Origin of the sequence: Marinomonas gallaica, from assembly GCF_049821165.1 — a bacterium.
In the GTDB taxonomy this organism is placed as follows: Bacteria; Pseudomonadota; Gammaproteobacteria; order Pseudomonadales; family Marinomonadaceae; genus Marinomonas; species Marinomonas gallaica.
The window spans coordinates 3,640,515-3,698,185 of sequence record NZ_CP187511.1 but is presented as its reverse complement, the minus strand read 5'-3'; the positions used below and the strand labels follow the sequence as shown (position 1 = coordinate 3,698,185).

Below are 57,671 nucleotides of genomic sequence, written 5' to 3'. Positions count from 1 at the left end.
TCGTAGTGCCTAATCGGCTAACGCCTCTCTGAGGTTTTCTGCTTTGAGCAACAGCGGGTTGTCAAGCGCTTCAAGTGCTTCAACTCGCGTTTGCTTTAAAGCTTGTCCCAACTCCGCACCACTAAAACCTTGTTTAATCAAAACCTGCGCATTCATTTTGGCGATGTTCGAGCGCAACTCCAACCAATAGACAGTATCCGTTTGAGTTAACTGCGCGAGTACTTGTACCAACTTTTCAAAGGGTTGCGGCTTTTTGACTGCCGCCACACTTGCGAGCCATGACTCCCAAGCGCTCGCTGGCAAAGGCAATGTATTGGCTTCAATAAAAGCGCGAGCTTGTTGGCTGTACCAACAAAATTGATTGGGCGCACGTAAATGCGCGTTCAGCTCTGATAACGCAATAATAGGAGTGTCGGCCGTGATTAAGCTCCAGCGGCTGTGTTTATCCCATTGTGTTGACAGTGTTTGAGTGTGGTACACCATGCCAGGGAAGAGGTCGTTTAAAGCACCTACTTCTTTTAATACATCGAAATAGACATGTGCGTGAGGGCTGTTTAAAGCGTTTTCAGTTTCGCGCCAGACGCGTTCTGGCGTTAAGCTGCTAAGCTCTCCAGAATCCGCAATAGCCTTCATTAAAGCTTTGGTTTCTGGCGCGATCTGAAAGCCAAATTCAGCGAAACGTGCCATAAATCGAGCCACTCGAAGGACTCTTAAGGGGTCTTCAATGAATGCGTCGGAGACATGGCGTAGTATGCGTTCGGCAATGTCTTGTTGACCGTTGAAGGGGTCAATCAATGTGCCGTCATCACTTTTAGCGATGGCATTGATGGTCAAATCTCGACGCTCCAAGTCTTCTTCCAAACGTATGTCTGGTGCAAAGTCACAGACAAAACCTGTGTAGCCAATGCCTTGCTTGCGCTCTTTTCGAGCGAGCGCATATTCCTCTTTCGTATCAGGGTGTAGAAAGACAGGGAACTGTTTACCCACTTGTTGGTAGCCTTGGGTTAACATGTGTTCTGGCTTTGCGCCTGTTACAACCCAATCTTTATCTTTTACAGGTAGGCCTAATAGCTCATCGCGAACGGCGCCGCCTACTAGGTAAACAGTATGCAACATGAGTTAGCCCTGCTCGCACTGTTCTGGGTACATGGCACTCCATTGACTAAAACCGCCATTCAGTGAGTAGACTTCGCGAAAACCTTGACTAGCAAGAAATTCAGCCGCACCTTTACTGCTGTTGCCATGGTAACAACATACGATAACAGGGACGTCCTTATTCGTGCTGGCGATAAATGCTTGCACGTTGTCATTGTTAAGACTAATCGCTGTGTTCATGTGGCTCGCTTCAAAACTGGCTGTATCGCGAATATCTACAACAACAGCGTCATTTTCAAGAAGGGGTAGGGCATCGTTAATATCAATACAAGAATAGGTACTCATGGTTCTCTCAGGCTAAGTTACAAGGAGTGCTGAAGCGTTGATTGTCTTCCAGTCGTAGTGCCGTTAACGTACCACCCCAGACACAGCCTGTGTCTAATGCATAGATGTTTGATGCATTGGTAACACCTTCCAAGGCTGCCCAGTGTCCAAATACTACGCGCGTCTCCTGAGGGAGTTTGCTGGGTAATTGAAACCAAGGTAAATAGTCCTTTTGAGCGGTGCTTGGGCCTTCTTTAGACTTCAGGTCAAGCTTGCTGTCAGCACGGCAAAAACGCATTCGGGTTAAATAGTTTGTGATGGCTCGTAAGCGATCCATTCCGATTAGGTCTTCTGACCATACGTTTGGCTTATTACCATACATGACCTGAAGAAAATCCTCTAGTTGCTCGGAACGCAGTACGCTTTCGACTTCATTGCTTAAGCGTAAAGTGTCTTGGATATCCCAGCAAGGAGGCACGCCCGCATGCGTCATAATGACATTAAACTGCTCATCGTAATGACACAGCGGCTGTTGTCTTAGCCACGCCATGAGTTCGTCACGGTCACTGGCCTGTAGAATGTTAACCAAAGTGTCGCCACGCTTTAGGGTGGCAAAACCATGGGCAACGGCCAATAAATGCAAATCATGGTTGCCTAAAACAACTTTGGCTTTGTCCCCTAGGGAGCTCACAAAACGCAGGGTCTCTAAGCATTCTTTGCCGCGATTAATTAGATCACCTGCGAACCACAGGTGATCGACCTCAGGGTTGTATTGAATTTGTTCAAGCAGTTTTAGCAGTGGCGTAAAACACCCTTGTAAGTCACCGATGACGTAGGTAGACATATCAAACCTTAATGTACTTGGTTGGGTACCGCTAAAGTAAAAGGCGAGATCGGTGCATCAAATTCCGTGCCGTCATCGCTTAGAAAACGATAGCTGCCGTGCATCACACCAACCACGGTATCCAGTACCGTACCACTGCTGTAATCATATGACTCACCTGGCGCTAGGTAAGGGTATTCGCCAATCACGCCAGCGCCTTTTACTTCTTGTACTTTTTCATTGCCATTGGTGATGACCCAATGGCGAGACAATAACTTTGCCGCTTCAGTACCGCAGTTGGTTATTGTGATGTGATAAGCGAACACAAAACGATCATCTTCGGAAACTGACTGCTCAGGTAAAAATTCCGTACGAACGGTAACGACGATATCGTGTTCCGACTGCATGGTTAGTCCTTTTGGCTTACTAAGTTGGCGATGTTGACGAAGTCTTCTACATCTAAACGTTCAGGACGCAAACTTGGATCAATACCAAGTGCTTCGAAGTCAGCGTCATTCAATACGCCTTTGTAATTGTTGCGCAGTGTTTTACGGCGTTGGTGAAAGCCAATGCGTACCATATCCTCAAGTGTCTTAAGGTCTTGCGCAACAAATGGTCGAGTCTTATGGGGGGTCATACGTACAATCGCAGAGTCCACTTTCGGCGGTGGATCGAACGACTCAGGGCCTACGATAAACAAAGACTCAACTTGACAGTAATATTGTGCCATGACACTCAAACGTCCGTATAGACTGTCGCCAGGGCGAGCGGCTAAACGAACCACCACTTCTTTTTGTAGCATAAAGTGCATGTCGTCGATTTTCTCAGCATAGCTAAGTAGGTGGAAAATTAACGGTGTCGAAATGTTGTAGGGTAGGTTACCGACTACTCGAATGTTGCCTTCAGTGGCGAGCGTTGAAAAGTCGAATTTCATCGCGTCGGCTTCGTGTACCGTTAAATCTGGGTAACGGAATAAGTTAACTCGCAGAATCGGGATTAAGTCACGGTCAAGCTCCACCACATCCATGCGTTTAGTGGCACTGATGATGCCCTCTGTTAGCGCGCCTTTACCGGGACCGATTTCGACAATACGTTGTCCTTCTTTCGGCGCGATACAGGCAACAATGCGACGAATAATGCCGACATCATGAAGGAAGTTTTGACCAAAGCGTTTACGCGCTTTGTGGGGCTGTGGTTTGCTCATTTAAGTACTTTCTTGGGCGTTGGTTGCCATGGTAATGGCATGTTCAATGGCAACTTTTAAGCTGCCATCACTTGCTTGTCCGGTTCCCGCTAAATCGAGAGCCGTGCCGTGATCAACGGACGTTCGGATGATTGGTAGGCCAAGGGTGATGTTTACCGCATTACCAAATCCAGAGTACTTTAACACAGGTAATCCTTGATCGTGATACATGGCTAACACGCAGTCAGCCTGATCTAGGTATTTTGTCTGGAACAAAGTATCCGCAGGAAGCGGGCCTATAAGATTCATGCCTTCTTGGCGTAGGCTTTCCAAGGCCGGGATGATGATGTCGATCTCTTCGTGCCCCAAATGCCCATCTTCCCCTGCATGAGGATTCAATCCGCACACTAAAATGCGCGGGTTGTCGCAGCCAAAACGGGTTCTTAGGTCATGGTGCAAGGCACGAGTCACCGTTTTGATTGTTTCAGGCGTGATGGCTGCGGGAATGTCTTTAAGTGGCAAATGCGTGGTGACTAATGCCACTCGCATGGCTTGACTGGCCAACATCATAACGACTTGTGGGCTGCTGCATAACTCTTGGAAAAATTCCGTGTGTCCAGAGAAATGTACGCCTGTTTCACACAAAACGCCTTTATGGACCGGTGGTGTCACCACTGCGTCAAAGTCACCATTAAGACAACCTTGACCAGTGATACGCAGGGTTTCAAGTACATACGGCGCATTCGCAACGTCTAGTACCCCTGTGGTTACGGCATTCGCCAATGGGGTAGGCAATACTTGCAGTGTGCCCGCTTGGTGTTCTGTTAGATCCTTAAGATCATCACGAACGATGACCTTAATGTTTAAGCCTAACTCTGTCGCACGGCGGCGAAAAAGGTCTGGATCGCCGACGATCACTAACTGCGCGGCAAATGAGTCTTGCAGCGCAGAAAGAATGATATCAGGACCAATACCGGCAGGCTCGCCTGAGGTAATAGCGATACGTGGGCTCACAGTGTCACTCCTTTATGAGTCGCTTTTGCGGTCAATGAACGCATCGGCACGCAGCTCAGATAGCCAGTTATCCAAAACAAAGTCTTGCTTCTGGGTCATGATTGCACGCTCTGCATTACGACGCTTGACTTGATCGCTGATATCGTTTTGACGACGACCATCGACTTCAAGAATATGCCAGCCGAATTGAGACTGGAACGGTTCACTGATACTGCCCACAGGTGTTTTGTTCATCATCTCTTCAAATTCAGGCACCATGGTTCCTGGTGTTACCCAGCCCAAGTCACCGCCTTGAATGGTCGAACCTTGGTCTTCACTGTACTCGCGAGCAAGGTCGGCAAAGTTAGCGCCTTGTTCTAAGCGAGTGTGAAGTTGCTCAGCCAATTCGCGAGTTTGTTTATTGTTACGGATTTCATTTGGGCGCAATAGTAAGTGGCTGACTTTCGTCTCTTGCTGAACGGCGACATCTTGTGAGCGTTTTTCAATCACCCATAATAGGTGAAAGCCTGCATTACTTTGCAATGGGCCGACTAAAGTACCTTCTTCTTGAGAACTAACTGCTTGAGTAAACAGACGGGGTAGCTCATTCGCTTTACGCCAGCCTAGGTCGCCACCTTCGATTGCAAATTGGCCTTGAGAATTGGCAATGGCTTGGTTAATGAAATCTTGCTCTGAACCAATTTGGTCCGCAATCGCTTCAATTTGCGCTCGTGCTTCCGCGACATCCGATGCGCGCACAACAATGTGACGAAGATGGAATTCTGCTTGGTTTTGACCGTCTGCTTGTTGATTTTGAAGAAAGTCTTCAATTTCTTGCTCGGTGACAGAAATACGGGACTGAGCCACTTGTTGACGCGCTTTGCCGATCAATATCTCACTTTCGATTTGCTGTCGGTAGCGTTTGTAATCTACACCTTGGTTCGCCAGAAGCTGTTTTAGACCATTGATATCGGTGTTGAAATTGGACGCCACGCCCATGATAGCTTGGTCAACTTCTGAGGTGCTTGCTCGAATGCCTTGCTTGCGTGCGTAATTCACTTGCAAAGCTTCTTCGATCAGCTGGTTAACGATTTGACGGTGGATGGTATCGGTCAGTATGCCGCCAGGAATTCGGTCTTTAACCACTTGGAAGCGGGCGTTGACATCACTGTCCAAAATCGGACGAGCATCAACGACTGCTGCTAAACCGTCAATTTTCACAGGCTCCGCAAGCACAGGTGCTGCTGTCCACGCTGCGGATGTTACTAACAGTGAGCAAATAAACTTCTTATACATCATTAATATCCGACCTTGCCTTGGTTCCAGTAGTCATCTGCGATGGTGTCGATATCCGAATTGGTTCGCCCCACACCACTTAAACTACGTAAAATAAATTGTAAGAATACACCTTCGTCAAACTGCCCGTCATTATCACGCCAGCGTTGGTAACTAAACGATGTTTTGACACAGCAGTTTTCATAGCCAAACCCTTCCACCTGAGCGGTTTGCTCTCGGTCTATCCAATCATAGGATTGCTGATGGAAGAAGTGCCAGTTTTCATTAATTGGAATGATGGTGCCAAAACTCGATTGTTTCGTCATATCATCTTCGTTGTCATCATGTAGGTATGAGAAACTAAGATTGAAGACAACGCCACTGTCTGGTGTGTATTTCAAAGCAGTTTGCGCAAGATCTACACGATCTTCATCAAAATCATAGTTAAAATGATTCGCCAGTGTGAAATTATCGCCGTTGTAAGCGGCTGTGGTTAGCACTGGACTATGATGGCTGCTGTCTACAATGTTTCCTGTCTCACCATCAATGTCGACTTTGCGATCACGTAAGTAAAATACCTGCCCACCTTGGAATGTCCAACGGTTTATGTTGTTACCATTGTAAAGGCGGCTTTCTAAACCCAGTGCGACTTGTTCTGTATCCCCGATGCGGTCGTTACCGCTGAAGCGACGATGAGAAAAGGCTTGCCCATAAGTCATTTCCATTTCATTCGCGTCAAAATCCGGAATGTCAGATTGATCTTCGTAAGGTGCGTATAAGTAATTGACCCGTGGCTCTAATGTTTGACGCCAATCTGTATTAAAGCGGCGATCGAACACAACACTGGTATCTAAGTAATAAGACAGGTGGTTGACGCTAGTGTCTTTGTCTTGCTTGGTATCGTAATTATGCAAGCTGTAGTCGCGGTATTGGTGTAACACGCCTGCCGTAGCTTGACCCCAAGCATTACCTGTACTGATATTGATATCTTGGTTCAAGACCATACGTTTGCCATCAGAGCCTTCTTTATCCGGCTCATAGAAGTCGGTGAACTCAACATCTGGTCGATAGCTGTAACGGGTATCCGCATAGCGATAAGAAGCGCTCAAACGAGGTAGCCATTCCAATGGTTTATCTTCTGTTGGATCGGGTGTCTGGAAGCGTCGAACTTGAACATTCGAGCTAAAGTTCCCCAGATTATAGCGAGCATAGCCTCGGCGCTCGTAGTTGTCTTCTTCTTGAATGCTGGTGTTGTTTACGTCCGGTTCCACGTTTTCTGTGGGGTTATCTTCTAGGTAAGCACCAATACCAAAGCTTTGAGTGAGTTGCTGGTCACTGGTGAATTTGCGCAATGTGCCTTCGTTGCCATGGTTATCGTAAAACGTAGATTGTTCATACTGGGTTTTGCCATATTGGCCAAGATGGCGCAGCTCTATATCAAATCCTTGACCGCTGTCATCTTTATCATTGCTGTCCTCAGAGACGATCGGAATCACTAGGTTAGGTGTGATAGTAGCATCGTAATTGGGAGCAAGATTCAAATAGTAGGGCGTTGACAGGGTGAGCTGCTTGCCACTAAAGCCAAAACTGGGGAACAAAAAACCCGTTTGACGGCGTTGATCCAGAGGGAAGCGCAGCCAAGGGAAGTAGAAAATAGGCACATCGTGAACACGGATTTGAACATGCTTGGCGGTACCGAAACCACTGTCAGTGTCCAGCTCAATGCTAGAACCATACAGTTGCCAACTATCTTCACCGGGTTCACAGGTAGTGTAAAAGCCTTCTTTAATAAAAATCAGACCTTCTTTGTTTCGTGCGATTTGCCCCGCTTCCCCTCTCAGGCGGCTATCGTGCGCAAGGAAACGAGCATTATCAAATTGCGCGCTCTGGTTACCTTCTGCGGTACTGATATAAGCGTTGTCACTTCTGATTACTTGCCCTTTAGAGCGTAACGCGACATTGCCTTGAGCTTGATAATAATCCCCCGGTACGCCTTTAATTGTATCGGCATCCAGTTCTGATAGAGGTTGACGTAAAGTCGCGGCACCTTCCATATACAGAGTGCCTTGCTCATCGCGATAGATCAGATCCGCGAGCAAGTGTGTATTGTCACCATCGACCACTTGCCAGCTGTCGACGTACGCACCACGGCAATACTGGCCAAGTGTTGCCTGCTGTGATTCGCTTAGTGATTCGCGAGGTACCCAGTCCCATTCATTTGCCTCAGCCATAGGCAAGATGAAAAGACTTTGAAATAATAGTGCGTAGTAACGTAAATGCTTTGGCATGCGGAGTATACTAAATCTCATTTGCGTGCTGGCGCGAACATAAGGCGCTGCACTTGTCGGTCCATATTGGCGACAAATAATAATCTATGCGCCCCCTAAGGGGCTACCGATTCGGAGAAATACTTTATGTGGAAATGGATTGGATCGATTGTCGGCCTATTGTTTGGCGGCTTTTTTGGCTTGGTTGGTGGTTTTTTTATCGGTATGTTCATCGACCGAGCTAAAGGATCAAGTAGGGGATACCGCCGCACAGGCGCTTCTTTGCTGGAACAGCAGCAAGTGTTTTTCCAAACGTTGTTTCAAATGATGGGACGGCTGGCGAAATCTGATGGCCGTGTTTCAGAAGAGGAGATTCAGCTAGCGAAGGCGGTGATGCAGCGTTTACGTCTGTCGCCAGAAGCGCAGCGTCAAGCTCAGGAGTTATTTAATCAAGGTAAGTCAGAAAACTTTGATGACGATGCGGTGTTAAATCGTTTTAGCCAAGTGGTTGGGGGTGGCATGCTGCGTCGCTCTTTAATCGAAGTATTGTTGTTGTCAGCGTATGCCGACGGTCACTTATCGTTAGAAGAAAAGTCACTGCTTGAGAAAATTTGTGTGAAATTGGGCATGTCTGAAACGGAATACAACAGTATCCATGAGCAGATTAAGCGTCAGTCTCATTTTCACCAAGGCTATCAGCGTCAAGGTCAGTCAGGTCAGTCTTCTCCAGACTTGCTAAAAGCCGCTTATGATGTGTTAGATGTCAATCAAAGTATGACCGATGATGAAATCAAAAAAGCCTATCGCAGGCTGATGAGTCAAAATCACCCTGACAAATTAAGTGCGAAAGGCCTGCCAGATGAAATGATCGAGCTGGCGAAAGAGCGCACTCAAGAAATCCAGTCAGCTTACGAGATGATCAAGAAATCTCGCAAATAATGAATAAAAGCCCAATCAGTCGATTGGGCTTTTATAGAACAGCTCTTTTTCAAATTCTGGCAGCTCTTTTCTCTGACTCTGCTGGTTCGTATTCTGTTTCAAAAAACCCCAAACTCGTTGCACTAAACGCTTATTTCCTACCGGATCATAGCGGGCATCGGGCAGTGCATCGATTTGAGTATAGTTTACTGAGCGGTTAGTCCGTTTATTGGCAGCAGCTTGGCGATAGTTGGCAAATCGTTCTACCAGAGTATTTCGGTTGAAATAATAATCCAGCACCGGTAAACGCAAGCGCTCTATGTTTTGAGCCAGATCGTATTCGCTCACAGGTAACGAAGTGCGTGGTTCAATCAGAATAAGAGCCTGATTAGTGGTGCCTTTTTCAGTGGTGTAGCGTAAAGCATATGCGGCTCCAGTTCGGTAACCAAGATAGACAACTTGGCTATAGCCTTTGTCTTGGGTCAACGCTACGGCCGCATCAATGCGCGCGAATACGGTTGCCTCATTCGGTAATTCAGGTGTGTTGTCATCTTGTGTGTCTTGAGTTGGCTCAGCCTGAATTTGCACGGGCGTTGCGCGATTACGTATGTCTGGTATTTCTATGGCTAACGTACACCAGCTGTGCTGAGTGAGTTTTTCTCTGAGCGGCGAGACGACTTGAGGCCAATCAGGGTGGCCATGATCGCCATGTAAAATGATCACGCAACCTTGAGGATCACCGCTTTCGGATTCCCTAAAAAGTCCTAAGAACTCTTCGCCTTCAGCGGTTAGCGTCTCAATTTCATGAGAGTGGTTTTCACTAAGGCGATTGATCAGCCCCGCAATACGAGTTTCTTGAGGTGTCGGCATGACCCGTGGCACATCACTCTGTATCACAGAAGGCGCCCCCGCAGGTGCATCTGGAGATGTTTCGTTCTCTTCACCCTCAGCCCATAAGACAGCAGGGCTGAGCAATAAAAGCCAAGTGGCCAGCGTTATTTTCTTCATTGTATTCAATACTTATGCAATCGGCCTTGTTAGAATATTGCGCAAACAACATTCTGTCACTGCCGGAGAGAAATATGAAAGACTTTCTAATTGCGCCGTCTATTTTATCAGCTGACTTCGCTCGTTTAGGAGAAGAAGTAGATAACGTATTGGAAGCGGGTGCTGATATCGTTCACTTTGATGTCATGGATAACCACTATGTACCCAACCTAACGATTGGTCCGATGGTATGTAAAGCATTACGGAATCATGGTGTGACAGCCGATATCGATGTCCATTTGATGGTGAAGCCTGTTGATCGTTTGATTGGTGACTTTATTGAAGCCGGTGCCAGCTACATTACGTTTCATCCACAAGGCAGTGAGCACATTGATCGCTCGTTACAAATGATTCGCGAAGGGGGCTGTAAGTCAGGTCTAGTATTTAACCCTGCGACACCGCTTGATGATCTGAAATATGTAATGGATAAGGTCGACATGATTCTACTGATGTCGGTGAATCCAGGCTTCGGTGGTCAGAAATTTATTCCTTCAACGTTAGCTAAATTACGTGAAGCGCGTCGTTTGATCGATGAAAGCGGTTATGACATTCGTCTTGAAGTGGATGGTGGTGTGAGCGAGAAAAATATTGCAGAGATTGCGGCTGCAGGTGCTGATACTTTCGTAGCGGGCTCCGCTATTTTTAACAAGCCTGACTACAAAGCCGTGATTGATCAAATGCGTGCCGAGTTGGCTGGTGTGAAGTAATGAGAACCCCGAGACATTTTAAGACCATGTTTGATGGGTGGCCAGAACTGGTGTGTTTGGATCTTGATGGTACTTTGGTGGACAGTGTGCCAGACATTGCCGCGGCAATGGACAAGAGCCTAGTGACACTTGGTGCGACGCCCGCTGGAGAAGAACGCGTGCGCGGTTGGGTAGGGTATGGCTCCGCTAAACTGGTTCAGCAAGCCATGGAGTGGGCTGGGTTGGGAGAAGATCGCTATGAAGAAGGCTATCAAATCTTCTTAAAAGAATACTTCAATAATCTTGCTGACGCGTCGAAACTGTACGCAAATGTAGAATCTTTGCTCAAAGCGTTTAAATATCAAAAAGTGCCTATGGCGTTAGTGACGAATAAGCCAAGTCTGTTTATTAAGCCACTGTTGGATCATTTTGGTATTTCAACCTACTTCAGTTGGATGCTGGGCGGTGATTCCTTAAGCGAGAAAAAACCTTCGCCGATGCCATTGCAGCATTGCATGGAAGATATCGAAGCTCTGCCTGAAAAGTGTTTAATGATTGGTGACTCGCTAGCCGATTACCGTGCAGCGAAGGCCGCAGGTTTTAAAGTGGCGCTGGTAACGTACGGTTATAATCACGGCGTTGATTTGAGAGAACTTGAAGCCGACGCCTTGATCGATGATTTAGCGGAATTATTGATGTAAACATTGGCTTTAGAAGCGATCTATATCAGAAAATGGTAATGTTTGTGCGGATTTAGGCATGACGTTGCCATTTTTTTTGCTTAAAATGCCTACGCCTTGTTATGGACTGAACGGTATGCTGAAGCACTTTACTCATCAAGCGGTAGCGTTAGCACGCATGGGCCTCTTGGCCATGATGCTGTTAACCTTTGGTCCGTTGGTCGGTCAGCTGAATGCCGAGCCCCATTCTTCCTCGCTATCCCCAAGTTGGGTTTGTGGCGATGACGTACAAACGTCTAGCATGGGGCATCATGGCGCTGACCACAAGCACATGTGGTACGAGCAGTGTGAATACTGTTCACTGGTACAACACTTTCCTTTTTTAAGTCATCACATCCCGCAGTATGCGTCGGTTACCCTGCCTGCGTTGTCGGGAGAAGTTGCCTCGATTCGCAGCGCTCATGTCTCCGATGCGTTGTTTTTGCATGCCCCTAATCGCGCCCCGCCGCCTCTAAACAGTTAATTCAACGCCCTACTTTTTATTAAACTGATTTAGAGAACTCAAGAATGATGAATCATCAAACTTGTGGACAAACACGTCCACAGAACAGCACACGTCTATTTACTCTAGCGCCTTTAGCAATGGCACTACTGTTGGCTAATCAGGCAATGGCCCAAGAAATACGGTTATTAAATAATGCCATTGTGGTCTCGGCACCAGAGCTTACGGCACCGTCCACAACCCGTGTCCAGTTAAGCGAAACGCCTATTCTACAATCTGCTACGGATGGCGCGACAGTTTTGACGCAAATTCCGGGCTTTTCTGCAGTAGGAAATGGTGGTACGAATGGTGATCCGACGTTCCGAGGCATGTTTGGCTCGCGTCTAGCCATTTTGACCAATGGTGCGCAAATGGCAGGTGCTTGTCCGAACCGCATGGATAATCCAAGCGCTTATATTAACCCTTACACTTATGATGAAGTGACCATTGTAAAGGGCCCACAAACCGTACTATGGGGGCCGGGGAGTTCTGCTGCGACCGTTCGCTTTGATCGTGAGGCGGAAGACTTCTCAGACAAAAATCAGCGCTTTGAAGCCCGTGCACTGGTCGGCTCGAATGGTCGTTTAGACCGTTTTCTTGAAGGTGCAGTCGGGAATGAAAAAGGCTATTTACGTCTTGGTGCCAATGCGTTGGAGTCCGATGATTACGAGGATGGTGACGACAATGTGGTGGCATCCGAATGGGATAAGTGGAATACCAATGCTGCCATAGGCTGGACGCCGGACGAAGACACACTGCTAGAGTTGGAAGTAAGCCGAGGTGATGGCGAGTCGAAGTACGCTGGCCGCTCCATGGATGGCACCAAATTCCTGCGTGAAACGGCAGCATTACGTTTTGAAAAGCGCAATCTAGGCGATCGCTGGAGCAAATTAGAAGCGCAGTATAATTATGGTTATGCCGATCATATTATGGATAACTTTACCTTGCGAGATCCAGCACCTATGAGTGGTATGGGGGGAATGAGCATGGGTGGTATGCCGATGGCAATGGAATTAGATCGTCGTACAAGAAGTGGTCGTGTTGCCTCTACTTGGGATTGGCGTGACTACTCTTTGGTAGTCGGTATTGATGCTAAGCAAGAAGAACATCGTCGCGGTATTAATACCGCCAATACCATGGTGGACTACAGCAGCGATCAAGCGGGGTTGTTCTCAGAGCTAACGTGGTTTGCGAATGATACCCAGCAATGGGTCACTGGATTGCGCGTTGATCATGTGACAGCAACAGATGAATTAGCATCAACAGCAACGGCTGGACAAGAACGTAGCGACGATTTAATCAGTGGCTTCTTTCGTCTAGAAAGTGATCTTACAACGTTACCTGCCAGTACCTATATTGGTCTTGGCTATGTGGAACGCTTCCCAGATTACTGGGAAATGAAGCCAAGCAATGGCAGCTTGTCAGGCGATGTCAACGCGTTTGCAGGTGTTCAACCAGAGCAGACAACGCAATTAGATCTAGGTATAAACTATCAGCAAAACGCAATGACTTGGTGGGCATCTGCTTACGCGGGGATAGTTGACGATTACATCATCTTTGATTATTCGGGTATGACGCAAGTGGGTAATGTTGATGGGTATATTGCAGGGGCTGAAACAGGTGCACGTTACCAGTTGACCGACAACTGGAGTACGAATGCATCTTTGGCTTATGCGTGGGGCAGAAACCGTACAGACGGTGAGCCGTTGCCACAGATTGCACCATTGGAAACCAAACTAGGCATTACCTACGATGAGCAAGACTGGACCATTAATTCTGTGTTGCGTTTAGTCGCGAAACAAAATCGTATTGCCAAAGATAAAGGCAATGTTGTGGGGTATGATTTTGCTGAGTCGACAGGGTTTACTACCATCGACCTTAATGGTGAATACCGCTTTAATGACGTCGTGACCTTGAGTGCCGGCATTGATAATCTTTTCGATCGTACGTACACCGAACACTTGAATAAAGCTGGTAGCTCTGCGTTTGGCTACCCTGCAGATACGTCATTCAATGAGCCTGGACGTACCGTTTGGGCGAGTGTTGCCGCTAAGTTCTAAGAGGTTGTAAGGATTAGGAGCGCTTAAACGAGAAAGGGGCATCAATGATGCCCCTTTTTTATGCTTCGAGATGTGCGTACGTGAGACTAGGCGTCCCCATCACCATCAACTTCGCCAACCTTAGCAGAGCGCGCTTGGCTGTTGGCGGCTTTACCACCTCTGCCTTTAGTGCTTGTTTCTGTTGATTGAGAGCCGCTTTGTGGCTTAGCCGCTTGCTCGTTGCCTTCCGCTTCGTCAGCCACTTCGTTTTCATTAAATAAATGCAAGGTGCGAGTCGGGAAGGCCACTTCCGCGCCGTGATTTTCAATGATTTTCATGGCTTGAAATAATACGTCCTGTTTCACATCATGAAACTTAGCCCAATTCGTGGTTTTTGTGTAGGCGTAGATAAAGAAGTCGAGTGAAGACGGGCCAAATTGATTGAAGTTAACCATGTAGATTTGGTTACTATCAATTTCATCATGGTTGCCGACCATTTCTTTAATCTCAGCAGTGATTTTCTGCAATTTACTGAAATCACCGTAGCGAACACCCACTGTTTCATTGATTCGACGATGTGACATGCGAGATGGGTTTTCGACGGAAATGGTCGAAAACGTGGCGTTCGGTACATACAGAGGGCGCATATCAAAGGTGCGGATACGGGTTTGACGCCAGCCGATGTTTTCAACCGTACCTTCGATATTTTGGTCAGGTGAGCGAATCCAGTCGCCAACTGAAAAAGGCCTGTCTAAGTGAACCACTAAACCGCCAAATAAGTTAGCAAGTAAATCACGCGCTGCAAAACCAACAGCGATACCACCAAAACCACCAAAAGCCAAAACACCAGAGACACTAAAGCCCAGTGTTTGTAATATCACGAGCGCCGCTGTGATAAAAACGGCCGCACGCAAAAGCTTACTAATAGCGTTCGCGGTGGTGTAATCAACCGGTTTTTTGGTCGCATGCCCTGTTGTCAGTGCGCGTTCGACTCCTTTTACACAGCGTAATAGGAACCAAGAAAAAATTGCGATAACACCCACTTCTCGAACTTTAAGGACAATCTCAGTAATGTTCTCATCAAAGTTTGCATCAGGGATTTCAACGGCAATACTGAAACCGATTAGCCAAATTAAAAGGCGCATTGGTAGCCGAGCTGACTCGACTACCATGTTGTCCCAAGGGTTACGTGTTTGCTTTAGTTTATCATCGAGACGAAGTAGCAATTTATTGATGACAAAATTTATCACCAGTGTCGCAAATACAATGATGAAGATTTTTACGATCCAGTGCATAGGCTCATCGCCAAGACCTAGATACGGTTGAATCTCTTCCCAAGTCCAGTTCATTTAAGGTCCTTATGTGCTGTTCTTTACAGTAATAACAATGTACCCAAGCCTAAGAAAGCGATGTAACCGGCGATATCCGTTACCGTTGTTAAGATCACAGAGCCTGATAAAGCTGGGTCGATTTTGAGTTTATCCAATACCACAGGGATTATGACGCCAGAAAGTGCAGCCATTAAGATATTAATAACGATAGCCAGTGCAATTACCAACCCGAGCAGTGGGCTTTGGAACCACCAAGAGACGACGGCACCGATACTCAACGACCAAACAATGCCATTTAAACCGCCCACTTGAAGTTCTTTCTTTAAAAGTGAGACTAAGTTGGCACGGGTGATCTGCCCTAAAGCCAAACCACGAACAATCAGTGTTAATGTTTGGCTGCCAGCAATGCCGCCCATCGATGCCACGATTGGCATTAACACGGCTAAGGCCACCACTTGCTCAAGTGTTGCTTCAAACAGGCCAATGAATGCGGAGGCCATAAACGCGGTCAGTAAGTTGATACCTAGCCACAAACCACGAGAGGTAGCACTGCGTCGAACCGGCGAGAATAAGTCCGAGTCTTCGTCGAGACCGGTGTTCGACATCTGCACTGCTTCTTGCTCTAAACGGCGGGCTTCTAAGGCATGACCTGCATGAAAGCGGCCCACTAATAAATGGTTTTCATCTAATACTGGCAGCGCAGAGACTTCGCTTTTTTCAAGTAAGTCAGCTGCTTTTATGACATCGGTTTGCGCTTCAAGAAAAGGAAAATCTTCTTCCATTAGCCCAGAGACATGCTCATGGGGTTGTGCATTCAGTAGGGTTTTTAGATGCACACACCCGACCCAACGCCCCGTTCGATTAACCAAGTACATGGTGTTTGAATAGGATGCGGTGGTACGGCGGAATAAGCGCATGGCTTCCGATACACGAATTGATTGCGCGGCCACCAATAGTTCGTGGTCGACCCAGCGACCTACTTCATCCTCTTCGTAAGTGACGCCCTGACGGTAGTAGTCCCGTTGTTTGGCGTCCATCTTTTGCAGCGCAATGTCGATCATAGGATCTGGCAGGGAATCTGCGATCTCCAGCAGATCTTCAGCGTCTACGTCTGAAAAGAGTTCCGCTATTTCAAACTCGTTCAGCTCTTTTAATAGAAGTAGGCGCGATTCGCCACGCATCTCCACCAAGATGTCTAAGCGATTGGTCTGTTTAATACTGTCCCAAACAAAGCGTCGTTGGGCGACTGGGATCGACTCAAGGGCTAAGGCGACATCATCAGGGGGCATCGAACTGATGGCCTGATTAATAGCGATGGTAGAAATGTTTTCTTGAGTGAGTAGTTCAATCAGTTCTGCGATCGGGTTGGACACGGGCTGACCCCTTATACATCTTTTTTTAATGCTGTCAGTGTGAGTGAATTCACCTTTAGAATCAATCAACTAAACATCTATAAAACGTTGTATTTAGAGCGTTTTTAGGTGTTTTGAGTATCACGTTCGCTTATTACTGTTAATTGGTCAGCATTTCGTGGGCTATTTATGTAGCCAAGCGTTGCATTAGCATGTTCGCGCATGATGCCTTCGGCGCGTGTGCCTAAGCCATTTACAATGGCATGATACACATGGTGATGTTGCATGTGCGCAAACTCAAAGCGTCTAGCTTCACGCAACATGTGAGCTTTATCGAATGCTAATGCGCTGGCGGAGGCAAAAGGTAAATGTTCGTTACGGCTCAACGCGGCATGGATGGCCGGATTATGAGCTGCTTCAATGACAATATCATGAAAACGCTTGTTCATTTGTTGATAGTGTTCCAAGTCGGATTCGCTCAACTCTTTAACGGCTAGGATTCGATCACCTTCTTCAAGTAGTACCGCCAAGGCTTTTTGGTGGTCCTCACTCAACCCCCGTTCCGCGGCTTGTCGAGCTGCCAAGCCTTCCAGTACACCACGCACTTCTACCGCACCAATGATTTCCTCAGTCGAGACAGAGCGCACTTCGTAACCACGACGGGGCAGCTTAGTAAGCAGGCCCTCTTGTTCCAGAGCACGAAAGGCAATACGAACAGGAGTTCGTGAAACCCCAAGCTTTTCTGACGTCGGGATTTCCGCCAAGCGCACTCCAGCTTTTAACTCGCCGTCTAGAATCATTTGACGAAGCGAGGTGACAACGTTCGATTGGGTCTTCTGCATAGCGTTTAACCAAGTTTTTATTGGATCCAATATTATGCTCTAAACCAATAGATAAAGTAAAAATATTGCTCAATTGAGCGTAATATCTATTTATTGGATCCATTTATGCGTTTTTTTAATGGGTGCCATCCTCTAAATAGGGCTATATTGGATCCATACAGAACAAAAATAAAACAATTAGGAGATTTGTATGAGCCAGCCAACTTTCCCAAAAAACACGTGGTATGTCGCAGCGATGTCTGACGAAATCGGCACAGAGAAGCCATTGGGGCGTAAAGTTTGTGGGGAGAGCATCGCCTTCTACCGTCCATCAGCCAACGAAATTGCCGCTGTGCGAGACTTTTGTCCCCACCGTGGTGCAGCCATGTCGTTAGGCTATGTAGAAGATGGGCTGTTGGTGTGCGGTTACCATGGTTTGAAAATGGGCGCTGATGGTGAAACCAAAGAAATGCCCTTACAGCGTGTGCAAGGGTTTCCGTGTATGAAGTCGTTTGCGGTGGAAGAGCGTTACGGTTTTATTTGGGTGTGGCCGGGTGATCAAGACTTAGCTGACTCTAGTTTGATTCCTGTTCAAGAGTGGGCGGTGAGTGACGATTGGGCCTACGGCGGCGGTTTGTACCATATTCATTGTGATTACCGTTTAATGATCGACAATCTAATGGATTTGACCCACGAAACCTATGTGCACGCGTCCAGCATTGGCCAAAAAGAAATCGATGAATCGCCAGTAGACACCAGTGTGAACGGTGACGAAGTGATTACCAGCCGGACCATGGAAAACATTACAGCACCGCCATTTTGGCAAGCAGCTCTGGAAGCGAATGGTTTGCCAAAAGACGCGTCTGTGGATCGTTGGCAGCGCTGCCGCTTTACACCACCGTCTCATGTCATGATTGATGTAGGTGTCGCACTTGAAGGTAATGGCGGGTTTGATGCGCCGAAAGAAAAGAAAGCGAGCAGCATTGTTGTCGACTTTATTACCCCTGAAACAGAAGACACCATGTGGTATTTCTGGGGCATGGCACGCAACTTTAAAGCCGATGATCAAGCTCTTACAGATTCTATTCGCGAAGGACAAGGCGGTATTTTTCAAGAAGATTTAGACGTGCTAGAACGCCAACAAGCCAACTTAAAAGCGTTCCCTGACTACGATCTTTTGAAGTTGAATATTGATGCGGGTGGTGTTCAGTCTCGTCGTGTGATTGAGCGTATTATTAAGGCGGAAAATGCGAGCAAAATTGCGTCAAACGAAGTGCCATTGCAAACGATCTCATTCTGAGGGCGGTTATTATGATTGAAGTCGTTGTGTTAAATAAAGTGGATGAAGCCGCAGCAGTAGTGCGTTTAGTATTGGGTAAGGCCAATGATACGGCGCTACCTTCATTTGAGGCGGGCGCTCACATAGATATCAGGTTGCCAAGTGGTTTGGTAAGACAGTACTCGTTGTGCCGCTTGCAATCAGACCCACGCTATTACGAAATCGCGGTTTTAAAAGACCCGCAATCACGAGGTGGATCTACAGAAGTGCATGCTTTAACCATAGGGGATGTGGTTCACGTCAGTGAACCTAAAAATCATTTTCCATTGCGAAGCAAAGAAGCCAAGTCTCTTCTAATCGCAGGAGGAATTGGTGTAACGCCATTGTTGCCCATGGCGCAAACGCTGCAATGTGCAGGCACGTCATTTGAGTTTCACTATTGCGGTAAATCGCCTCGTACCGCGGCGTTTAGTGGCATTCTTAAGCAAGCCTCGTTTGCCGATAAAATGCAGTTCCATTTTAGTAGTGAACCGCAAACGTCTGGGCGTATGGATATCCGTTCGGTTCTGAGTCAGCATGTTGCTGATTCGGATTTGTATGTCTGTGGCCCGGCTGAATTTATCTCAAGCGTCTTAGAACATGCGCAGGCACTGAATTGGCCTGAAGAGAAGCTGCATCGGGAATTCTTTGCTGCGCCAGCCATGGACATTGATCAGGGGGATAATCACGCTTTCCAAGTGAAAGTCGCTAGTACTGGTCAAGTGTTTGAGGTTGCCGCTAACCAATCCATTAGCGATGTCTTGGAAGAGCATGCTCTTTTTGTTCCTGTTTCATGTTGTGAGGGCGTTTGTGGTACCTGCCTAACGGACGTGATTAGCGGCGATATTGAGCATCGTGATGTGTTCTTAAGCAAACAAGAAAAAGCGGAAGGCAAACAAATACTGACTTGTTGTTCTCGCGCAAAAAATGCGGGCGATGTCATCGAGCTCGATTTGTAACCGCTCAGAGTGCTTTTTTTGTCAAACAAAGCGCTGGACTTATATGTCTGGCGTTTTTTTGTCTGTAAAGCATGCTGGTGTGCCGATTAGCGTCGTTGCATAGCGCGCAATATGACAATCATGTAGTATTGTGCGAGCTCAAAATACCTCCATTGATCACCTGTAAGGGAAAGTAGAGGAAACCATTGGGCTGACTATCTAAAAAGTTTTACATTTCAGTGGTTTAAAACTCTATGGTTCTGATGATCGATAACTACGATTCGTTCACCTATAACTTGGTGCAGTACATTCGTGAGTTAGGTTATGAAGTCGATGTGCGTCGTAATGATGCGCTTACGATCCAAGATATTGAGGCGCTTGCGCCAAGTCATATCGTCATCTCCCCAGGTCCGTGTACGCCCAATGAGGCAGGGATATCTTTGGCTGCAATTAACACTTTTGCCGGCCATATTCCTATTTTAGGTATTTGTCTTGGGCATCAAAGTATTGCACAAGTCTTTGGTGGTGATGTAATTCGTGCCAAAACAGTAATGCATGGTAAAACCTCTAAGGTGTACCATAAAGGAATTGGTGTGTTCCGTGATTTGCCGAATCCCTACAATGCTACCCGTTACCATTCATTGGTCGTGAAGCAAGCAACGCTGCCGGATTGTTTTGATGTGACCGCGTGGACACAGAACGAGCAAGGTGAGCTGGATGAAATCATGGGGTTGCGTCACACATCTATGAACATAGAAGGGGTGCAATTTCATCCTGAGTCGATTTTGACGGAGCATGGTCACGCTCTATTAGATAATTTTTTCAAACAGTAGGAGTTGGCTGGTGGACATACAACAGGCGATCGCTCGAGTAGTAAATAAGCAGGATCTATCCGGTGAAGAAATGCGTGATGTCATGAACAGCATCATGACATGTCAAACTACCGATGCACAGATTGGTGGTTTTTTGATTGGCTTACGTATGAAAGGTGAGACAGTTGATGAAATTATTGCCGCGGCTCAAGTGATGCGCGAATTGTCCACCAAAGTAGATCTTGGTGGAGATGAGATTGTAGATACTTGCGGAACCGGTGGCGATGGCGGTAACTTGTTTAATGTGTCAACCGCTTCTGCCTTTGTTGCTGCGGGTGCGGGGGCGCATGTTGCCAAGCACGGTGGCCGCTCGGTGTCGTCAAAATCCGGCAGTGCAGATGTTTTAGAAAGAGCGGGTGTTTATTTAAATTTGACCAGCGAGCAAGTAAAGCGCAGCGTGCAAGAGATTGGTTTGGGCTTTATGTTTGCGCCTAATTATCACTCAGCGATGCAGTACGCGATTGCGCCACGTAAAGAAATGGCAACGCGAACGATCTTTAACTTGCTTGGACCGTTAACGAATCCCGCTGGCGCGAAACGTCAGGTCATGGGGGTGTTTGATCGTTATTGGGTGCGTCCAATCGCTGAAGCGTTACAAGCATTGGGCAGTAAGCATGTGTTGGTTGTGCATTCCGCGGATGGGCTTGATGAAATCAGCATTTCAGATAAAACCTATGTTGCAGAACTGAAAGACGGTCAGATTACTGAGTACGAAATTGCCCCTGAAGATTTTGGGATGGAGCGTCAGCCGTTGGCCAGTGTGCAAACAGAAGATCCGGAAAGCAGTTTGGCTATGCTGAAAGTTGCGATTGAAGGTAAGGGTGTTGTAAACGCTCCACGTGATATTGTGGCATTGAATGCCGGTGCTGCAATTTATGTGTCTGGTGTGGCGGACAGCCTGAAAGAAGGTGTGGCCATTGCGGAAGATGTCATTGGTGGTGGCTTAGCAAAAATCAAATTACAAGAGCTGGCCAGTTTTTCACGTTGCTATATGCCAGATTCGACAGAAGCAGCAGACTAATAGAGGTTCATCATGCAGGTTGAGACGCCTACAATTTTAAGAAAGATCGTTGCGCGTAAGTACGAAGAAATCGCGGAACGTCAGCTTCGCACGCCGTTTGCGAATCTTGAGGTGGCGGCCGCGGCGGCTAACGCACATAATCCAGTTCGTGGATTTGCTGCAGCACTGCGTCGTAAAATTGGTCAAGGAAAAGCGGGGGTGATTGCTGAGATAAAGAAAGCATCGCCAAGCAAAGGCGTTATGCGTGACCCATTTTTGCCAAAAGAAATCGCTGCTTCTTATGAAAAAGGCGGCGCAGCATGTTTGTCTGTGTTAACAGATCAAGACTTTTTCCAAGGCCATGAAGATTATTTAGTCGAAGCTCGTAACGCTTGTTCTTTACCTGTCATTCGTAAAGATTTTATTGTTGATCCGTACCAAGTGATGGAAGCTCGTTCTATTGGGGCCGACTGTGTCTTGTTGATTGCAGCTTGTTTGACGGGTAAAGAGTTACGCGAGCTGGATCAAATGGCACGTGATTTGTCCATGGATGTGTTGGTCGAAGTTCATAATCGTGCTGAATTAGAGCTAGCATTGGAATACACTGACACAGAGTTGCTAGGTATTAATAATCGTGATTTACATACCTTTGAGCTGAGTTTACAGCATACATTTGAGCTGATGAATGATGTGCCAAAAGATCGTTTGATTGTCACTGAGAGTGGTATTCATACTCGTGACGATGTGGCGGCAATGCGTGAAAACGATATTCATGCTTTTTTGGTGGGCGAAACCTTTATGAAAGCAGACAATCCGGGTGAGAAACTGGCGGATTTGTTTAAATAGTTTGAGAGATGGGATAATGAAAACAAGTATAGCGTGGCAAGAAGATAAGCATTTTACCGCAGAAACGGGCAGTGGTTTTAAAGTCGAAATCGATGGCAACCAAACCGTAGGATCACGCCCGATGGAGCTTATCCTTGCTGGGTTAGGTGGCTGTACCTCTTACGATGTTGTGAATATTCTGCAGAAAGCGCGCCAAGATGTTGTGTCTTGTGTGGCGCATGTGGATGCGGATCGTGCGGATACGATACCGTCTGTATTCACGGAAATTCGTATTCACTTTGTGGTAACCGGTCGTAAGATCAAAGAAAGCCATGTAGCGCGTGCTGTTAAGCTATCTGCTGAAGAGTATTGTTCAGCTTCTTTAATGTTAGAGCGTGGCGGCGTGAATATTGTGCATAGCTACGAATTGATTGAAGTCGAATAAATTATTTTGACTCAAACTCATGTAAAAAGGCCCCTATCGTAAGATTAGGGGCCTTTTTTATGGGATCTATTTTGTACTCTATTGTTGTTGCTGGTTTGAGCGTTTACGGAAATTGCTTGGTGCCACGCCAAAGTAGTCTTTAAAGCAGTTACTAAAATGGCTAGAGCTAACAAAACCACTGGCTATGGCCACTTCGATGATCGGCTTGTTGGTTTGCTGTAACAAGCGTCGCGCATAAGTAATACGCAGTTCAAGATAATAACGCGATGGGCTGGTTTCTAAGTGATTTTGAAACAAACGTTCAAGTTGACGCCGTGATACGCTGGCGTAATGCAATAATTCCTCTAGCGTTAATGGCTCTTCGATGTTGCTGCGCATTAACTCAAGAACCTTTTTTAAAGATTCTGGGTATTTACCGTCGTCTGCCGGTTTAGTAATGGGGGTGACAGTACTTTCCGACAGTTGGTCACAGGTCAAAATTTCTTTTGCGGCACGTGCTATACGGCTGTCTTGCAAATGTTCAACCAACGATAATGTCATGGCCAATGCACTGACCGGCCCCGAGCAACTTAAAATGCGGCCATCTAAAACAGACGTTTCTTTTGCAATAACGGTGTCTTGGAAATGCTCGCGAACGTAAGGGTGGTTGTCAGGATGGATCGCTATACGAGTATTGTTAGTGAGTCCCGCGTGTGCCAAAGCGATGGCACCATTCCATAAACCACCTAAATAGGCATCTTGTTTGTGGCAGCTTTTCAGATAGTCCGTTAGCTTGTTTTGCTCGGACAGTTGGCAACGGTAACCGCCACAAACGATGACCACATCAAAATGAGCGCTGGCATGTTGCAGTTGTTCTTCTATACTTGTGCCCGTCGCAATCTCTATTCCTAGATCACTGGTTACCGAGGGGCCTTCCATACTCAAGGTGGCGTAGTCGAACAGTTTTTCTGTTTGTACAAGGTTGGCGGTGACTAGAGCATCCACTGCGCCAGTAAAGGCCACCATGGAGAAGTGCTTCAATAGAACAAAGCCAATCATGATCGGTTTTTTCTCGCTGTCATGTGAGGTGACATGAGCGTGATTGTGATCCGCGTTTGATGGGCTGAAGTGTTTCTTATGGTAGGTTTGGGTCATTTTTAAACTGTGATTCCTGGTGGGGGAGTTCGTCAGTAATTGTGCAAGTGTAAGGGAAACAATCATCCAAGGTAAGGCATAAGTACGTAAAACCTATAGAAATATTGCGTTCTTGCAGCAAAAAAGCACCTTTTCAAGGTAGAAATGTCATATTTTTGCTGTCGTAAATAACCATCTATGTGACGCATTCAAGAATGTGACATGTAGGGGGTTTTCATAGTATTTCAATTGTAAATTATTTCTTCTATTGAACTGCATTTATTAAGACAAAAACGAACGAAAATCTACGCTGTTGGCTTTTGGGTAGCCTGTATTGATAAGATGACGTCGCTTTTGAAATGTTGTTTCAATGATTGAAATGACAGGAAGAGAAAATCACCGCAGTGAAAGAGCAAGTAAAAGCGCTTTGCGCCGACTACCCAGTCTATCGCTAGTATTACCACTTTGTAATGCAGTCCTCAGAAGGGCTGCCATGATAAGGAGCTGACACAATGCAGCAGTATTCCGGATTTGGCTTGTTAAAGCACAGTCTAAGCCATCATGAAAATTGGCAGCGGGTTTGGCGCAACCCGACACCGAAAAAGAAATACGATGTCATCATCGTCGGTGGTGGTGGTCACGGTTTGGCCACGGCCTACTACCTAGCGAAGCAGTTTGGCGTAACTAACGTTGCTGTTATCGAGAAGGGTTATTTAGGTGGTGGTAACACCGCTCGTAACACAACGATCGTTCGTTCTAACTACCTTTGGGACGAATCTGCTCACCTATATGAGCACGCAATGAAATTATGGGAAGGTCTTTCTCAAGATCTTAACTACAACGTAATGTTCTCTCAGCGTGGTTGTCTAAACTTGGGCCACACGCTACAAGACATGCGTGATATCGAACGTCGTGTAAACGCTAACCGTTTAAACGGTATCGATGGCGAAGTACTAGACGCGAAGCAAGTAAGCGAAATCGTACCAATCCTAGATTGCTCTGATAACGCTCGTTACCCAGTTATGGGCGCTTCTTGGCAGCCACGTGCGGGTGTTGCCCGTCACGATGCGGTTGCTTGGGGCTTTGCTCGTGGTGCTGATATGCACGGCGTTGATTTGATTCAACAAACAGAAGTAACGGACTTCATCATTGAAGACGGTACTGTAGTTGGTGTTAAAACTGACCGTTACGGCGACATCAAAGCAGATCGCGTTGGTTGTGTTGTTGCAGGTCACTCAAGTGTTATGGCTGCGAAAGCTGGCTTTGAACTGCCACTAGAGTCTCACCCGCTACAAGCATTGGTATCTGAGCCGATCAAACCAATCCTAGACACAGTTGTAATGTCTAACCATGTACACGGTTATGCATCTCAATCTGACAAAGGTGACTTGGTAATCGGTGCGGGTATCGACAGCTACGTAGGTTACGGTCAGCGTGGTTCTTACCCAACGATCGAGCATACAGTTCAAGCGATTGTGGAAATGTTCCCAATCTTCAGCCGTGTACGCATGAACCGCCAATGGGGTGGTATTGTTGATACATGTCCTGATGCTTGTCCGATCATTTCTAAAACACCTGTTAAGAACCTTTTCTTCAACTGTGGTTGGGGTACAGGTGGCTTTAAAGCGACGCCAGGGTCTGGCAACGTATTCGCTGCTTCTTTGGCGAAAGGTGAAATGCATGAGATGGCTGAGCCATTCTCAATGTTCCGATTCCACAACGGCGCGCTTATCGATGAGCACGGCGCAGCTGGTGTAGCACACTAACGGGAGATTTAGTTCATGTTTTATATTTATTGCCCTTACTGTGGTGAACACCGCGAAGAAGAAGAGTTCCATAACCACGGCCAAGCTCACATTGAGCGTCCAGCTGATCCAGACTCTTGTACAGATGAAGAGTGGGGGAACTACATGTTTTTCCGTAAGAGCCCTAAAGGCTTACACCATGAAATCTGGGATCATGTAGCGGGCTGCCGTAAGTTCTTCAACGTTACACGCGATACAGTAACGTATGAAATTAAAGAAGTTTACAAAATGGGTGAGCAACCTAAAGTAGTTGCGGAGTAAGGGAGCGGATCATGTCTCAAAAAAATCGTCTACAAAGCGGTGGCCGAATTGACCGTTCTAAGCCACTTACTTTTACCTACAATGGTAAGCAGTTCGAAGGTTTCGCCGGTGATACACTAGCGTCAGCATTGTTAGCAAACGGTGTTGATATAATTGGCCGTAGTTTCAAATACAGCCGTCCACGCGGTATCGTTGCAGCGGGTGCTGAAGAGCCAAATGCTGTCATGCAGCTTGGTGCAACTGAAGCGACTCAAGTACCGAACGTTCGTGCAACACAGCAAGAACTTTTCTCTGGTCTTGTTTCTGGTTCAACGAACGGTTGGCCAAGTGTTGATAACGACATTATGGGTCTTTTGGGTAAAGTTGGCGGCAAGATGATGCCTCCAGGTTTTTACTACAAAACCTTTATGTACCCTGCAACTATGTGGGAAACATACGAAAAAGTTATCCGTAAAGCGGCGGGTCTAGGTCGTTCTCCAAATGAATACGATCCAGATACTTACGACAAAGTTAACCAGCACGCTGATCTAGTAGTAGTTGGTGCGGGTCCTGCTGGTTTGATCGCTGCGTTGACTGCGGCTCGTGGCGGCGCTCGCGTAATCATCGCGGACGAACAAAACGAATTCGGTGGCAGCCTATTAAGCAGCAAAGAAAGCGTTGACGGCAAAGCAGCTGGCGCTTGGGTTGCAGGTGTTGTGAAAGAGCTTGAAGCGAACGAAAACGTAATCGTTCTTCCTCGTTCTACTGTTAACGGTTACCACGATCACAACTTCTTAACGATCCACCAGCGTATGACTGATCACATTGCTGATCGCGCGCCTAATGGTCAGGTTCGTCAGCGTTACCACCGTGTGCGTTCGAAGTGGGTTGTATTGGCTACTGGTGCGCATGAGCGTCCATTAGTATTTGGTAACAACGATGTTCCAGGTTGTATGGTAGCGAACGCTGTTTCTACTTACATCAACCGTTACGGTGTTGTACCAGGTAACGAACTTGTTCTGATGACAACGAACGATAATGCATACCGTACAGCGATTGACTGGCACGATGCAGGTCGTAAAGTACAAGCGATCGTTGATACGCGTAAGAACCCAACAGGTGCACTTGTTGAAGCAGCGCGTGAGCGTGGCATCACTGTAATGACGGGTTCTGCAGTCATCGATGTTCAAGGTAGCAAGCGTGTAACGGGTGTATCGGTTGCACCAATCAGTGAAGACGGTTCAAAAGTAACAGGTTCTGTTAAGAAACTGAGTGCTGATACAGTGGCTTCATCTGGTGGCTGGAGCCCTGTTATCCATCTATCTTGTCACACTGGTTCTAAGCCAGTTTGGAACGAAGATGTACTTGGCTTCCTACCTGGTAAAACAGTACAGAAGCAACTTACTGCAGGTGCGATCAACGGTACATTTAATACCGCTGGTGCGCTTGAAGAAGGTAAAAAAGCAGGTCTTGAAGCATTGTCTAAGCTAGGTCTTAGCGCAGTTGAAGTAGAAGTTCCAGCTACAACTGAAGTGAAAGAATCTAAAGCAATGGCGTTGTTCCATGTGCCTCACACGAAACCAACGTCTCAAGCACCTAAGCAATTCGTTGATTACCAAAACGACGTAACTGCTGCGGGTATCGAACTTGCTTGTCGCGAAGGTTTTGAGTCAATCGAACACGTTAAACGTTACACAGCAATGGGCTTTGGTACTGACCAAGGTAAATTGGGTAACATCAACGGTATGGCTGTTGCTGCGAAAGTTCTTAACCAGACGATTCCACAAACTGGTACAACGATCTTCCGCCCTAACTACACGCCAATCACATTTGGTGCGATCGCAGGTCGTGACTGTGGTGCGTTGTTTGATCCTGAGCGTTACAGTGCAATGCATAAGTGGCACTTAGAGAACGGTGCTAAGTTTGAGGATGTAGGCCAATGGAAACGTCCTTGGTACTTCCCGAAAGCTGGCGAATCAATGCAAGAAGCGTTGAACCGTGAGTGTTTAGCGACTCGTGAGTCTATCGGTATCCTTGATGCATCGACGCTAGGTAAGATCGATATCCAAGGTAAAGATGCGCGTGAATTCTTAGGTCGCGTATACTCGAATGCTTGGGCGAAACTACCTGTAGGTAAGTGTCGTTACGGTCTAATGCTGAAAGAAGACGGCATGGTATTTGATGATGGTGTTACATCTTGCCTAGCTGAAAACCACTTCTTGATGACAACGACATCTGGCGGTGCTGCAACGGTTCTTAATTGGCTAGAATTCTACCATCAAACAGAATGGCCAGAACTAGAAGTGTACTTCACTTCTGTGACTGATCACTGGGCGACGATGACGATCTCTGGTCCGAACAGCCGTAAGCTGCTTGAAGAATTGATTGACGGTGATGTTGACGTTTCTAAAGATAGCTTCAAGTTCATGGATTGGAAGCCAATGTCTGTAGCGGGCGTTCCAGCTCGTGTATTCCGTATCTCGTTCACTGGTGAGTTGTCTTTCGAGATCAACGTACAAGCGAACTACGGTCTGCATGTTTGGGAAAAACTGTTCGAACATGGTGCTAAGTACGATTTGACGCCTTACGGTACTGAAACAATGCACATCCTTCGTGCAGAGAAAGGTTTCATTATCGCAGGTCAAGATACTGATGGCTCTGTTCACCCGTACGATTTAGGTATGGGCTGGGCTGTTTCTATGAACAAACCATTCAGCTTTATCGGTAAGCGTGGTATGCAGCGTGAAGACTGTGTACGTGCGGAACGTAAGCAAATGGTGGGTATTAAAACGATTGATCCAAACGTTGTATTGCCAGAAGGTGCTCAAGCTGTATTTGACCCAACTGCGTCAATTCCAATGCCAATGGTTGGTCACATTTCTTCTAGTTACTGGAGTGCGTGCTTAGGCCGTTCTGTAGCCCTAGGTTTTGTGAAAGGTGGCTTAGACAAGATGGGTGAGAAAGTTTACTACCCACTTGTAGATGGTCGTATCGTTGAAGCAGAAATCTGCAGCCCAATTTTCCTAGATCCAAAAGGGGAACGTCAAAATGTCTGATGTTAAACAAGAAGCAGCAACTGTGGCACCAACTGTAGCCGTTATGGATCAGTTGCCAGATGCTTCAATCCAAGGCCAGTCACCTCTGTTTCATGCTGACCTAGCGACTGTTGCTAAAAACGGCCCGAAAACAGGTGGTGTGACATTCAAAGAAGAAGCGTTGATGGGTCAAATCACGCTACGTTTGAATGCTGAAAACGCTGAACAACTAAAAGCCGCAGAGAAGGCGTTGGGCGTGGCTTTGCCAACTCAACCGCTAACGTCTGTAGTGAAAGGCGAAGTATCGGTTCGTTGGATGTCTCCAGACGAATGGTTGATCGTTGTTCCTGGCTTGAAAGCCTTTGAAGTAGAGTCTGCACTGCATGCAGAGCTAAGTGGTCACTACCAAGTAGTGAACATCAGTGGTGGTTGGACAATCTTTAAGCTTTCTGGTGCGAATGTTGTGGATGTATTGAAAAAATCTACTATTGTAGATGTACACCCAAGTGTATTCCCAGTGGGTAAGGTTGTATCAACAACTTTCGCCAAGAGCTCTGCGATCATTCGCCGCTCAGGTGAAAGCGAGTTTGAATTGGTGGTTCGCCGCAGCTTCTCTGACTACCTATGGCTTTGGATTCAAGACGCAAGTCGTGAATTCGGCCTTGTAGTCGAAGCTTAAGCTTAATACTGCCCCCATAATAGGCCGACCTTTTAGGTCGGCCTTTTTTTCCTAAGAGAACTTCCTATGAAAGCAACTACAAAACCATGGATTTTCACCGCTAGCTGTCCCAGCGTTATTGGTACTGTTGACGTAGTCACAGGCTACATGGCAGAAGCCGGTAATTACATTGATGAAATTCATTCTTTTGACGATCGCGAAGCCAATCGTTTTTTCATTCGTGTTGAGTTTTACCCTCAATCTGCGGATTTTACGGCTGATGAATTTACTGCAGAATTCACGTCTCGTTCGAAGCAGTTTGAAATGGAATGGGAGCTAACACCACCAAACCATCGCCCTCGTGTTGCAATCATGGTTTCCAAGTACGATCATTGTCTTAATGATCTACTGTATCGTTACCGTACAGGTCAGCTAAACATTGAAGTGCCAGTTATTATCTCTAATCACCCTGATCTTGAGTCTCTAGCGCAGTGGCATAATATTCCTTACTACCACTTGCCAATTACCGCCGATACCAAACCTCAGCAAGAAGCTCAAATCCGTGAATTGATCGAACAATACGATGCGGAACTGGTTGTTTTAGCGCGTTATATGCAGGTTTTGTCTTCTGAAATGTGTCAATACCTTGACGGTCGTGCGATCAATATTCACCACTCATTGCTTCCTGGCTTTAAAGGTGCTCGCCCTTACCATCAAGCGTGGGAAAAAGGCGTGAAAATGGTCGGTGCAACGGCTCATTACGTAAATGACGACCTTGATGAAGGTCCAATCATCTCTCAAGGTATCCAAACAGTGGATCATGCGCATTATCCAGAAGATTTAGTCGCAAAAGGGCAAGACGTTGAACGCGTTACATTGTTTAATGCCATCAAGTGTCATGTTGAAAAGCGCGTTTTCTTAAACGGTAAGCGCACGGTTGTATTTGGTCGTTAAGATTATTTAAAAAATTCATCTCTACTTACCGTTCTGGTTATACCCATTTAACCATGTCGTACATAGTTAAGACGGGGTCGAGTGAAGTACCTCGATCCCGTTTTATTATGGCTATTCTTATACATCTATCTACTTCCTAGATTGGAATTTTCTGGAGGCTTTATGTCTATCAGTGTATTTGACCTATTTAAAATCGGCATTGGTCCTTCGAGTTCACATACAGTTGGTCCGATGGCGGCAGCTGCTGACTTTATTGATGCTTTGACACAGAAGAAAGTAACGCAAGACACATCGCGTGTTGTCTGTGATCTTTATGGCTCTTTGAGTGCAACAGGTATCGGTCATGGTACTGACAATGCAGTGATCATGGGGTTAATGGGCGAACGTCCTAGCCGAATCGATCCTGAAAGTGTTTTGGGTCGTATTGAAACGTTAAAAGCAAGCAGTCGCCTAGTGCTGTCGGGTGGTCATGAGATCGATTTCGTTTGGGATCGCGATATGCTTCTTCTTGAAGAAGTCCTACCGTACCATCCAAATGCAATGCGTCTGACGGCATACGATGCGTCTGAAAACGTATTGTATCAAAACACTTATTACTCTATCGGTGGCGGTTTCGTCATCGATGAAACAGAAGCGACACATGTTGCTCACGTTGTTCCACAAGTTGATGTCCCGTACGACTTCAATAATGCTGTTGAGCTGTTGAACCTTTGTAAATCAAGTGGCCTAAGTATCAGCCAGTTGATGATGGAAAATGAGAAAGTATGGCGTACTGAAAAAGAAGTGCGTGATGGCCTGATGGACATCTGGGGTGCGATGAAAGAGTGTATCGCTAATGGGCTTCATAAAGAAGGTCTGTTACCGGGTGGCCTGAATGTTCGTCGCCGTGCCATGAGTCTGCACAAGTCATTAATCCGTGCGACACGTCCAAATGTCATCAGTTCAACGTTAAGTGCAATGGATTGGGTTAACCTCTATGCATTGGCGGTTAATGAAGAGAACGCTGGTGGCGGCCGTATGGTCACTGCACCAACAAATGGTGCGGCAGGTATTATTCCAGCGGTATTGATGTATTACATGGAATTCATGACCAACCCGACAGAAGAAAATGTCGTTGATTTCTTCCTTGCGGCGGCTGCAATTGGTGCGTTGTGTAAGAAGAATGCTTCTATTTCTGGTGCCGAAGTAGGTTGTCAGGGTGAAGTCGGTTCAGCGTGTGCTATGGCCGCAGCAGGTCTATGTGAAATTCTAGGCGGTACACCTGAGCAAGTTGAAAACGCAGCGGAAATCGGTTTAGAACACAACCTAGGTCTAACATGTGATCCTGTAGGTGGTTTGGTTCAAGTACCTTGTATTGAACGTAATGCGATTGCGGCCATGAAAGCAATTAACGCTACACAGATGGCTTTACGTGGTGATGGTCAGCATTTTATCTCATTGGATAAAGTGATCCGCACGATGCGTGATACAGGTAAAGACATGCAAGACAAATACAAAGAAACCTCCCGTGGAGGTTTGGCGGTAAACGCTATCGAGTGCTAATCCTCTGACAGGGATTAAAAAACCCCTTGTGACGCATGTCGCAAGGGGTTTTTTAATGTGGCGATTTTAAAGCTCGAAAGCCAGTGACTAAAGTGATTTATGAGCCAGACGTTCAAGCATATCAAGCAACCATTGTTTTTCCTTGTCGCTCTCTAAGCACTTAGCCATTTCGTTCTCGTAACAACTTACGCGCTCGACTGCATTGGCAAAAAAGGCGGTGCCTTCTTCCGTCATAAATAAGGCATAAGAGCGGCGGTCGTTTGCGGCGGGACGACGTTCCAGCAGTTTTTTGCCTTCTAGCTTGTCAACCGCAGCGACCATCGCGGAACGATCGTTGCCAAGCGCCTGCGCAACAGCCGTTTGAGTAAGGCCTGGGTTACGATCAACAATAGCAAGTACCGCGAATAACCCTGGGCTGATGCCTAAATCGTCACACACTTCACCGAACTTCGCGAAAAAATTCATTTGAGCACGGCGCAAGCGATAACCTAAAAACTCGTCTAGTACTCCAAAATCAATGTTTTGATCCGACTTTTTTGGGTGATCTTGCATGTGTAGGGTTCCTAACGCTGTCTAAATTAAAGCTTTGTATTGTATACCAACGCATGAGTTTGGTGAAAGGTATAACAGTTGTTGACATTATCAAGTTTAAGAAAAGGGCTCCAATTAGGGAGCCCTTAAATCGACTTGCAGCGATTGATTTTAAACTAACCTATAGCGTGTACTAGCCAGAGTGTAATGCCAGGGAACATGACCAGTAATGCCACCCGTACACAGTCTGAAATTAGGAACGGAACGACCCCTTTGAAACATTCTTTAAGAGGCAGCGTATTATCAAAGGACTTGATAATAAAAATGTTCATCCCAACTGGCGGGGTTATGAGGCCCACTTCTACTACCACCAGCGCGATGATGCCGAACCAAATGCCTAAGTCAGCAGTTGGAATACCAAAGTCCATCGCCATAATGATTGGAAAGTAAATCGGGATTGTCAGCAAGATCATTGCCAAACTGTCTAGAAAACATCCCATAATCAAATAGGTCACCAGCATGAGCACTAAAATAGTGTACGGCGATAAACCTGAGTTCGTCAGAATATCGACGCCCACATCGGGTAGTTTAGACAGGGCGATGAACACACTGAATAAATCGGCTCCTAACACGATAAAGAAAATCATCGCTGAGGAAATTGCAGTGCGGATCAAGCTCGCCATGAAACCATCTAAGCGCATTTTACCATGAGTAATCGCTAGGATAGCCGTTAGTACAACGCCTACCGATGCAGCTTCTGTAGGCGTGAAAAAACCCAAGTAGATGCCACCTAAAACGATCAAAAAGATGATCGAAATATGCCAAACGTTGCGCGTTGATTTGAACTTTTCTGCCCAAGTCGTTTTTTCACCACGAGGTCCAGTGTTAGGAAACATTCGTACGTAAATCGCGATGGTCAGCATGTAACCGCCCGCCGCTAGAAAGCCAGGTATAAACGCCGCCATAAACATTTTAGAAATGTTTTGCTCGGTTAGAACAGCGAAGATTATCAGAACCATAGAGGGCGGTATTAAAATACCCAGCGTGCCACCCGCTGCCAGAGCCCCTGCTGCTAAGCTTCCGGAGTAATTTAAGCGGCGCATTTCAGGTAAGGCTACTTTCCCCATTGTTGAAGCGGTTGCAAGTGAAGACCCACAAATGGCACCAAAGGCAGCACAGCCTGCAACAGCGGCCATTGCTATGCCTCCTTTTTGTCGTCCAACCCATGTATTACAGGTACGGAACAGCTCTGTGGTAATACCTGAGCGAGTAGCTAGTTCCCCCATTAATAAGAATAAAGGCACCACAGATAGATCGTAGGTTGAGAATTTCGCAACCGAGGCGGTCCCTAAATACTCCATCAACGCAGGCATTCCGCCGATAGAGGTATAACCAATGGCCCCACACACAAGCATTGCCAAAGCAATAGGGATGCGAATACTCATTAATACGAGTAACAACGCCATCATTAAAAATGCCAGTTGGATATCACTCATTGTGCTCTCCCGAATTGCGTGAAAATAACTGCAGCGCGCCGCATAACGCGCACAAGCTAAAACAGATCACGCCTACAACATACACCCACCATATTGGCAGCTCGAGAATCATTGTCTGTTCATAGTAGTCTTTGGATTCGATACCACTCAGTGTCATGCGATAAGCAAACAACGCGCAAACTAAGGTAAATAGAAAGTGCCCAACATTGTCTAAAAAGCGAATCGTGGCAGGGCGGCACCCACTTGTGAATAAATCTACAATGACGTGCCCCTGCCTTAGATAGCATTCCGGCAGAAAGAGAAAAACAGAGATCGCTAATCCGACCTCAGTTAACTCATAGTTGCCTTCAATGGATTGACCAAGGAATGTTCTGCCTAGGATGCTAGCGACCGTAATGATCGCTAGCGACAGCATGATTAGACCACCTGTAAGGGCAAATGCCTGTGATAAGCGCATCATTCCCTTAGATACAACTTGTGTCATAGATTGAGTCATGCCAAATACCTATGTCGGCTTACATTGCTTCGTATTTTTTAACGAGTTCACGTGCTTTGTCTAACAAACGTTGACCGTCGTAATCATCGTCGTTCATATCTTCAACCCATTGTTCGGTAATAGGCTCTAACTTTTCTTTCCAACGATCGTATTCTGCCCCTTCAATATAATCAAAACTATTACCTTCTTTGACTGCATAGTCGCGCGCTGTGATTTCGTAGTTATCCCAAAGCGTTCCTAGGTGGCCTGCTAGTGCGAGCCCTGAGTTATCATCAATGACTTTTTGTAGATCCGCTGGTAGGTCGTTGTAGACATCTTTATTCATGGCAAAAATGAACGTGTTGGTATATAAGCCGCGATCACCTTTGAATTCGGTATGGTGGTCAACGAGCTCGTAAATTTTCATGGGAAGCACCACTTCGTATGGCAATACCGCAACATCTAATACACCTTTTGAAATAGCACTGGCCATTTCCGTTACCGGCATAAACGTTGTGTTTGCGCCTAAAGAGCGAAAAGCATTATTCATAATCTTGTTTGGTGCGCGAACTTTCATGCTTTCGATGTCTTCAAGCTTTTTGATGGCTTTGTCACGTGAGTGTAGAGATCCCGGAGCGTGAGTGTGCATAGCAAGCAAGTGCACATCTTCCATTTCATCTTGCATTTCTGTTTGGGCATATTCTTGTAATGCCAAACTGGTCGCTTGAGCCGTGCCTGGAATAAAAGGTAGCTCAAATACAGTTGATTTAGGGAATCGTCCAGGTGTGTAACCAGTCACTGTCCAAGTGATGTCTGAGATTCCTTTGCGAACTTGGTCAAACAGTTGAGGTGGCTTGCCCCCTAATTGCATGGCTGGGTAAATTTCAATATCAATGCGGCCATTGGATTCTGCCTCAACTTTTTCTGCCCAAGGCTCTAAGAATTGAGCATGTGCCATCGCCATTGGCGGTAGCATATGGTGTAGCTTGAGCGTGAACTCTGCTTCAGCCATAGCGTTTACGGAAAGTACTGTGCCTGCAATTAAGGCTAAGCCTTTGCGTCCTAGATACTTCATTTTCCACCTCACATTGTTTTTTTTATAAGAGTCTTAATGGTTTTTGTTTCGGCTGGGCGTATTAACGACGGCCGATTTATACATTTTTTGCACATATTGTTGAGCATTTCAACAATATGGCTCATAGAATTTTCCCACCTCCTATCCGAAAAAAAGATACCGCCTTGAATTTGTAGAAGACTTATTAATATATAGCAAAACTATTTGTAAAAATAATTGTTGTGTAGTACAACAAAAGGCAATCTACGTCATGTCGTAGAATTTTTATACACCGGAACAATGCTAAAAATAGAAGGTGAAACATGAGCAAGGTGATATCTCTAGAGCAGGCGGCAAGCCTAATCAAAGATGGCGACTCGGTTGCTTGGTCGACCATAGGTATGTCTTATTTCGCAGAAGCGGTAGCTAGCCAATTAGAAAAGCGTTTTTTAGAAACGGGCTACCCGAAAAACTTAACCCTGATCCATGACTGTGGTTGTGGCGATGGCAAAGACGCAGGTATGTCTCATCTTGCTCACGATGGTTTGGTTAAGCGACTGATTTCGGGTCATACCGGACAGGCGCCACGTATGGCAGGCATGATTGTTGAAGACAAAATTGAAGGCTATCTATTACCTCAAGGTGTTTTAACCACTATGTGGCGTCAAATTGCAGGCAATAAACCGGGTGTCATTACGAAAGTGGGTATGGGGACGTATGTAGACCCTCTAATCAGCGGCGGAAAAGTGACCTCTAAAGCCAAGGAAGATCTTGTTAAACGCATCGACATTGAAGGCGAAGATTGGCTGCTATACAAAACCTTTCCGTTAGATGTTGTGGTGATTCGAGCTACGACGGCAGATGAAAACGGCAACCTTTCAGTTGAAGAAGAGGCCATGCTCGGAGAAATTCTACCGATGGCGCAAGCGGCGCGTAACCGTGGCGGTATTGTCATTGCGCAGGTTAAATACTTAGCCGAAGCAAAAACCATCAAACCGAAAGAAGTCAAAGTGCCGGGGGTACTAGTCGATTACGTTACGATTGCACCACCGGAACAACATAAGCAAACCATTACCACGGATTACAATCCAGGTCTTGCTGGTAATGCTCGTGTTCCTCTAAATGCTATTCCTCCTGTTCCGTTTGGTGAACGAAAAATCATTGCTCGTCGTGCGGCCATGGAGCTTTACGATAATGCCATCGTAAATCTTGGTATTGGTATGCCTGATGGTGTGGCGTCGATCGCAGCGGAAGAGAATGTCGCGAGCCGCTTTATGCTGACAACAGAATTGGGAACTTATGGCGGCATCCCTGCCTCAGGCGGTGATTTCGGTGCGGCGTGGAATCCAGAAGCGATTATTGAACACGAAGCGCAATTCGATTTTTATGATGGTGGTGGTCTGGATATCGCTTTCCTTGGCTTGGCGCAGGCCGATCAAAACGGCAACCTCAATGTCAGTAAATTTGGCCCAAAAGTGGTTGGGCCAGGTGGTTTTATCAATATTTCGCAGACCGCTAAAAAAGTTGTGTTCTGTGGCACCTTGGTTAATGGCGCTAAATTGTCCTTGGAAGGTGGCAAGTTAACGGTTCTAGAAGAAGGGCGAACTCGAAAATTTGTCGAGCAAGTGGATCACGTTACATTCAGTGGTGAATTTGCGCGAGAAAATGATAAGCCCGTGTTCTTTATTACAGAACGCTGTGTTTTAGAGCTACGCAAAGAAGGCATGGTATTAACAGAAATTGCACCAGGGCTGGATCTTGAAAAAGATGTATTAAGCGTGATGGACTTCAAACCGATCATTGCTGATGACTTAAAAAGCATGCCTGAAGCCATCTTCCAGCAGCAGTGGGGTGGTTTGGGTGACTACATGGCCAGCACTGTAGAATAACAAAAAAGGGTGACTAAAATGACAATGCAAAATGTTGAGATTCCGTACGGTGCTTATTGGAGTACGCCGTTTACAAAATGGCAGGGCTCATTGCAGCACTTGCATTCCATGAAGTTTGCTGCACACGTGGCAAAACAAGAATTAGCAAAACGTTCAATTGATCCGACGGTGTTCGACTCGGGTGTATTGGGTATGACCATCAACCAATATCAGTCTTTCAATGGTGCTCCTTGGCCTTTGTATGAAATTGGCGCGGTGCACACACCAGGTCATGCAGTGAATCAGGTATGTGCGACCGGTGCACGGGGATTGTTTGCAGCCGCCTCTGAAGTGATGTGTGGTATGGCCAATGTGTCTTTGTTGATGAGTGCTGACCGTTGCTCGAATGGACCGCATATTTTTTACCCTAATCCTACAGGCATTGGTGGTTCAGGGCAGTCTGAAGATCAAGTGGTTTACAACATGATGAATGATTGTGTTGGTGGCCACTCTATGATGCAAACTGGTGAAAACGTAGCGCGACGTTTTGATATTACCCGTGAAGAGCTTGATGCGGTGACATTGCGTCGCTATGAGCAGTACCAAGAGGCGTTGAAAGATGAGCAGGCGTTCCAAAAGCGCTTTATGACGTTACCGCTGTCTGTGCCAACCCCCAATTTTAAGAAAGAAGCCTGTGTCATCACTGGTGATGAAGGTGTTTTTCCAACGACGGCGGAAGGCTTAGCTAAGCTTAAGCCGGTCGTAGAAGGTGGGGTGATTACCTTTGGAAATCAAACGCATCCAGCTGACGGCAACGCGGCTATGGTTGTGTGTCATGCTGATAAAGCTCAAGAGTTGTCCAGTGATCGCTCTATTAAAGTCGAAGTATTGGGGTTTGGTCAGGCGCGTGACGACTTAGGTTATATGCCTGCTGCACCGATCGAAGCTTCGAAACGTGCTCTGAAAATGGCAGGTATTAGTATTGACCAAGTGGATGCGATCAAGACTCATAATCCCTTTGCAGTAAATGATGTGGCGCTAGCTAAAGCCTTGGACATCGATGTGATGAGCATGAACAACTACGGTTGTTCGCTGATCTGGGGGCACCCTCAGGGGCCGACGGGTTTACGTGCCATGATTGAAATGATCGAAGAGCTTACCCTGCGGGGCGGGGGCTACGGCTTGTTTACTGGCTGTGCAGCGGGTGATACAGGTATGGCAACCGTGATCCGAGTATCGGATCGTTAGACTAAATTCCGTCTCCAGTTTAGCCACACTTGGGTGTGGCTTTTTTTTGCAAAAAAGTTAAATGGTTGTGTTTGACATTTGTTTAGTTATACAACTATTATGTTTTTAAATAATAGACGAACTGCTTATTAAGGCACCTCAGCCCATAAACATAACAACATAGAGGTAAGCGAATGACCCCTTATCAATTCATCGAATTTTCAGTAGACAATGGCATCGGCCATCTTCGACTGAACCGACCTGCCAAGAAGAATGCCATCAACGATTCTCTATGTTTAGAGATCGAACACGTGTTCATTAACCTTTCTGATGACGTTAATGTCATTGTCTTTTCCGGCGCTGGCCCTGAGTTCTGTGCGGGCTTAGATCTAAGCGAACATAAAGCTCGCGAACCATTTGAAGTGGTTAAGCATTCCAATATGTGGCACCGAGTGTTTGGTCACATCCGAAACTCAGGCATTCCTGTTGTGGCCGCTATGCAAGGTGCAGTGATTGGGGGTGGTCTTGAATTGGCCATTTGTGCCCATGTTCGTGTAACGGAAAAAGGCACGTACTTCCGTTTACCTGAAGGTCGTCATGGCATCTTTGTGGGTGGCGGAGCCTCGGTTAATGTGGCGCGTGTAATTGGCGCCAGCCGAATGACTGAAATGATGTTAACCGGTCGAGATGTGGATGCTGAGGAAGGTTATCGTATCGGTCTCGGTCATTATGTCGTTGAAAATGGTGCCTCTTTGGATAAAGCGATGGCGTTGGCAGCCAGCATTGCGAAAAACTCAAAATACTCTAATTGGGCCATGACCACTGGTCTTAACCGCATTGACAGCATGTCCGCTGACGATGGTCTTTATACCGAATCACTGATTTGTGGCATCACTCAAACCAGTGAAGAAGTCAAAGCGCGCATTGAGTCATTTTTGAATCGTAAGAAAAGCCAATAATTCCTCGGAGGGTACTATGGATATTCAAGGTCGTCATTTTGTTGTGACAGGTTCTGCGTCGGGTATTGGTGAAGCCGTTGCGCGTCGATTACACCGTCTAGGTGCGAGTGTTTCACTTGCAGACTTAAATGAAGAGGGGCTTAAGCGTGTCGCAAAAAGCTTAGGCGAACGTGTGCAATTTGCCGTGACGGATATTTCTGATGAAGCTTCTGTCCAAGCGTCGATTGATCAAGCGGTTGACACGTTTGGTGAGATCAGTGGTCTGATTAACTGTGCGGGTATTCCAGGGGCTGAACGAGTGGTTGGACGTGAAGGTCCGCATACACTTTCTGGGTTTGAACGAGCGCTCAAAGTCAACCTGTTAGGCACTTTTAATATGATTCGTCTTGCGGCGGATAAAATGCAGAATAATGAGCAACAGCCTAATTTAGAGCGTGGCGTCATCATTAATACGGCCTCAGTCGCCGCGTTTGATGGCCAAATTGGTCAAGCCGCGTATGCCGCATCAAAAGGTGGTGTCACAGCGATGACGCTCCCGATTGCGCGAGAGCTCGCACGTTTTGGTATCCGTGTTATGACCATTGCACCGGGCATCTTTAAAACACCGATGATGGACGTGCTACCTGAGGAAGTTCAACAATCTTTAGGCGCTGCCGTGCCTTTTCCTCCACGCCTAGGCGACCCAGATGAATTCGCGCAACTGGTTCAGCAAATCATTGAGAACGTCATGTTAAACGGTGAAGTCATTCGTTTAGATGGCGCGATTCGTATGGCTGCGAAGTAGGAGAGGCGCGATGAGCTACCAAGCCCCATACAAAGACATGCAATGGTTAGTTGAACAAGCGTATCAGTCGCAAAACTTAGCTGAGTTGAATTCATTGCAAGACTTCGATTTGGATTTAGCCAATGCCATCATTGATGAAGCTAATAAATTTGCCAGTCATGTTTTGGCGCCATTAAACGCAGTTGGCGACACGCAAGGCTGTCAATTTGACAATGGACAGGTCACAACCCCAAACGGTTGGAAAGAAGCGTATGCTCAGTTTCGAGACTCAGGCTGGATTGGCTTAGCGCTTCCGGAAGCGTTTGGTGGACAAGGTTTACCCAAATACATAGCTCAACCTGTTAATGAAATGTGGCTATCCAGCAACTTAGCGTTTGTTATGTTCGCAGCGTTGGCGCAAGGTGGCTCAGAGATTTTATTAAAGTTTGCGTCAGACGATGTGAAAGCACGCTATTTAACTCAAATCGTGACAGGTGAATGGACCGTAGCCATGTCTTTGACTGAGCCGAATGCAGGTTCTGACTTAGGTGCGTTAACGACAAAAGCCGTTCCTCAAGCTGACGGCACTTACCAAATCAAAGGTCAAAAGATTTACATTACCTACGGCGAACACGATATGGCGGACAATATTGTTCATCTTGTGTTGGCGCGTACACCGGATGCGCCTGCTGGCAGCCGAGGAATTTCATTGTTTGCGGTACCGAAATATCGCGTCAGCGATGAGGGCGTCTGTGGCGAATTTAATGATGTTCGTTGTACCGGTATTGAACATAAAACGGGTCTTCACGGCAGTCCTACGTGTTCCATCAGTTACGGCGATAACGACGCTTGTGTGGGGGAACTTATTGGTGAACTCAATCAAGGTCTAATGGCCATGTTCGTGCTCATGAATGAAGCTCGCCTAAGTTGTGGTCTACAAGGAGTGGCATTAGGAGAGCTTGCGTATCAGAAAGCCCTGCAATATGCCCATGAACGAGTACAAGGTGCCGGAGCAGGCGGAAAGCGTGTGGCGATTATCGAGCATCCTGATGTGCAGCGTATGCTACTTCGCATTCGCTCGGAAACATTTGGCTTACGTGCTTTAGGTTATCAAATTGCCGCTTTGCTTGATGTATCGGAGCATTCGCAAGATTTAGCACGCGTGCGAATGGCTGAAAGTCGCATTGCCTTATTGACGCCTATCTTTAAAGGCTTCGCGACTGAGCAAGCGAATGACATGGCTGGCACGGCGATCCAAATTTTTGGCGGTATGGGGTTTGTAGAAGAAACCGGTATTGCACAAGTGATGCGCGATGCTCGGATTACAACGATTTACGAAGGTACTACTGGCATTCAGGCTAAAGACTTAGTGCATCGAAAAATCCGAATGGATCAAGGTGTCGCTATGAGTCAGCTGTTAACAGATATGCGTGATGACATCAGTGCAGCGCCACAAAGCCAACCCCATCAGCGTTTGGCTGTAGCAGTGGATCAGCTGGCACACGTTGTTGATAGAATATTGCTCAATCCGAATGCGGATACGGCCAAATTAGACGCTGTGGCGGTACCATTTTTAAATGCCATGGGGGGGATTTGTTGTGCGTGGCAATTAGCTCGATTGGCTCAGCAAGTGCAAATCAATCAAACACAAGATGATGGCTTCTTTAGAAATGTGGTGGCCTTAGCCGATTTTTACAGTGCGTACCAATTACCGCTTGCGCAAGCGGCCTTAACAACCGTAAGCCAAGAACAGAATGGAGTTGGTGCTTATCAGTTTTAGCGTCTAATACAAAAGGTGTAAGCCTTCTTTGAACGAATAAAAATAACAAGTCTCAGGAGAATAAAATGACCAGCGAATTCCATCCGATCAAGGTGGTGAGTCACTCTGTTGCGATCGAGAAACGTAATAATGGTGAACAAATCATAAGCTGCCAAACAGAGCTTGCAGAATACGCACGCTGTTTAACAGACCGTTTAGTCTATTGGGCTGAGCGTACACCCGATGTTGTCTTTGTCGCGCAACGCGATGATGCAAACCAATGGGATACATACACCTATGCTGAAGCCTTAGAAAAGGTACGTCAGCTCGCTTCGTGGTTGTTAGAACAACCTGTTTCCTCAGAACGTCCGATTGCCTTTTTATCAGGCAACAGTTTAGAGCATTTGATGCTTGCTATGGCGGGTTACTACATTGGTGTGCCCCATGCGCCGGTATCACCGGCATACTCATTAGTGGCCACCGATTACGCAAAGTTAAAACACGTGATTGATTTATTGACCCCAGGCTTGATCGTGGTAGATAAATTAGCGCCTTATGAAAAAGCGATTAAGGCAGTGTCCGATAGTGACGTACCAGTGGCGGTGATGTATGGCGATACGACTTCTGAGTTGATCAATAATCCAACGGTATCTTTTGCCCAGTTCTGGCAGCATCCACAAAACCCAGAGATCGAAGAGCGTAACGCAGCATTGAATGGCGATACCGTAGCCAAGATTCTCTTTACGTCAGGCACAACAGGGATGCCTAAAGGGGTGATAAACACTCATCGTATGTTGTGTGCTAATGCTGTCATGATCCGTGACACCATGGCCTTTTTAGTCGACGAGCCACCTGTGATGGTCGACTGGCTACCGTGGAACCATACTTTTGGTGGCAACCATAATGTCAGCATTGCCTTGTACAACGGTGGATCGTTCTACCTTGATGACGGTAAACCAACCGAAGCGCATTTTCATAAAACGTTAAATAATCTTGCTGAAGTAGCACCTACCGTTTATTTCAATGTGCCTAAAGGTTTTGAGTTATTAGTGAAAAAGCTGCAACAAGATGATGAGTTAGCGCGTAAGTTTTTCTCTCGTCTGCAGTTTATGTTTTTTGCCGCCGCAGGTATGGCCCAGCATATTTGGGATGACATTGACGCATTAGCGATTAAGTACACGGGTAAAAAGATTCCTATTTTAACCGGATTAGGGGCGACTGAAACCGCGCCATCTGTGACCTTCGCTTCGATTGAAGAGAGTGCTTCGGGTGTGATTGGCAAGCCTGCACCAGGTGTCACACTTAAGTTAGTACCTAACGAAGGGAAGCTGGAAGCCAGAGTAAAAGCGGTGACGGTGATGCCAGGTTACTGGCGCCAGCCGGAATTAACTGCTAAATCTTTTGATGACGAAGGCTTTTACTGTTTAGGGGATGCAATCGCATACTTGGATGAAAACAAGCCTGAGCGCGGATTTCGTTTTGACGGACGGGTTTCAGAAGACTTTAAATTGGACAGTGGCACATGGGTGAGTGCCGGGACATTACGAGCAAAATTCATCAGTGCTTTTGCGCCATTGGTACAAGATGTTGTGCTGTGCGGCACCAACCGCTCCTTTATTACTGGGTTAGTTTTCCCCGATGTGGTGTATTGCCAAACGTTAGTAGACAACGGTTCAGCATTATCTACTAAAGAACTGGTGGAACATCCTATTATCCGTGCAGCATTTGAGGAGAAATTAAAAGCCTTCAAAGCACAAGGTACTGGGAGCTCTACTGTGGTGAATCGCATTTTGTTGCAACATGAAGCGCCTTGCATCGATGCCAATGAAGTAACCGATAAAGGTTCATTGAATCAACGCAATGTCCAAGACTATCGCGCTGATCAAGTTGACGAATTATATCAAGAGCCTAAATCTGTCAGTGTAATTAGCGTTTAATGTTATTGAAGAAAACCAGCCTTGAAGCGACTCTAAAGGGGTGATTGGCGTTTATTGTTATAAGAAAAAGTATCTTTAGGTGACGATTATGAAAATATTAGTCGGTGTTAAGCGCGTAATAGATTACAACGTAAAAGTACGCGTAAAGTCTGACAACACAGATGTAGATTTAAGCAATACCAAAATGGCGATCAACCCATTTTGTGAAATCGCAGTTGAAGAAGCTATTCGTCTGAAAGAAGCGGGTATTGCCACAGAAGTGATTGCGGTAAGCGTGGGTTCTAGCGCTAGCCAAGAGCAATTACGTACAGCCATGGCGTTGGGTGCTGACCGCGCTATTTTAGTGGAAGCCGAAGGGACCGTTGAGCCCCTGAATGTGGCCAAAGCTTTCGCCAAAATTATGGCGCAAGAAGACGCAGGCCTAGTGATTTTAGGTAAGCAGTCTATTGATTCAGACAATAATCAAGTTGGTCAGATGTTGGCGGCCTTGACGAAACGTCCGCAGGGTACATTTGCCTCAAATGTGACGGTAGATGGCGACAGTGTGTCGGTTACGCGTGAAATCGATGGCGGTTTGCGCACGATTAAATTGGCGCTGCCGGCGATTGTGACAACGGATCTGCGTTTAAATGAACCTCGTTTTGCCAAGCTTCCAGACATTATGAAAGCGAAGCGTAAACCACTGGATAATACCTCTTTTGCAGATCTTGGTATCGAAGTGAAGCAACACATTCAGCTTGATAAAGTGGAGGCCCCCGCAGCGCGCCAAGGCGGCGTGAAAGTCGGCTCGGTTGATGAGCTTATCCAGAAACTGAAAGATGAAGCGAAGGTGATCTAAATGGCTACTCTATTGATTGCAGAACATAATGGTACAGAATTAGCGCCTGCAACCTTGAGCGCTTTAACTGCCGCACAACAGATCGGTTCTGATGTAACGGTTCTAGTCGCTGGCGCCGATGTTAAAGCCGTGGCTGATGCGGTGGCGCAATGCGCAGGCGTGAGTAAAGTCTTGTTGGCAGAGGGCGATAGTTTAGCCCATGACTTAGCTGAAAACCTAAGCGAGTTGGTTATGTCCATGGCAAGTGATTATTCACACATCATGGCGCCGGCTAATTCTGTGAGCAAAGACACCATGCCACGCGTGGCGGCTTTGTTGGATGTTGGTCAGCTGTCGGATATTACTGCGGTATTAAGTGGCGATCAGTTTCAACGCCCAATTTATGCGGGTAATGCGATTGCGACGGTAACATCGAAAGATGCAACGAAAGTCATTACGGTACGTGCCGCAGCGTTTGATAAAGTAGCAACAACCGGTGGTTCAGCTACGGTTGAATCCATTGCTGCACTGGAAGCAAACAGCGACTCTTCTTGGGTCAGCGATGAGCTTTCTAAGTCTGAACGTCCTGAACTAACGGCTGCAGAACGCATTGTATCTGGTGGTCGGGGTGTGGGCAGCGCCGAAAACTTTGCTTTGGTTGAAGCCTTAGCTGATAAGTTGGGCGCAGCTGTTGGGGCATCTCGAGCGGCCGTCGACTCTGGTTTTGTCGCTAACGATTTACAAGTAGGCCAAACTGGTAAAATTGTTGCACCGAGCCTGTACATGGCATTTGGCATCTCGGGTGCCATTCAGCATTTGGCGGGCATGAAAGACTCTAAAGTCATTGTTGCGGTTAACAAAGATGAAGACGCGCCTATCTTCCAAGTGGCTGATTACGGCTTAGTGGGAGACTTGTTCGAGGTTCTCCCTGAAATGACTGAAAAACTATAACGATAACAATAAGAGGAGTGCAGTTATGCGTGAATCGATGGAATTTGATGTAGTCATCGTTGGAGCTGGTCCTTCAGGTCTTTCTACTGCCATTCGTTTAAAACAGCTTAATACTGAGTTAAACGTCTGTGTATTAGAAAAAGGCTCTGAGGTCGGTGCGCATATCCTATCCGGTGCCGTGCTTGAGCCCCGAGCCTTAAATGAATTGTTTGAGAATTGGCAGGATCTGGGCGCTCCTCTAAACACGCCGGTTACTAAAGACGAAGTCTACGTCTTAAAAAATGGTGAAGTGAGTAAAGAAATCCCCCATGCATTAGTGCCTAATTCTATGAAGAATGACGGTAACTATATCGTCAGTGTGGGTAATTTGAGTCGCTGGTTAGCGGAACAAGCGGAAGGGTTAGGGGTAGAAATCTTTCCTGGCTTTGCTGCAGCCGAAATTTTGTATCACGAAGACGGCCGTGTGAAAGGTGTCGCGACGGGTGATATGGGGATTTCTGCCAGTGGCGAACAACTGTCGACTTATATGGAAGGCATGGAATTACATGCCACGTATACAGTGTTTTCAGAAGGCTGTCGTGGTCACTTAGGCAAACAACTGATTCAAAAGTTTTCTCTGGACACGAATGCGGATCCTCAGCATTACGCTCTAGGTATTAAAGAGTTATGGCAGATTGATCCGGCAAAACATCAACCGGGTCTGGTAGTGCATGGGGCGGGTTGGCCTCTTGAAGACGCCAGTGGCGGCTTCTTCTTATATCACACCGACAACAATCAAGTCGTAGCGGGGTTAATCGTTGATCTAAACTACCGCAACCCTTGGCTTAGTCCATATGAAGAGTTTCAACGGTTGAAGCATCATCCGTTATTCAAACAATACCTTGAGGGTGGCGAACGTGTGTCTTACGGCGCCCGTGCGATCACAAAAGGAGGCTGGAATGCCTTGCCAACCATGACCATGCCTGGCGCGATGTTAGTGGGCTGTGATGCAGGAACACTGAACGTAGCAAAAATCAAAGGCACCCATACGGCGATGAAATCTGGCATGTTAGCGGCTGAGGCAATTAGCCAAGTACTGGCTGATGACAGTCTATCTTTAGGTAAAACCTTTAGTGATACCTTTGATCAGTCTTGGTTGAAGCAAGAGTTGTACAGCACGCGTAACTTTGCACCTGCTATGCATAAATTTGGTACGGTTTTGGGTGGTGCGTTTAACTACCTCGATCAGAATATCTTAGGCGGTAAAATGCCGATTACCCTGCATGACACATCGCTAGACCACGCTCAAATGCAGACGGTAGCGCAAGCGAAGAAAATTGACTACCCAAAACCGGATGGAAAATTAAGCTTTGATCGTTTGTCTTCTGTCTTTCTATCGAATACAAATCATGAAGAAGATCAGCCTTGTCATCTTACTTTAGCGGATGACAGTATTCCGACGGGCAGTAATTTAAGTCAATTTGCAGAACCTGCTCAACGTTATTGTCCAGCTGGTGTGTATGAAATAGTCGAACAAGCGTCTGGGCCAACATTCCAAATCAATGCGCAGAACTGTTTACACTGTAAAACCTGTGATATTAAAGATCCAGCGCAGAACATTACGTGGGTAACGCCAGAAGGTACAGGCGGACCAAATTACCCAAACATGTAATACATTTATTCCTGACCCCATATATAAAGCCCCGCTGTGGTAATACACGGCGGGGCTTTTGAGTGTATGGCATCAATAATTATTATTAATGGTGTCCAACACGTCCCAGCAAGCCCCCAACGTATGGTAGTCAACTTTCCCCATTGGCGATTTTTTGTTGGTGATTTTGTTGCCGTCACGGGCAACGATGCGAAACCAAGCTCCGTACTTATGATCGATTAAATGATCCCAGCTGTATTGCCAAAGTTTGTTGTACCACTCTAAGTAGACGGGTTCTTGAGTCGTTTGATATAGACGATAGGCCGCGGCGATGGCTTCAGCTTGCACCCAGAAGTATTTCTGGGCATCGGAAAACACCCCCGTATCCGGAGCAAAGCCATAGACCAATCCACCAAATTCGTCGTCCCAGCCTTTTGATACCGCTTGATCAAACAAAGATCGAGCGCGCTCTTTTAACCATTTGTCTGGACTTAATTGATCGAGTTGAAGGAGTAGTTTGGTCCACTCCACTTGGTGTCCAGGTTGGAATCCCCACGGCTTAAATAAGTCATCTGGTTTATCGATATTGTATTGCCAGTCGGGTTGCCAATTTTTATCGTAATGTTCCCAGATCATACCGCCTGCTTGATCACACAGTTCACCAGCAAAGCGTTGAGCTAGTGTCATTGCTCGAGATAAAAAACGTTGGTCGCCAATGGCACGATAGGCTGCAATAAAGGCTTCACACAGATGCATGTTGGCATTTTGGCCACGATAAGGATCTAGTGAGGTGAGGTCTGTGGATAATTCATCGGCGTAGGCAGAGAATTCAGCTTGGTAAAAATGTGTGTCGAGCCAGTGATAAAGATGTACTAGCTTGTCGGTTGCATCGATGAGACCAGCAAGATGGGCATGGGAATAGGCAAGGACAACAAACGCATGGCCATACGCCATAGCGGTTTTGTCCGTGTCATCCCCTAGCATCCAAGCATAATGATCAGTCTTAGGCAGATAATGCTTTTGTTCGAGGTAGACTAAGCCTTGTCTTGCCCAATCGGCATAATGATCACCATAACCTCGGCGGTAGGCCTCGGCATAATTGAAGACAAATCGACAGGAAGAAACAAGGTGCTTGGAGTGAGGATCGAAGACCTGCCCGTCATCTAAAAAATTTTGATAAAAACCGCCATTTGGATCTAGTACAACCGGCTCATAAAAATTTAATATGCTATGAGTGTGTTGCTGTAAAAAATCTGGCTGATCAAACTGTGGTGGCATGATAAATCCTCCATACTTTATGACTTATGATGAAAATTGCCAAGAAGCGTTACGCTATCACTACATAACGAGACGTTTATTATTGTTAACATTAATGAACGAGCTGTGAAGTAAATGAATGGCATTTTTGATAATACGGAATGAGTCGAATATGAGCTGGTTAAATCAATTTTTCACGACTGACGTAGATCCGTCTTTACTAGTAACAGGGGAGTATGACCCGCTGTTAGTCGTGCTGTCTATATTACTGGCGTCCAGTGCTTCGTTTTTTGCCTTACGGCTAGCGGAAACAGCGCGGCATATTGTGCTGACGCGATACCGTCATATAGCGACTGTGACTGGTGCGGTTATTCTGGCTGGCGGTATTTGGAGTATGCATTTTGTTGGCATGCTGGCGTTAAATCTTCCCCATGCAATGAATTACGATCTGTTTCTGACAATCCTTTCTTTATTTCCTGCCTTCATTGCCAGCTACAGTGTGCTGAAATCGCTTATATATGTACAAGAAAAGGACGCTTTGTCGTTACGCTTAACACTGCGAAACGGTGTTATTGTCGGCGCGGGCATTGGTGCTATGCATTACTTAGGCATGACAGCTATGGATATGCACCTCTCTATAAAGTACAACCCATATCTGTTTATAGTATCGCTACTGGTTGCGGTTGTTTTAGCTTGTGTTGCGTTGCTGGCACGTCGCAGCATGCGGTTGATGTTTCCTGATGTCCCAACTATTCGCATTAAATTGGTGATTGCAACGATCATGGGTATTGCGATTTCTGGAATGCATTATACTGGAATGGCTGCTGCATATTTTATTAATGATTCCTCTATCAGTTTGCTGGTTCAGTCGAATGATAAAAATGTCGAGTTAGCGTACTCAGTATCTATTTTCTCATTTTTAACCTTTATCTTAGCGGTGAATGTGAGTTCACAGTTGCGTTACCGTCAGTTATTGATAGAGAAAACAGCCAGTGAAGCACATACCCAAGCAGTACTGGATACAGCGACAGATGCCGTTATGACAATTAACGCCCAAGGGGTAATTCAAGAATTTAATTTATCTGCTCAGAATATGTTTGGATGGACCGAGTGCGAAGCGACGGATCAATTTGTAGGTGTGCTTTTTCCTGATTCCAGTGATGATTCTTATGATGGCTTTCTCGTTGAGTACTTTGAGGGGCGCGAGAGCAGTATTGTCGGCACTCAACGTGAACTTATAGCGCGCCACAAAAGCGGTCGACTATTTCCTATTTCATTGGGTATTGGTCGTATCAATTTGCCTGATGGAGAGCTGCTATATGTGGGTTTTGCCTCAGATCTTTCTCAGCGCCGTGAAATGGAAGCGCGTATCTCGAAGAGTGAAGAACGTTTAAGTTCCTTAATTCGCAATATTCCAGGAGTGTCGTATCGCTGTGTACTGGATGAAAACTGGACGCCATTGTTTGTTTCCGACGCGATTGAAGAGCTTAGTGGTGAAAAAGTGGAAGATTACTTAGAAGGGCGTTTAGGTTTCGCTTCTTGGTTGCATCCAGATGATAAAGAAGCAGTAGTTGAATTTTTCGATAATGTAGTGGGAAAGCAAGATAAATACGAACTTGAGTACCGCGTAATTCATAAAGATGGCTCTACAGTTTGGATCTTAGAAAGCGGTACCATTGTTTACGATGAGGACCGCAACGCAAAATGGCTTGATGGGGTCATGTTGGATATTACCAAGCGTAAGGAAATGGAAGATGAGCTACGCGAAGCCAAACTAAAAGCGGAAGACGCAGCAGAATCCAAAGCTTCGTTTTTAGCCAATATGAGTCATGAAATACGTACCCCAATGAATGCCATCATTGGTTTTAGTAGTATTTTGCTTGATTCTTCTTTGCCGGTTGAGACGCGTAAACATTTGCAGACTATTAGCCAGTCTGCCCAATCATTACTGCATTTGCTCAATGATATTTTGGACAGCGCGAAACTAGATAAGCATAAACTAGAGTTGGAGTTGAAGCCATTTCGCTTAACAACCAGTGTTGATACCGTGATCTCGACCCTATGGTTGCAAGCGAAAAGCAAAGGCCTAGAGTTGAATTTCAATATCAGCCCTGAATTACCCAGTGTTTTTACAGGGGCTGAGGATCGTATTCGGCAGGTGCTTATGAATTTAGTTGGCAATGGCATTAAGTTTACTGAAACTGGCTCTGTTACGCTGTCGGTAGCGCCTATTGTTGAGCGAGATAACTGGGTGCGTTTTGCCGTAAAGGATACTGGCATTGGTATCTCAGAAGAGCGTGTCAATGCAATCTTTGATGCCTTTACTCAAGCCGATGCTTCTATGAGTCGACGCTTTGGTGGTACTGGTTTAGGCACCACAATTTCAAAGCAACTAGTAGAGTTAATGGGTGGGGAAATTTATCTTGAAAGTCGCTTAGGTGAGGGAAGTTGTTTTTATTTTGATATTCCTTTGCCGCCTGCTGAGCAAGAAGAGGAAGTCCCTACGCAATCATTACAATTACCTCCATTAAGAATTCTGGTTGCAGATGACATTGAAGAAAACTTAACCTTACTGGATATTCTTTTAAGCAAACAAGGTCACACGGTCTTTATGGCCAATGACGGCGTTGAAGCAGTAGAGCAATATAAGTCCTTACGACCACAGTTAGTCCTTATGGACATCCAAATGCCTCGTATGGATGGATTAGAAGCCTGCAAAGGCATCCGAGAATTTGAAGCTCTTGCAGGATTAGAAGAAACGCCTGTGATTGCTTTGACCGCCAGTGTTCTTTTAGAAGACAGATTACAGGCCCAAGAAGCCGGTATGTCAGGTTTTGCTAATAAACCTGTTGATCTCATCAAGCTGAGTCAAGAAATGGCGCGAGCTTTAAATCTTGAATTAGAAAGTCTCGACACTGCCTCAAGCGCTAAACCTGATAATAGCCAACAATTATCAGTCGTACACGTTACCAAAGGCATGGATTTATGGGGTGACTACAGTGTTTTTACGAGAGAAGTAATAAAGTTTTACCATAAACACCAAGCATTATTGAGCACACTTAATCTAACTATTGAGCAGCAGGACTGGCCTTTATTGGCGGAACAAGCGCATGCACTGAAAGGCCTCACAGGTAACTTAGCCTTACTGCCGCTTTACCAACACTTTATTATGTTAGAAAGTGCTGTGGTTAATCGTCGTGACGCTGAAGTCTCACAGGTGTTAGAGGCGTTGCAGCAGACATGGGATAAGCTTGGGCAGGATGTAGTGTGGTTAGAGTCTGAGCAAAAGCAAAAGGAATGTATAGATGAGCAAGCCATGGAAACTGTATTGGCCGATCAAACCATGAATAAGCTACTGACAGAGTGGCTTTACATTACCGAGTCAGGTGAGATTGATGACGAACTGTCTCAGTCGATAGCAAAAGGTGCGCGACAGGATATTGCAACATTAGTCGCCCAAGCCATTCATGCCATCGACGAATTCGAGTTTAACGATGCTGTGGAGTTTATTCTCCAAGCACGTAGCCTCATCCGACAATAATAAGAGAAACCTATGGGATTACTAGAAAGAACTCAACCTCGCTTATTGATCGTAGATGATGAACCGGCGAACCTAAAAGTGTTGCGGCAGGTATTACAGGATCAATATCGCTTATCGTTTGCGCGATCGGGCGAAGCCGCTCTAGAGCTACTGAAGACAGAAAATATCGATCTGATTTTGCTGGATATCATGATGCCGGATATGACCGGTTTTGACGTGTGTGAACGACTGAAACAGACACCTGAGACTGCCCGTATTCCTGTTATTTTTGTCACGGCGCTTAAAGAAACGATTGATGAAGAGAAAGGGTTTGCACTAGGAGCCGTGGATTACATTACCAAGCCCATTGTGCCTGCAATTGTACGAGCGCGAGTCAAAACACATTTATCCTTAGTTCAAGCGGATGTGTTGAAAGAAACACAAGTCGATTTGATCCAACGATTAGGGCGAGCTGCCGAGTACAAAGATAATGAAACTGGTATGCATGTACTGCGAATGAGTCACTATTCTTATGTGTTGGCCATTGCAGCGGGGATTGATGAGATATCCGCTAATGAACTTATGTTGGCTGCGCAAATGCATGATCTAGGCAAAATTGCCATTCCAGATAATATTTTGCTAAAGCCGGGCCGTTTAGATGAGGGCGAATTTAAAATGATGAAAGCTCATGCCCAAATTGGTGCGGATATTTTGTCTAACCCACGTTCGCAATTAGTCGCATTGGCCCGTTCGATTGCGATTGCTCATCATGAAAAGTGGGACGGTAGTGGTTATCCAAAAGGTTTAAAGGGAAAAGAGATTCCTTTGGAAGGGCGTATAGCCGCCATTGCCGATGTGTTTGATGCGTTGACCAGCGAGCGTCCTTATAAGCAAGCGTGGTCCGTTGATGAAGCGATTGCGCTGTTACAAAGTGAAGTTGGCAAGCATTTCGACCCAGAGCTTGTGCCATTGTTCGTGCAGGCTTTGCCTGAAGTGATAAACATTAAGAACCGTTTTGCAGAGCAAATCCAAAAGTCAGGTTAACTGATGGTGCCTCAGTATCACCGCTGTTGGTTTTTACTGCTACAATAAATATAGGCTATTGCAAATAGCCCACGCTCCATTTTTACTAAAAACTAGGTAATCATAGCGTTTAGTGACCGATGACAAAGGGCATGTAACCATTATTGCTATGCGATTAGACGTAACATGACCTTAGGTCTTACTTAATGGGGGCATCATGAAAAAATGGATTCTTTTGTTCATCATGATTTCTATGCTTGGATGTTCTAAAAAGAACGAAGAAAAGACGAATATTCAAAGCGGTAAAGAATTGTATGGCGCCTATTGTGCGTCTTGTCATCGAGACAGAGGCACTGGGAACTTTCTTTTTGGTATCCCGCGCATCAAAGATACTGAGCTAACGATGTCAGAAATAGATCAGTTAATTCGTTATGGTCATAAAGACGATAAGAAGATGCCGATGTTTTCACGATTGACATCGCCTCAAGCCTATTCAATAGCATCCTACATAAAAAAACATCTAAGGTATCAATGAGCTCGACTTAATAATGATGGGATCTATCAGCATTTTATAAATGCCTGTTAACCAGCAATGGTTACTAAAATGGTACACCCGAAAGGATTTGAACCTTCGACCTCACCCTCCGGAGGGGTGCGCTCTATCCAGCTGAGCTACGGGTGCATCAATTAAGCCGCGAATTATAAGGGGTTGTTCGCAATGACTCAAGGAACATTCTTCGGTTTAGTGGAAAACTTCATCCGTTATGTTTATGTCATCGGCTTTACTGTATTTTTCGTAAGAAGACGTAAGATGGCTTTTATTGTTGTCTACCAACTTACTACATTTTTAAAACGGGGTAACGAACGTATGTGCGCATTGAATTCAAAATGGAATCTAAGTCTGACCACTGTTAGCGCAGTGTTAGCATCGAGTCTAACGCTAGCGGCGCCTACGCTATCAAAAACACCGACCTCTGTTTGGGGGGTTGATGATCATCACACACTATTTAATGTACATCCTGATGAACCATCAAATATTTTGACATCATTACAAATCAAAAATTTAGTCGAGGGCGATCAGTTGATAGGTATCGATTATCGTGTCGCTCGAGGCGATTTATACGCGTTAGCTAATACGGGGCGTATTTATAGGCTCGATACCCAAACTGGGAATGCTGTTCTAATCGAAGGGTCCGAGCCTTTAGCCGAAATGGCTGTCGGCCCTTACGGTTTTGACTTCAACCCAGCTGCGGACAAGCTTCGTGTCGTCGGTAACCGTAATGATAACTTGCGCCTTGATCCTGACAGTGGCGCTAGGGTCGATTTTGATAAAACGACATCGGGCGTACAAACGGATCCCGCTTTGGCATTTGATCATGAAGACCAGTTTGCAGGGCAGTCTCCTGATATTGTTGCAGCCGCGTATACTTACAATCCAAATGACAGTAAATTGACCACCAATTATGCGATTGATCGAAGAAAAGGTATGCTTTTGATGCAGGGTACGAAAGAAGGCGCTTCACCATCCGTTTCGCCTAACCTTGGCGTGTTGTATAGCGTTGGTAATTTAGGAATGGGCCCATTAAAAGATGCCTCATTTGATATCAGTGATGTCAGCAATACGGCACTAGCTGCGGTATTATCGGTTAAAGAAACCAAGACCCAATTGGTAACGATTGATTTAGAAACAGGAATGGCTTCGCCTATCGGTGTATTTGGTACTGGGAGCCATGTCATTGGTATGGCTATCGAGCCATAACAAAAGGACCTTTTATACGCATGTTGAAACGCTTAACAATGATTGGGCTGGTAGCACAGATGTCGCTGCCAGCTTTGGCGTGGTCTGACGTCACTATTAAAGTCACAGATAAAAATGGAAAGCCACTGAGCAATGCTGTGGTGTTCCTGAAATCGCCCACAATTTTGGCGCAAACCAAACCCTTAGCCGCTGCTGAGATTGCACAGCAAAATCGTGCCTTTGTTCCGGGGGTTCAAGTCGTGACAGTGGGGACGGCGATTGATTTCCCCAACCGTGATGATGTCCGTCATCATGTCTACTCGTTTTCTCAAGCTAAGACTTTTGAATTGAAACTCTATGCAGGCAAACCAGAAGACCCTGTCGTGTTTGATTCTGTTGGTGTGGTGGAATTGGGCTGCAATATACATGACAGCATGCTGGGCTGGGTATTAGTAAATGATACTGCTGTTTTTGCCAAAACGGATGCTGCTGGCTACGTGTCTTTTAATGATCAGAGTGAAGGGCGATACAGTGTTGATGTATGGCACCGAGACTTTCCGTATGGTGCCCCCTATGAATCTTTTAAGTTTGATAATCAAATGACACAAGAGCACGTATTGAGCTTAAAAACAGAAGGGGTCACGCTTTAATGGGCGCTTTGTTAAACCTTATTCGAGCTCGCCTGTCATTTCGATTTATTTTTATGACATTACTGCTGTTAGCGTTGCTGCAAGCGATTGGTTTTTGGATTGTACAGGCAACGGTTGAGCGTTATGTAAGAGAAGAAGTGCAACACTCGATTGCTGTTGCAGAACGGGTCTGGAATCAATTGCTGGTGCAGAATCATCAGCGCTTAGAGGAAGGTGCGGAACTGCTTGCCTCTGATTTTGGTTTCCGGTCCGCTGTTGCGTCGAGAGATGAAAACACCATTTCCTCAGCGCTGGCAAACAGTGCAGGAAGAATTGGCGCCTCGATTGCGATTTTAGTCGATCAACAATGGAATATTAAAGGCTCCTCGTTGCCGGATATGGCCAGTTCTTCTAATACCCAGTTTTTGATTGAGTCTCTATCTGATAGAAGCCTTAAAAAGGAAAACAATGCCTATTTAACCGCTTTATATGAAGGCTCTCCAACTCAGTTCGTTATCGTTCCTGTTCGAGCTCCTCGTGTTATTGGTTATGTATTAATGGGCTTTACGATTGAGCGAGACATGATCGCAGAGACCAGTGACTTGGCTGGCATAGATATGGCATTAATGGCCAACAGTAGCTCCAGTGCAGTGAGGGTGTTGGCCAACTCCAGTCGCTTAGAAAAGCATTTCTTAGAAGACATTCCCGGTGATTATTTTCTTGAAGATTTATCCTTTGATATGAATGTGGGTGAGGATACCTATGTCAGTGTCATTCATGGCCAAGAAGTGATTGGGGGGTATATCAGTCTCGCCTTTATGAAATCACTGCAAGAAGCTCGTCGCCAGTTTGATGAATTGTTTGATAAATACTTCTCTGTCACGCTCGTGGGTTTGTTAATCTTCGGCGTGGCGATTACATGGTTAAGTCGTCGAGTTGCGCGACCTCTTGAAGTATTAACTAAAGCGACTGAAGCCTTACAGCAAGGTAATTATGATGCTCTTGTAAGCGGGTCAACTCGAACCGATGAGGTCGGGGTGTTGGCGCGAAGTTTTGATGGCATGCGTACCAGTATTAAGCAACAGCAAGATACCATTACTAAATTAGCCTACTATGATTCGTTAACGGGTCTGCCTAACCGCTTGAGTTTTCGCAATAAAGTTGCTCACCACATTGATAGTGGGCAGCATGATTCTCTTAGTATCATCACCATTAATCTAGACCGTTTTAAACAAGTGAATGATATTTTAGGGTACGAAATGGGGGATGAGATCCTCAAAGCAACCGCCACTCGCTTGTTGGGGATTCACTGTGCTCAACATGACAAATTAGCGCGTGTTAGCGGAGATGAGTTTTCAGTGTTGGTTGTGCCCGGTGGTGACTCTGCGTTAGAGGTCGCAAAATCCTTGCTAAGCAAACTCAATGAACCGTTAGAGGTCGATAATAATCAGATTGATCTAAGTGCCAGTATTGGTATTGCCACGTGGCCTGATGATGTGAATACGTGCGATGCGCTGATCAACGCGTCTCAAGTTGCCATGTACGCGGCGAAACAACGTACAGAAGATATCACTGTTTACAAGAGTGAGTTAGTTACCTCGACACCTGACAGTTTAAGCTTGTTGTCTGAGTTACGCCAAGCTGTGATTAATAATGAACTGAGGGTGTATCTGCAACCTAAAGTAGCAACCGCAGATAATCAAGTGGTCGCCGCCGAAGCATTAATTCGTTGGCAACATCCTGAAAAGAACTTGGTACCGCCTTTTCGTTTTATACCGTTTGCGGAGCAAACCGGCTATATTCGCGAGATTACTAAGTGGATGATTCGCTCATTAGCGAGCCAGTGGCATGCTTTACAGACGAACGATACACCCTTTCGAGTTTCGGTTAACCTATCAACACGAGACCTCATGACGG

General features: G+C 46.1%; 51 protein-coding genes and 1 tRNA gene (2 of these 52 cut by a window edge). 33 read left to right on the top strand and 19 right to left on the bottom strand.

Annotated elements, in window-relative coordinates:
- Positions 1-13: the 3' portion of a dihydroneopterin aldolase gene (folB, locus tag ACPUEK_RS17520; RefSeq protein WP_067032105.1), read on the top strand. It extends 341 nt beyond the left edge of the window; 13 of the gene's 354 nt are visible here — the last part of the coding sequence; its start codon lies off the left edge, out of view; its stop codon occupies positions 11-13.
- Here the strand turns inward: folB and ACPUEK_RS17515 are convergent.
- Genes ACPUEK_RS17515 through ACPUEK_RS17480 form a run of 8 tightly spaced genes read right to left on the bottom strand, consistent with a single transcriptional unit; the run spans position 10 to position 7,981 of the window.
- Positions 10-1,116, bottom strand: a complete 1,107-nt coding sequence (locus tag ACPUEK_RS17515) for a tRNA nucleotidyltransferase (RefSeq protein WP_067032102.1) — start codon at positions 1,114-1,116, stop codon at positions 10-12. The genes folB and ACPUEK_RS17515 overlap by 4 nt on opposite strands.
- A gap of 3 nt (positions 1,117-1,119) precedes the next feature.
- Complete coding sequence (gene glpE / locus ACPUEK_RS17510; protein ID WP_067216571.1) at positions 1,120-1,440, bottom strand: thiosulfate sulfurtransferase GlpE; 321 nt, start codon at positions 1,438-1,440, stop codon at positions 1,120-1,122.
- Between the two features lie 7 nt (positions 1,441-1,447).
- Positions 1,448-2,263 (bottom strand): symmetrical bis(5'-nucleosyl)-tetraphosphatase, encoded by an 816-nt coding sequence (locus ACPUEK_RS17505; protein ID WP_067216568.1) that lies wholly within the window; start codon positions 2,261-2,263, stop codon positions 1,448-1,450.
- A gap of 8 nt (positions 2,264-2,271) precedes the next feature.
- The gene (gene apaG, locus ACPUEK_RS17500; protein WP_067032093.1) at positions 2,272-2,649 is read right to left on the bottom strand and encodes a Co2+/Mg2+ efflux protein ApaG; all 378 of its coding nucleotides are present in this window, start codon (positions 2,647-2,649) and stop codon (positions 2,272-2,274) included.
- A gap of 2 nt (positions 2,650-2,651) precedes the next feature.
- Positions 2,652-3,446: a 16S rRNA (adenine(1518)-N(6)/adenine(1519)-N(6))-dimethyltransferase RsmA gene (rsmA, locus tag ACPUEK_RS17495; RefSeq protein ID WP_067032091.1), complete on the bottom strand. Its 795-nt coding sequence runs from the start codon at positions 3,444-3,446 to the stop codon at positions 2,652-2,654.
- Positions 3,447-4,439 carry a 4-hydroxythreonine-4-phosphate dehydrogenase PdxA gene (pdxA, locus tag ACPUEK_RS17490; protein ID WP_425641633.1) on the bottom strand — a complete coding sequence of 331 codons (993 nt, stop codon included), beginning with the start codon at positions 4,437-4,439 and terminating at the stop codon, positions 3,447-3,449. It lies immediately after the preceding gene.
- A gap of 12 nt (positions 4,440-4,451) precedes the next feature.
- Complete coding sequence (locus tag ACPUEK_RS17485; RefSeq protein ID WP_425641632.1) at positions 4,452-5,717, bottom strand: peptidylprolyl isomerase; 1,266 nt, start codon at positions 5,715-5,717, stop codon at positions 4,452-4,454.
- A complete protein-coding gene (locus ACPUEK_RS17480) occupies positions 5,717-7,981 on the bottom strand; it encodes an LPS-assembly protein LptD (protein ID WP_425641631.1) in 2,265 nt (754 codons plus the stop codon). The genes ACPUEK_RS17485 and ACPUEK_RS17480 overlap by 1 nt, the downstream gene beginning before the upstream one ends.
- Positions 7,982-8,107: 126 nt before the next feature.
- Between ACPUEK_RS17480 and djlA the strand changes: the two genes are divergently transcribed.
- Positions 8,108-8,899, top strand: coding sequence for a co-chaperone DjlA (gene djlA / locus ACPUEK_RS17475; protein ID WP_067216552.1), 792 nt, complete (start codon positions 8,108-8,110; stop codon positions 8,897-8,899).
- 15 nt (positions 8,900-8,914) lie between these two features.
- Here the strand turns inward: djlA and ACPUEK_RS17470 are convergent, their stop codons facing one another.
- The gene (locus tag ACPUEK_RS17470; protein ID WP_425641630.1) at positions 8,915-9,886 is read right to left on the bottom strand and encodes a DUF3530 family protein; all 972 of its coding nucleotides are present in this window, start codon (positions 9,884-9,886) and stop codon (positions 8,915-8,917) included.
- Between the two features lie 74 nt (positions 9,887-9,960).
- Between ACPUEK_RS17470 and rpe the strand changes: the two genes are divergently transcribed.
- The 4 genes from rpe to ACPUEK_RS17450 are packed head-to-tail and all read left to right on the top strand — an operon-like array spanning position 9,961 to position 13,892.
- The gene (gene rpe / locus ACPUEK_RS17465) at positions 9,961-10,632 is read left to right on the top strand and encodes a ribulose-phosphate 3-epimerase (RefSeq protein ID WP_067216545.1); all 672 of its coding nucleotides are present in this window, start codon (positions 9,961-9,963) and stop codon (positions 10,630-10,632) included.
- The gene (locus ACPUEK_RS17460) at positions 10,632-11,312 is read left to right on the top strand and encodes a phosphoglycolate phosphatase (protein ID WP_067032070.1); all 681 of its coding nucleotides are present in this window, start codon (positions 10,632-10,634) and stop codon (positions 11,310-11,312) included. Before rpe ends, ACPUEK_RS17460 begins: the two co-directional genes overlap by 1 nt.
- Positions 11,313-11,370: 58 nt before the next feature.
- Positions 11,371-11,814 (top strand): DUF2946 domain-containing protein, encoded by a 444-nt coding sequence (locus ACPUEK_RS17455; RefSeq protein WP_067032067.1) that lies wholly within the window; start codon positions 11,371-11,373, stop codon positions 11,812-11,814.
- A 44-nt stretch (positions 11,815-11,858) separates the two neighbouring features.
- Positions 11,859-13,892 (top strand): TonB-dependent copper receptor, encoded by a 2,034-nt coding sequence (locus ACPUEK_RS17450; protein ID WP_425641629.1) that lies wholly within the window; start codon positions 11,859-11,861, stop codon positions 13,890-13,892.
- Positions 13,893-13,978: 86 nt separating this feature from the next.
- Here ACPUEK_RS17450 and ACPUEK_RS17445 read toward each other — a convergent pair whose 3' ends face one another.
- The 3 genes from ACPUEK_RS17445 to ACPUEK_RS17435 all read right to left on the bottom strand — a co-directional run bounded on the left by ACPUEK_RS17445 (position 13,979) and on the right by ACPUEK_RS17435 (position 17,396).
- Positions 13,979-15,220, bottom strand: coding sequence for a mechanosensitive ion channel family protein (locus tag ACPUEK_RS17445; protein ID WP_425641627.1), 1,242 nt, complete (start codon positions 15,218-15,220; stop codon positions 13,979-13,981).
- 23 nt (positions 15,221-15,243) lie between these two features.
- On the bottom strand, positions 15,244-16,575 hold the full coding sequence (locus ACPUEK_RS17440; protein WP_067216527.1) for a magnesium transporter: 1,332 nt from the start codon (positions 16,573-16,575) through the stop codon (positions 15,244-15,246).
- A gap of 104 nt (positions 16,576-16,679) precedes the next feature.
- The gene (locus ACPUEK_RS17435; RefSeq protein ID WP_425641626.1) at positions 16,680-17,396 is read right to left on the bottom strand and encodes a GntR family transcriptional regulator; all 717 of its coding nucleotides are present in this window, start codon (positions 17,394-17,396) and stop codon (positions 16,680-16,682) included.
- Between the two features lie 190 nt (positions 17,397-17,586).
- Between ACPUEK_RS17435 and ACPUEK_RS17430 the strand changes: the two genes are divergently transcribed.
- The 6 genes from ACPUEK_RS17430 (at position 17,587) to ACPUEK_RS17405 (ending at position 22,773) form a co-directional block, all read left to right on the top strand.
- The gene (locus ACPUEK_RS17430; RefSeq protein ID WP_067032055.1) at positions 17,587-18,675 is read left to right on the top strand and encodes an aromatic ring-hydroxylating oxygenase subunit alpha; all 1,089 of its coding nucleotides are present in this window, start codon (positions 17,587-17,589) and stop codon (positions 18,673-18,675) included.
- An 11-nt stretch (positions 18,676-18,686) separates the two neighbouring features.
- Positions 18,687-19,652, top strand: coding sequence for a PDR/VanB family oxidoreductase (locus tag ACPUEK_RS17425; protein ID WP_425641625.1), 966 nt, complete (start codon positions 18,687-18,689; stop codon positions 19,650-19,652).
- A 233-nt stretch (positions 19,653-19,885) separates the two neighbouring features.
- A complete protein-coding gene (locus ACPUEK_RS17420) occupies positions 19,886-20,464 on the top strand; it encodes an anthranilate synthase component II (protein WP_067216515.1) in 579 nt (192 codons plus the stop codon).
- 10 nt (positions 20,465-20,474) lie between these two features.
- Complete coding sequence (gene trpD / locus ACPUEK_RS17415) at positions 20,475-21,524, top strand: anthranilate phosphoribosyltransferase (RefSeq protein WP_425641624.1); 1,050 nt, start codon at positions 20,475-20,477, stop codon at positions 21,522-21,524.
- A 12-nt stretch (positions 21,525-21,536) separates the two neighbouring features.
- Positions 21,537-22,349, top strand: a complete 813-nt coding sequence (trpC, locus tag ACPUEK_RS17410) for an indole-3-glycerol phosphate synthase TrpC (protein WP_425641623.1) — start codon at positions 21,537-21,539, stop codon at positions 22,347-22,349.
- Between the two features lie 16 nt (positions 22,350-22,365).
- Positions 22,366-22,773 (top strand): OsmC family protein, encoded by a 408-nt coding sequence (locus ACPUEK_RS17405; protein ID WP_425641622.1) that lies wholly within the window; start codon positions 22,366-22,368, stop codon positions 22,771-22,773.
- A gap of 78 nt (positions 22,774-22,851) precedes the next feature.
- Here the strand turns inward: ACPUEK_RS17405 and ACPUEK_RS17400 are convergent, their stop codons facing one another.
- Positions 22,852-23,907 (bottom strand): GlxA family transcriptional regulator, encoded by a 1,056-nt coding sequence (locus ACPUEK_RS17400; RefSeq protein WP_067032038.1) that lies wholly within the window; start codon positions 23,905-23,907, stop codon positions 22,852-22,854.
- 491 nt (positions 23,908-24,398) lie between these two features.
- On the opposite strand from ACPUEK_RS17400, the gene ACPUEK_RS17395 reads away from it, so the two are divergent.
- The 6 genes from ACPUEK_RS17395 (at position 24,399) to ACPUEK_RS17370 (ending at position 32,120) form a co-directional block, all read left to right on the top strand.
- Positions 24,399-25,652, top strand: coding sequence for a sarcosine oxidase subunit beta family protein (locus tag ACPUEK_RS17395; RefSeq protein ID WP_067032035.1), 1,254 nt, complete (start codon positions 24,399-24,401; stop codon positions 25,650-25,652).
- 15 nt (positions 25,653-25,667) lie between these two features.
- Complete coding sequence (locus tag ACPUEK_RS17390; RefSeq protein WP_067032031.1) at positions 25,668-25,952, top strand: sarcosine oxidase subunit delta; 285 nt, start codon at positions 25,668-25,670, stop codon at positions 25,950-25,952.
- 11 nt (positions 25,953-25,963) lie between these two features.
- Positions 25,964-28,987, top strand: coding sequence for a sarcosine oxidase subunit alpha (locus ACPUEK_RS17385; protein WP_067032028.1), 3,024 nt, complete (start codon positions 25,964-25,966; stop codon positions 28,985-28,987).
- Positions 28,980-29,645, top strand: a complete 666-nt coding sequence (locus ACPUEK_RS17380; protein ID WP_067032025.1) for a sarcosine oxidase subunit gamma — start codon at positions 28,980-28,982, stop codon at positions 29,643-29,645. The genes ACPUEK_RS17385 and ACPUEK_RS17380 overlap by 8 nt, the downstream gene beginning before the upstream one ends.
- Before the next feature lie 66 nt (positions 29,646-29,711).
- Positions 29,712-30,578 carry a formyltetrahydrofolate deformylase gene (purU, locus tag ACPUEK_RS17375; protein WP_067032022.1) on the top strand — a complete coding sequence of 289 codons (867 nt, stop codon included), beginning with the start codon at positions 29,712-29,714 and terminating at the stop codon, positions 30,576-30,578.
- A 162-nt stretch (positions 30,579-30,740) separates the two neighbouring features.
- Complete coding sequence (locus ACPUEK_RS17370; RefSeq protein WP_425641620.1) at positions 30,741-32,120, top strand: L-serine ammonia-lyase; 1,380 nt, start codon at positions 30,741-30,743, stop codon at positions 32,118-32,120.
- Positions 32,121-32,207: 87 nt separating this feature from the next.
- Here ACPUEK_RS17370 and ACPUEK_RS17365 read toward each other — a convergent pair whose 3' ends face one another.
- The 4 genes from ACPUEK_RS17365 to ACPUEK_RS17350 form a co-directional block, all read right to left on the bottom strand.
- Positions 32,208-32,672, bottom strand: a complete 465-nt coding sequence (locus tag ACPUEK_RS17365) for a MarR family winged helix-turn-helix transcriptional regulator (protein WP_067032016.1) — start codon at positions 32,670-32,672, stop codon at positions 32,208-32,210.
- Between the two features lie 155 nt (positions 32,673-32,827).
- Positions 32,828-34,147, bottom strand: coding sequence for a TRAP transporter large permease (locus ACPUEK_RS17360; protein ID WP_067032013.1), 1,320 nt, complete (start codon positions 34,145-34,147; stop codon positions 32,828-32,830).
- Entirely contained in the window at positions 34,140-34,643 is a 504-nt protein-coding gene (locus ACPUEK_RS17355; RefSeq protein ID WP_067216506.1) for a TRAP transporter small permease, read from the bottom strand. Before ACPUEK_RS17355 ends, ACPUEK_RS17360 begins: the two co-directional genes overlap by 8 nt.
- Positions 34,644-34,662: 19 nt before the next feature.
- Positions 34,663-35,697 (bottom strand): TRAP transporter substrate-binding protein, encoded by a 1,035-nt coding sequence (locus ACPUEK_RS17350; RefSeq protein WP_067216502.1) that lies wholly within the window; start codon positions 35,695-35,697, stop codon positions 34,663-34,665.
- A gap of 302 nt (positions 35,698-35,999) precedes the next feature.
- On the opposite strand from ACPUEK_RS17350, the gene ACPUEK_RS17345 reads away from it, so the two are divergent.
- The 9 genes from ACPUEK_RS17345 (at position 36,000) to ACPUEK_RS17305 (ending at position 47,608) form a co-directional block, all read left to right on the top strand.
- The gene (locus tag ACPUEK_RS17345; protein WP_425641619.1) at positions 36,000-37,565 is read left to right on the top strand and encodes an acyl CoA:acetate/3-ketoacid CoA transferase; all 1,566 of its coding nucleotides are present in this window, start codon (positions 36,000-36,002) and stop codon (positions 37,563-37,565) included.
- Between the two features lie 18 nt (positions 37,566-37,583).
- Positions 37,584-38,792, top strand: a complete 1,209-nt coding sequence (locus tag ACPUEK_RS17340) for a thiolase family protein (RefSeq protein ID WP_425641617.1) — start codon at positions 37,584-37,586, stop codon at positions 38,790-38,792.
- Between the two features lie 173 nt (positions 38,793-38,965).
- Positions 38,966-39,730, top strand: coding sequence for a crotonase/enoyl-CoA hydratase family protein (locus ACPUEK_RS17335; RefSeq protein WP_425641615.1), 765 nt, complete (start codon positions 38,966-38,968; stop codon positions 39,728-39,730).
- 16 nt (positions 39,731-39,746) lie between these two features.
- Positions 39,747-40,514 (top strand): 3-hydroxyacyl-CoA dehydrogenase, encoded by a 768-nt coding sequence (locus tag ACPUEK_RS17330; RefSeq protein WP_425641614.1) that lies wholly within the window; start codon positions 39,747-39,749, stop codon positions 40,512-40,514.
- A 10-nt stretch (positions 40,515-40,524) separates the two neighbouring features.
- Positions 40,525-42,273 carry an acyl-CoA dehydrogenase gene (locus ACPUEK_RS17325; RefSeq protein ID WP_425641613.1) on the top strand — a complete coding sequence of 583 codons (1,749 nt, stop codon included), beginning with the start codon at positions 40,525-40,527 and terminating at the stop codon, positions 42,271-42,273.
- A 65-nt stretch (positions 42,274-42,338) separates the two neighbouring features.
- On the top strand, positions 42,339-44,189 hold the full coding sequence (locus ACPUEK_RS17320) for a feruloyl-CoA synthase (RefSeq protein ID WP_425641612.1): 1,851 nt from the start codon (positions 42,339-42,341) through the stop codon (positions 44,187-44,189).
- A gap of 88 nt (positions 44,190-44,277) precedes the next feature.
- Positions 44,278-45,027 carry an electron transfer flavoprotein subunit beta/FixA family protein gene (locus ACPUEK_RS17315; protein WP_425641611.1) on the top strand — a complete coding sequence of 250 codons (750 nt, stop codon included), beginning with the start codon at positions 44,278-44,280 and terminating at the stop codon, positions 45,025-45,027.
- On the top strand, positions 45,028-45,957 hold the full coding sequence (locus tag ACPUEK_RS17310; protein WP_425641610.1) for an electron transfer flavoprotein subunit alpha/FixB family protein: 930 nt from the start codon (positions 45,028-45,030) through the stop codon (positions 45,955-45,957). It abuts the gene before it with no gap.
- Positions 45,958-45,982: 25 nt separating this feature from the next.
- Entirely contained in the window at positions 45,983-47,608 is a 1,626-nt protein-coding gene (locus tag ACPUEK_RS17305; protein WP_425641608.1) for an electron transfer flavoprotein-ubiquinone oxidoreductase, read from the top strand.
- A gap of 72 nt (positions 47,609-47,680) precedes the next feature.
- Here the strand turns inward: ACPUEK_RS17305 and ACPUEK_RS17300 are convergent, their stop codons facing one another.
- Complete coding sequence (locus tag ACPUEK_RS17300; RefSeq protein WP_425641607.1) at positions 47,681-48,865, bottom strand: AGE family epimerase/isomerase; 1,185 nt, start codon at positions 48,863-48,865, stop codon at positions 47,681-47,683.
- A gap of 151 nt (positions 48,866-49,016) precedes the next feature.
- On the opposite strand from ACPUEK_RS17300, the gene ACPUEK_RS17295 reads away from it, so the two are divergent.
- From ACPUEK_RS17295 to ACPUEK_RS17285, 3 genes are all read left to right on the top strand, one after another.
- On the top strand, positions 49,017-52,385 hold the full coding sequence (locus ACPUEK_RS17295; RefSeq protein WP_425641606.1) for an MHYT domain-containing protein: 3,369 nt from the start codon (positions 49,017-49,019) through the stop codon (positions 52,383-52,385).
- A 12-nt stretch (positions 52,386-52,397) separates the two neighbouring features.
- Positions 52,398-53,408, top strand: a complete 1,011-nt coding sequence (locus ACPUEK_RS17290) for an HD-GYP domain-containing protein (RefSeq protein WP_425641605.1) — start codon at positions 52,398-52,400, stop codon at positions 53,406-53,408.
- A 196-nt stretch (positions 53,409-53,604) separates the two neighbouring features.
- Positions 53,605-53,922 (top strand): c-type cytochrome, encoded by a 318-nt coding sequence (locus ACPUEK_RS17285; RefSeq protein ID WP_425641603.1) that lies wholly within the window; start codon positions 53,605-53,607, stop codon positions 53,920-53,922.
- Between the two features lie 70 nt (positions 53,923-53,992).
- Here the strand turns inward: ACPUEK_RS17285 and ACPUEK_RS17280 are convergent.
- Positions 53,993-54,069 (bottom strand) — tRNA-Arg (locus ACPUEK_RS17280).
- Between the two features lie 36 nt (positions 54,070-54,105).
- On the opposite strand from ACPUEK_RS17280, the gene ACPUEK_RS17275 reads away from it, so the two are divergent.
- The 3 genes in view from ACPUEK_RS17275 to ACPUEK_RS17265 are tightly spaced (at most 20 nt apart) and all read left to right on the top strand, a layout consistent with a single transcriptional unit that may run on beyond the window.
- Positions 54,106-55,146: a DUF4394 domain-containing protein gene (locus tag ACPUEK_RS17275; RefSeq protein ID WP_425641601.1), complete on the top strand. Its 1,041-nt coding sequence runs from the start codon at positions 54,106-54,108 to the stop codon at positions 55,144-55,146.
- 20 nt (positions 55,147-55,166) lie between these two features.
- Complete coding sequence (locus ACPUEK_RS17270) at positions 55,167-55,775, top strand: methylamine utilization protein (RefSeq protein WP_067216457.1); 609 nt, start codon at positions 55,167-55,169, stop codon at positions 55,773-55,775.
- Positions 55,775-57,671 carry the 5' portion of an EAL domain-containing protein gene (locus tag ACPUEK_RS17265; protein WP_425641599.1) on the top strand. 476 nt of this gene lie beyond the right edge of the window, so only the first 1,897 of its 2,373 coding nucleotides appear in the window; the start codon lies at positions 55,775-55,777; its stop codon lies beyond the right edge, outside the window. The genes ACPUEK_RS17270 and ACPUEK_RS17265 overlap by 1 nt, the downstream gene beginning before the upstream one ends.

Coding starts and splice junctions, on each gene's coding strand:
- ACPUEK_RS17515 (WP_067032102.1), bottom strand. CDS start 1,116: ATGTTGCATACTGTTTACCTAGTAGGCGGCGCCGTTCGCGATGAGCTA.
- glpE (WP_067216571.1), bottom strand. CDS start 1,440: ATGAGTACCTATTCTTGTATTGATATTAACGATGCCCTACCCCTTCTT.
- ACPUEK_RS17505 (WP_067216568.1), bottom strand. CDS start 2,263: ATGTCTACCTACGTCATCGGTGACTTACAAGGGTGTTTTACGCCACTG.
- apaG (WP_067032093.1), bottom strand. CDS start 2,649: ATGCAGTCGGAACACGATATCGTCGTTACCGTTCGTACGGAATTTTTA.
- rsmA (WP_067032091.1), bottom strand. CDS start 3,446: ATGAGCAAACCACAGCCCCACAAAGCGCGTAAACGCTTTGGTCAAAAC.
- ACPUEK_RS17485 (WP_425641632.1), bottom strand. CDS start 5,717: ATGATGTATAAGAAGTTTATTTGCTCACTGTTAGTAACATCCGCAGCG.
- ACPUEK_RS17480 (WP_425641631.1), bottom strand. CDS start 7,981: ATGCCAAAGCATTTACGTTACTACGCACTATTATTTCAAAGTCTTTTC.
- djlA (WP_067216552.1), top strand. CDS start 8,108: ATGTGGAAATGGATTGGATCGATTGTCGGCCTATTGTTTGGCGGCTTT.
- ACPUEK_RS17470 (WP_425641630.1), bottom strand. CDS start 9,886: ATGAAGAAAATAACGCTGGCCACTTGGCTTTTATTGCTCAGCCCTGCT.
- rpe (WP_067216545.1), top strand. CDS start 9,961: ATGAAAGACTTTCTAATTGCGCCGTCTATTTTATCAGCTGACTTCGCT.
- ACPUEK_RS17460 (WP_067032070.1), top strand. CDS start 10,632: ATGAGAACCCCGAGACATTTTAAGACCATGTTTGATGGGTGGCCAGAA.
- ACPUEK_RS17455 (WP_067032067.1), top strand. CDS start 11,371: ATGACGTTGCCATTTTTTTTGCTTAAAATGCCTACGCCTTGTTATGGA.
- ACPUEK_RS17450 (WP_425641629.1), top strand. CDS start 11,859: ATGATGAATCATCAAACTTGTGGACAAACACGTCCACAGAACAGCACA.
- ACPUEK_RS17445 (WP_425641627.1), bottom strand. CDS start 15,220: ATGAACTGGACTTGGGAAGAGATTCAACCGTATCTAGGTCTTGGCGAT.
- ACPUEK_RS17435 (WP_425641626.1), bottom strand. CDS start 17,396: ATGCAGAAGACCCAATCGAACGTTGTCACCTCGCTTCGTCAAATGATT.
- ACPUEK_RS17430 (WP_067032055.1), top strand. CDS start 17,587: ATGAGCCAGCCAACTTTCCCAAAAAACACGTGGTATGTCGCAGCGATG.
- ACPUEK_RS17425 (WP_425641625.1), top strand. CDS start 18,687: ATGATTGAAGTCGTTGTGTTAAATAAAGTGGATGAAGCCGCAGCAGTA.
- ACPUEK_RS17420 (WP_067216515.1), top strand. CDS start 19,886: ATGGTTCTGATGATCGATAACTACGATTCGTTCACCTATAACTTGGTG.
- trpC (WP_425641623.1), top strand. CDS start 21,537: ATGCAGGTTGAGACGCCTACAATTTTAAGAAAGATCGTTGCGCGTAAG.
- ACPUEK_RS17405 (WP_425641622.1), top strand. CDS start 22,366: ATGAAAACAAGTATAGCGTGGCAAGAAGATAAGCATTTTACCGCAGAA.
- ACPUEK_RS17400 (WP_067032038.1), bottom strand. CDS start 23,907: ATGACCCAAACCTACCATAAGAAACACTTCAGCCCATCAAACGCGGAT.
- ACPUEK_RS17395 (WP_067032035.1), top strand. CDS start 24,399: ATGCAGCAGTATTCCGGATTTGGCTTGTTAAAGCACAGTCTAAGCCAT.
- ACPUEK_RS17390 (WP_067032031.1), top strand. CDS start 25,668: ATGTTTTATATTTATTGCCCTTACTGTGGTGAACACCGCGAAGAAGAA.
- ACPUEK_RS17385 (WP_067032028.1), top strand. CDS start 25,964: ATGTCTCAAAAAAATCGTCTACAAAGCGGTGGCCGAATTGACCGTTCT.
- ACPUEK_RS17380 (WP_067032025.1), top strand. CDS start 28,980: ATGTCTGATGTTAAACAAGAAGCAGCAACTGTGGCACCAACTGTAGCC.
- purU (WP_067032022.1), top strand. CDS start 29,712: ATGAAAGCAACTACAAAACCATGGATTTTCACCGCTAGCTGTCCCAGC.
- ACPUEK_RS17370 (WP_425641620.1), top strand. CDS start 30,741: ATGTCTATCAGTGTATTTGACCTATTTAAAATCGGCATTGGTCCTTCG.
- ACPUEK_RS17365 (WP_067032016.1), bottom strand. CDS start 32,672: ATGCAAGATCACCCAAAAAAGTCGGATCAAAACATTGATTTTGGAGTA.
- ACPUEK_RS17360 (WP_067032013.1), bottom strand. CDS start 34,147: ATGAGTGATATCCAACTGGCATTTTTAATGATGGCGTTGTTACTCGTA.
- ACPUEK_RS17355 (WP_067216506.1), bottom strand. CDS start 34,643: ATGACTCAATCTATGACACAAGTTGTATCTAAGGGAATGATGCGCTTA.
- ACPUEK_RS17350 (WP_067216502.1), bottom strand. CDS start 35,697: ATGAAGTATCTAGGACGCAAAGGCTTAGCCTTAATTGCAGGCACAGTA.
- ACPUEK_RS17345 (WP_425641619.1), top strand. CDS start 36,000: ATGAGCAAGGTGATATCTCTAGAGCAGGCGGCAAGCCTAATCAAAGAT.
- ACPUEK_RS17340 (WP_425641617.1), top strand. CDS start 37,584: ATGACAATGCAAAATGTTGAGATTCCGTACGGTGCTTATTGGAGTACG.
- ACPUEK_RS17335 (WP_425641615.1), top strand. CDS start 38,966: ATGACCCCTTATCAATTCATCGAATTTTCAGTAGACAATGGCATCGGC.
- ACPUEK_RS17330 (WP_425641614.1), top strand. CDS start 39,747: ATGGATATTCAAGGTCGTCATTTTGTTGTGACAGGTTCTGCGTCGGGT.
- ACPUEK_RS17325 (WP_425641613.1), top strand. CDS start 40,525: ATGAGCTACCAAGCCCCATACAAAGACATGCAATGGTTAGTTGAACAA.
- ACPUEK_RS17320 (WP_425641612.1), top strand. CDS start 42,339: ATGACCAGCGAATTCCATCCGATCAAGGTGGTGAGTCACTCTGTTGCG.
- ACPUEK_RS17315 (WP_425641611.1), top strand. CDS start 44,278: ATGAAAATATTAGTCGGTGTTAAGCGCGTAATAGATTACAACGTAAAA.
- ACPUEK_RS17310 (WP_425641610.1), top strand. CDS start 45,028: ATGGCTACTCTATTGATTGCAGAACATAATGGTACAGAATTAGCGCCT.
- ACPUEK_RS17305 (WP_425641608.1), top strand. CDS start 45,983: ATGCGTGAATCGATGGAATTTGATGTAGTCATCGTTGGAGCTGGTCCT.
- ACPUEK_RS17300 (WP_425641607.1), bottom strand. CDS start 48,865: ATGCCACCACAGTTTGATCAGCCAGATTTTTTACAGCAACACACTCAT.
- ACPUEK_RS17295 (WP_425641606.1), top strand. CDS start 49,017: ATGAGCTGGTTAAATCAATTTTTCACGACTGACGTAGATCCGTCTTTA.
- ACPUEK_RS17290 (WP_425641605.1), top strand. CDS start 52,398: ATGGGATTACTAGAAAGAACTCAACCTCGCTTATTGATCGTAGATGAT.
- ACPUEK_RS17285 (WP_425641603.1), top strand. CDS start 53,605: ATGAAAAAATGGATTCTTTTGTTCATCATGATTTCTATGCTTGGATGT.
- ACPUEK_RS17275 (WP_425641601.1), top strand. CDS start 54,106: ATGACTCAAGGAACATTCTTCGGTTTAGTGGAAAACTTCATCCGTTAT.
- ACPUEK_RS17270 (WP_067216457.1), top strand. CDS start 55,167: ATGTTGAAACGCTTAACAATGATTGGGCTGGTAGCACAGATGTCGCTG.